The organism is Roseovarius sp. MBR-78 (assembly GCF_040547535.1).
In the GTDB taxonomy this organism is placed as follows: domain Bacteria; phylum Pseudomonadota; class Alphaproteobacteria; order Rhodobacterales; family Rhodobacteraceae; genus Roseovarius.
In genome coordinates, this window is sequence record NZ_JBEPPX010000012.1 from 55,149 (window position 1) to 111,289 (window position 56,141).

General features: G+C 65.3%; 53 protein-coding genes (2 of these 53 cut by a window edge). 27 read left to right on the plus strand and 26 right to left on the minus strand.

Features of this window, described 5'->3' with window-relative positions:
• Positions 1–897, minus strand: partial view of a LysR family transcriptional regulator gene (locus ABIE58_RS11520; RefSeq protein ID WP_502950089.1) — the 5' portion only. Its footprint begins 63 nt before the window's first position; only the first 897 of its 960 coding nucleotides appear in the window; its start codon is at positions 895–897; the stop codon falls past the left edge of the window.
• A gap of 92 nt (positions 898–989) precedes the next feature.
• On the opposite strand from ABIE58_RS11520, the gene ABIE58_RS11525 reads away from it, so the two are divergent.
• Genes ABIE58_RS11525 through ABIE58_RS11570 form a run of 10 tightly spaced genes read left to right on the plus strand, consistent with a single transcriptional unit; the run spans position 990 to position 10,215 of the window.
• A complete protein-coding gene (locus tag ABIE58_RS11525) occupies positions 990–1,871 on the plus strand; it encodes an ABC transporter permease (protein WP_354544867.1) in 882 nt (293 codons plus the stop codon).
• Positions 1,871–2,656 carry an ABC transporter permease gene (locus ABIE58_RS11530; protein ID WP_354544868.1) on the plus strand — a complete coding sequence of 262 codons (786 nt, stop codon included), beginning with the start codon at positions 1,871–1,873 and terminating at the stop codon, positions 2,654–2,656. Before ABIE58_RS11525 ends, ABIE58_RS11530 begins: the two co-directional genes overlap by 1 nt.
• A 34-nt stretch (positions 2,657–2,690) precedes the next feature.
• Positions 2,691–3,833, plus strand: coding sequence for an ABC transporter substrate-binding protein (locus ABIE58_RS11535; protein ID WP_354544869.1), 1,143 nt, complete (start codon positions 2,691–2,693; stop codon positions 3,831–3,833).
• A gap of 54 nt (positions 3,834–3,887) precedes the next feature.
• Entirely contained in the window at positions 3,888–4,958 is a 1,071-nt protein-coding gene (locus ABIE58_RS11540; RefSeq protein WP_354544870.1) for an ABC transporter ATP-binding protein, read from the plus strand.
• Positions 4,959–4,962: 4 nt separating this feature from the next.
• Entirely contained in the window at positions 4,963–6,315 is a 1,353-nt protein-coding gene (locus tag ABIE58_RS11545; protein WP_354544871.1) for an aminotransferase family protein, read from the plus strand.
• Positions 6,315–7,241, plus strand: coding sequence for a 3,5-dioxohexanoate:acetyl-CoA acetone transferase (gene kce, locus ABIE58_RS11550; protein WP_354544872.1), 927 nt, complete (start codon positions 6,315–6,317; stop codon positions 7,239–7,241). The genes ABIE58_RS11545 and kce overlap by 1 nt, the downstream gene beginning before the upstream one ends.
• A gap of 3 nt (positions 7,242–7,244) precedes the next feature.
• Positions 7,245–7,727 (plus strand): GNAT family N-acetyltransferase, encoded by a 483-nt coding sequence (locus ABIE58_RS11555; RefSeq protein WP_354544873.1) that lies wholly within the window; start codon positions 7,245–7,247, stop codon positions 7,725–7,727.
• Positions 7,724–8,752, plus strand: a complete 1,029-nt coding sequence (locus ABIE58_RS11560) for a histone deacetylase family protein (protein WP_354544874.1) — start codon at positions 7,724–7,726, stop codon at positions 8,750–8,752. Before ABIE58_RS11555 ends, ABIE58_RS11560 begins: the two co-directional genes overlap by 4 nt.
• Positions 8,749–9,843: an NAD(P)/FAD-dependent oxidoreductase gene (locus tag ABIE58_RS11565; RefSeq protein WP_354544875.1), complete on the plus strand. Its 1,095-nt coding sequence runs from the start codon at positions 8,749–8,751 to the stop codon at positions 9,841–9,843. Before ABIE58_RS11560 ends, ABIE58_RS11565 begins: the two co-directional genes overlap by 4 nt.
• A gap of 21 nt (positions 9,844–9,864) precedes the next feature.
• Complete coding sequence (locus ABIE58_RS11570; RefSeq protein WP_354544876.1) at positions 9,865–10,215, plus strand: RidA family protein; 351 nt, start codon at positions 9,865–9,867, stop codon at positions 10,213–10,215.
• Between the two features lie 68 nt (positions 10,216–10,283).
• On the opposite strand, the gene ABIE58_RS11575 is transcribed toward ABIE58_RS11570, so the two are convergent.
• Together ABIE58_RS11575 and hslU are read right to left on the minus strand one after the other, a co-directional pair.
• Complete coding sequence (locus ABIE58_RS11575; protein WP_354544877.1) at positions 10,284–11,912, minus strand: P-loop ATPase, Sll1717 family; 1,629 nt, start codon at positions 11,910–11,912, stop codon at positions 10,284–10,286.
• 174 nt (positions 11,913–12,086) lie between these two features.
• Entirely contained in the window at positions 12,087–13,388 is a 1,302-nt protein-coding gene (gene hslU, locus ABIE58_RS11580) for an ATP-dependent protease ATPase subunit HslU (protein ID WP_354544878.1), read from the minus strand.
• 105 nt (positions 13,389–13,493) lie between these two features.
• On the opposite strand from hslU, the gene ABIE58_RS11585 reads away from it, so the two are divergent.
• Together ABIE58_RS11585 and ABIE58_RS11590 are read left to right on the plus strand one after the other, a co-directional pair.
• The gene (locus ABIE58_RS11585) at positions 13,494–13,757 is read left to right on the plus strand and encodes a BrnT family toxin (RefSeq protein ID WP_354544879.1); all 264 of its coding nucleotides are present in this window, start codon (positions 13,494–13,496) and stop codon (positions 13,755–13,757) included.
• A complete protein-coding gene (locus tag ABIE58_RS11590) occupies positions 13,723–14,058 on the plus strand; it encodes a BrnA antitoxin family protein (protein WP_354544880.1) in 336 nt (111 codons plus the stop codon). The genes ABIE58_RS11585 and ABIE58_RS11590 overlap by 35 nt, the downstream gene beginning before the upstream one ends.
• Here ABIE58_RS11590 and hslV read toward each other — a convergent pair.
• The 10 genes from hslV to regB form a co-directional block, all read right to left on the minus strand.
• Positions 14,049–14,606, minus strand: coding sequence for an ATP-dependent protease subunit HslV (gene hslV / locus ABIE58_RS11595; protein WP_354544881.1), 558 nt, complete (start codon positions 14,604–14,606; stop codon positions 14,049–14,051). The two genes, ABIE58_RS11590 and hslV, sit on opposite strands and share 10 nt — an antisense overlap.
• Positions 14,607–14,664: 58 nt before the next feature.
• The gene (locus tag ABIE58_RS11600) at positions 14,665–15,813 is read right to left on the minus strand and encodes an amidohydrolase (RefSeq protein ID WP_354544882.1); all 1,149 of its coding nucleotides are present in this window, start codon (positions 15,811–15,813) and stop codon (positions 14,665–14,667) included.
• 79 nt (positions 15,814–15,892) lie between these two features.
• Positions 15,893–16,213, minus strand: a complete 321-nt coding sequence (gene trxA, locus ABIE58_RS11605) for a thioredoxin (RefSeq protein ID WP_354544883.1) — start codon at positions 16,211–16,213, stop codon at positions 15,893–15,895.
• A 57-nt stretch (positions 16,214–16,270) separates the two neighbouring features.
• Positions 16,271–19,645, minus strand: coding sequence for a double-strand break repair helicase AddA (gene addA / locus ABIE58_RS11610; RefSeq protein ID WP_354544884.1), 3,375 nt, complete (start codon positions 19,643–19,645; stop codon positions 16,271–16,273).
• On the minus strand, positions 19,642–22,590 hold the full coding sequence (gene addB, locus ABIE58_RS11615) for a double-strand break repair protein AddB (protein WP_354544885.1): 2,949 nt from the start codon (positions 22,588–22,590) through the stop codon (positions 19,642–19,644). Before addB ends, addA begins: the two co-directional genes overlap by 4 nt.
• Entirely contained in the window at positions 22,577–23,272 is a 696-nt protein-coding gene (locus ABIE58_RS11620; RefSeq protein ID WP_354544886.1) for a nucleotidyltransferase family protein, read from the minus strand. Before ABIE58_RS11620 ends, addB begins: the two co-directional genes overlap by 14 nt.
• Positions 23,269–24,282: an aminoglycoside phosphotransferase family protein gene (locus ABIE58_RS11625; protein WP_354544887.1), complete on the minus strand. Its 1,014-nt coding sequence runs from the start codon at positions 24,280–24,282 to the stop codon at positions 23,269–23,271. The genes ABIE58_RS11620 and ABIE58_RS11625 overlap by 4 nt, the downstream gene beginning before the upstream one ends.
• Entirely contained in the window at positions 24,275–24,757 is a 483-nt protein-coding gene (tsaE, locus tag ABIE58_RS11630; RefSeq protein WP_354544888.1) for a tRNA (adenosine(37)-N6)-threonylcarbamoyltransferase complex ATPase subunit type 1 TsaE, read from the minus strand. The genes ABIE58_RS11625 and tsaE overlap by 8 nt, the downstream gene beginning before the upstream one ends.
• A 45-nt stretch (positions 24,758–24,802) precedes the next feature.
• The gene (locus ABIE58_RS11635; protein ID WP_354544889.1) at positions 24,803–26,281 is read right to left on the minus strand and encodes a PAS-domain containing protein; all 1,479 of its coding nucleotides are present in this window, start codon (positions 26,279–26,281) and stop codon (positions 24,803–24,805) included.
• A gap of 75 nt (positions 26,282–26,356) precedes the next feature.
• Entirely contained in the window at positions 26,357–27,721 is a 1,365-nt protein-coding gene (gene regB, locus ABIE58_RS11640; protein WP_354544924.1) for a sensor histidine kinase RegB, read from the minus strand.
• Positions 27,722–27,803: 82 nt separating this feature from the next.
• Between regB and ABIE58_RS11645 the strand changes: the two genes are divergently transcribed.
• The 5 genes from ABIE58_RS11645 to ABIE58_RS11665 all read left to right on the plus strand — a co-directional run bounded on the left by ABIE58_RS11645 (position 27,804) and on the right by ABIE58_RS11665 (position 33,354).
• Positions 27,804–28,439 carry an SCO family protein gene (locus ABIE58_RS11645; RefSeq protein ID WP_354544890.1) on the plus strand — a complete coding sequence of 212 codons (636 nt, stop codon included), beginning with the start codon at positions 27,804–27,806 and terminating at the stop codon, positions 28,437–28,439.
• Positions 28,440–28,511: 72 nt separating this feature from the next.
• On the plus strand, positions 28,512–29,063 hold the full coding sequence (locus ABIE58_RS11650) for an ActR/PrrA/RegA family redox response regulator transcription factor (protein ID WP_354544891.1): 552 nt from the start codon (positions 28,512–28,514) through the stop codon (positions 29,061–29,063).
• 153 nt (positions 29,064–29,216) lie between these two features.
• Positions 29,217–30,203: a glycosyltransferase family 2 protein gene (locus ABIE58_RS11655; protein WP_354544892.1), complete on the plus strand. Its 987-nt coding sequence runs from the start codon at positions 29,217–29,219 to the stop codon at positions 30,201–30,203.
• 19 nt (positions 30,204–30,222) lie between these two features.
• On the plus strand, positions 30,223–31,923 hold the full coding sequence (locus ABIE58_RS11660) for a DUF5927 domain-containing protein (protein WP_354544893.1): 1,701 nt from the start codon (positions 30,223–30,225) through the stop codon (positions 31,921–31,923).
• 6 nt (positions 31,924–31,929) lie between these two features.
• Positions 31,930–33,354: a nodulation protein NodH gene (locus ABIE58_RS11665; protein ID WP_354544894.1), complete on the plus strand. Its 1,425-nt coding sequence runs from the start codon at positions 31,930–31,932 to the stop codon at positions 33,352–33,354.
• 16 nt (positions 33,355–33,370) lie between these two features.
• On the opposite strand, the gene ABIE58_RS11670 is transcribed toward ABIE58_RS11665, so the two are convergent.
• The 6 genes from ABIE58_RS11670 to ABIE58_RS11695 form a co-directional block, all read right to left on the minus strand.
• Positions 33,371–33,835 carry a PTS sugar transporter subunit IIA gene (locus ABIE58_RS11670; RefSeq protein WP_354544895.1) on the minus strand — a complete coding sequence of 155 codons (465 nt, stop codon included), beginning with the start codon at positions 33,833–33,835 and terminating at the stop codon, positions 33,371–33,373.
• A 41-nt stretch (positions 33,836–33,876) separates the two neighbouring features.
• Positions 33,877–34,440: a ribosome hibernation-promoting factor, HPF/YfiA family gene (hpf, locus tag ABIE58_RS11675; RefSeq protein ID WP_354544896.1), complete on the minus strand. Its 564-nt coding sequence runs from the start codon at positions 34,438–34,440 to the stop codon at positions 33,877–33,879.
• Positions 34,441–34,653: 213 nt separating this feature from the next.
• Positions 34,654–35,418 carry an LPS export ABC transporter ATP-binding protein gene (gene lptB / locus ABIE58_RS11680; RefSeq protein ID WP_354544897.1) on the minus strand — a complete coding sequence of 255 codons (765 nt, stop codon included), beginning with the start codon at positions 35,416–35,418 and terminating at the stop codon, positions 34,654–34,656.
• Positions 35,415–35,903, minus strand: a complete 489-nt coding sequence (gene lptA, locus ABIE58_RS11685) for a lipopolysaccharide transport periplasmic protein LptA (RefSeq protein ID WP_354544898.1) — start codon at positions 35,901–35,903, stop codon at positions 35,415–35,417. Before lptA ends, lptB begins: the two co-directional genes overlap by 4 nt.
• A 2-nt stretch (positions 35,904–35,905) precedes the next feature.
• Positions 35,906–36,529: an LPS export ABC transporter periplasmic protein LptC gene (lptC, locus tag ABIE58_RS11690; RefSeq protein WP_354544899.1), complete on the minus strand. Its 624-nt coding sequence runs from the start codon at positions 36,527–36,529 to the stop codon at positions 35,906–35,908.
• Between the two features lie 3 nt (positions 36,530–36,532).
• The gene (locus ABIE58_RS11695) at positions 36,533–37,144 is read right to left on the minus strand and encodes a ribonuclease D (RefSeq protein ID WP_354544900.1); all 612 of its coding nucleotides are present in this window, start codon (positions 37,142–37,144) and stop codon (positions 36,533–36,535) included.
• A 193-nt stretch (positions 37,145–37,337) separates the two neighbouring features.
• Between ABIE58_RS11695 and ABIE58_RS11700 the strand changes: the two genes are divergently transcribed.
• The 7 genes from ABIE58_RS11700 to mdoH all read left to right on the plus strand — a co-directional run bounded on the left by ABIE58_RS11700 (position 37,338) and on the right by mdoH (position 46,891).
• A complete protein-coding gene (locus ABIE58_RS11700; protein ID WP_354544901.1) occupies positions 37,338–38,960 on the plus strand; it encodes a thiamine pyrophosphate-binding protein in 1,623 nt (540 codons plus the stop codon).
• Between the two features lie 10 nt (positions 38,961–38,970).
• Positions 38,971–40,146, plus strand: coding sequence for a CaiB/BaiF CoA transferase family protein (locus tag ABIE58_RS11705; protein ID WP_354544902.1), 1,176 nt, complete (start codon positions 38,971–38,973; stop codon positions 40,144–40,146).
• Between the two features lie 76 nt (positions 40,147–40,222).
• Positions 40,223–40,693 carry a DUF302 domain-containing protein gene (locus tag ABIE58_RS11710; protein ID WP_354544903.1) on the plus strand — a complete coding sequence of 157 codons (471 nt, stop codon included), beginning with the start codon at positions 40,223–40,225 and terminating at the stop codon, positions 40,691–40,693.
• A gap of 189 nt (positions 40,694–40,882) precedes the next feature.
• The gene (locus ABIE58_RS11715; protein WP_354544904.1) at positions 40,883–42,259 is read left to right on the plus strand and encodes a tetratricopeptide repeat protein; all 1,377 of its coding nucleotides are present in this window, start codon (positions 40,883–40,885) and stop codon (positions 42,257–42,259) included.
• Between the two features lie 59 nt (positions 42,260–42,318).
• Entirely contained in the window at positions 42,319–43,527 is a 1,209-nt protein-coding gene (locus ABIE58_RS11720; RefSeq protein WP_354544905.1) for an OpgC family protein, read from the plus strand.
• Positions 43,524–45,029: an OpgD/OpgG family glucan biosynthesis protein gene (locus tag ABIE58_RS11725; RefSeq protein ID WP_354544906.1), complete on the plus strand. Its 1,506-nt coding sequence runs from the start codon at positions 43,524–43,526 to the stop codon at positions 45,027–45,029. Before ABIE58_RS11720 ends, ABIE58_RS11725 begins: the two co-directional genes overlap by 4 nt.
• On the plus strand, positions 45,017–46,891 hold the full coding sequence (gene mdoH / locus ABIE58_RS11730) for a glucans biosynthesis glucosyltransferase MdoH (protein ID WP_354544907.1): 1,875 nt from the start codon (positions 45,017–45,019) through the stop codon (positions 46,889–46,891). The genes ABIE58_RS11725 and mdoH overlap by 13 nt, the downstream gene beginning before the upstream one ends.
• Positions 46,892–46,897: 6 nt before the next feature.
• Here the strand turns inward: mdoH and ABIE58_RS11735 are convergent, their stop codons facing one another.
• The 7 genes from ABIE58_RS11735 to ABIE58_RS11765 all read right to left on the minus strand — a co-directional run bounded on the left by ABIE58_RS11735 (position 46,898) and on the right by ABIE58_RS11765 (position 52,926).
• Entirely contained in the window at positions 46,898–47,179 is a 282-nt protein-coding gene (locus ABIE58_RS11735) for a YrhK family protein (protein ID WP_354544908.1), read from the minus strand.
• 59 nt (positions 47,180–47,238) lie between these two features.
• Complete coding sequence (locus ABIE58_RS11740; RefSeq protein WP_354544909.1) at positions 47,239–48,201, minus strand: 2-hydroxyacid dehydrogenase; 963 nt, start codon at positions 48,199–48,201, stop codon at positions 47,239–47,241.
• 3 nt (positions 48,202–48,204) lie between these two features.
• Positions 48,205–48,363 carry a hypothetical protein gene (locus tag ABIE58_RS11745; protein ID WP_354544910.1) on the minus strand — a complete coding sequence of 53 codons (159 nt, stop codon included), beginning with the start codon at positions 48,361–48,363 and terminating at the stop codon, positions 48,205–48,207.
• Positions 48,364–48,378: 15 nt separating this feature from the next.
• Positions 48,379–49,722, minus strand: a complete 1,344-nt coding sequence (locus ABIE58_RS11750; protein ID WP_354544911.1) for an amidase — start codon at positions 49,720–49,722, stop codon at positions 48,379–48,381.
• Entirely contained in the window at positions 49,712–51,133 is a 1,422-nt protein-coding gene (locus ABIE58_RS11755; protein WP_354544912.1) for a TRAP transporter large permease, read from the minus strand. The genes ABIE58_RS11750 and ABIE58_RS11755 overlap by 11 nt, the downstream gene beginning before the upstream one ends.
• Positions 51,130–51,714, minus strand: coding sequence for a TRAP transporter small permease subunit (locus ABIE58_RS11760; RefSeq protein ID WP_354544913.1), 585 nt, complete (start codon positions 51,712–51,714; stop codon positions 51,130–51,132). The genes ABIE58_RS11755 and ABIE58_RS11760 overlap by 4 nt, the downstream gene beginning before the upstream one ends.
• A gap of 81 nt (positions 51,715–51,795) precedes the next feature.
• A complete protein-coding gene (locus ABIE58_RS11765; protein WP_502950088.1) occupies positions 51,796–52,926 on the minus strand; it encodes a TRAP transporter substrate-binding protein in 1,131 nt (376 codons plus the stop codon).
• 335 nt (positions 52,927–53,261) lie between these two features.
• Between ABIE58_RS11765 and ABIE58_RS11770 the strand changes: the two genes are divergently transcribed.
• From ABIE58_RS11770 to ABIE58_RS11780, 3 genes are all read left to right on the plus strand, one after another.
• The gene (locus ABIE58_RS11770) at positions 53,262–54,392 is read left to right on the plus strand and encodes an ABC transporter substrate-binding protein (RefSeq protein ID WP_354544915.1); all 1,131 of its coding nucleotides are present in this window, start codon (positions 53,262–53,264) and stop codon (positions 54,390–54,392) included.
• Between the two features lie 61 nt (positions 54,393–54,453).
• Entirely contained in the window at positions 54,454–55,374 is a 921-nt protein-coding gene (locus ABIE58_RS11775; protein WP_354544916.1) for a branched-chain amino acid ABC transporter permease, read from the plus strand.
• On the plus strand, positions 55,371–56,141 hold the 5' portion of the coding sequence (locus ABIE58_RS11780; RefSeq protein ID WP_354544917.1) for a branched-chain amino acid ABC transporter permease. Its footprint extends 213 nt past the window's final position; 771 of the gene's 984 nt are visible here — the first part of the coding sequence; it begins with the start codon at positions 55,371–55,373; the stop codon falls past the right edge of the window. The genes ABIE58_RS11775 and ABIE58_RS11780 overlap by 4 nt, the downstream gene beginning before the upstream one ends.

Below are 56,141 nucleotides of genomic sequence, written 5' to 3' on the forward strand. Positions count from 1 at the left end.
CGCCTGTTCCGCGCGATTGAGCACCGCTTGCGGGTTCCACACCACGTGCACATCCACCGCCGCCGTCTGGTCATAGGGCGGCAATTGCCACAAGAGCCCGTCGCGCACATCGCGCGCGGCGACATGAAGCGGCAGCGGGCCGATGCCGAGCCCGGCGACGATCATGCGGCGCACCTCCTCCAGATGGCTCGACGTGGCGATGATCTGATCGCCGAGTTCCGCCTGCGCGCGCATCAGCGTCACGGGCTTCAGCGCATCCTGCAAGCGGTCGGTCTCGAAGCTGACGGCGCTTTGCCCCGCAAGATCGGCGCGCGACAGGTCGCGCCGCCCGAAAAGCGGATGCGGCGGGCCGCAAAAGAGGCCAAAGAATTCACGGTAAAGCCGCAGATATTCCAGCCTCGGGTTGCGCTTGTGCACCAGGCAGATGGCAAACGACGCCGAGCGCGCCGAGACCGTCTCGATCGCCTGCGCCGAGGAATGCACCTCGATCGAGAGCGTCGCGCGCGGGTTTTCCTTGTGGAACGCCGCCAGCACCTGATCGAAAAGCGGGCAGATCACATGGCTTGCCAGCGACACCCGCACATGCCCCGTCACCTCGTCGGTCATGTCGCGCATGAGCGTCGAGAGCCGCAGGATCGCGCCCTGGATGTCGAGCGCCTCGCGATAGAGCACCTCGCCCGCCTCGGTCAGCTCGAACCGCCCCGGCGCGCGGTGGATGAGGCGCTTTCCAACCCTATTTTCAAGCCGTTTCAAAGCGGTAGAGACCGAAGGCTGCGTCAGGCGCAACCGGTTCGCGGCATCGGTGACAGAGCGCGATTGCGCCAGCACGACGAAGCTGCGCAAGAGGTTCCAATCCATCTCGCGCATGATGCGTTCGGGGCTGTGGCGGGTTTCCATAGATTTCATCTATTGTCACAATTCTTATTATCTATTTGATTAATGATGGCCCGCTTTGCACCCTCGTGGCAAGCCCGCACTGGACGGGTGCCATGAAAGGGAGACGCATGTCGGTCGAGGCCCGCGAGGCAAGACAGCCGTGGATACTGCTTTCACCCGCCTTGGGCGCGGTGCTGCTGTTGCTCATCATTCCGCTGACATTCATCGTGGTCTATTCGTTCTGGCTGCGCTCTTCGGTGGGGGCGGATACGGTGGGCTTCTACCTCGACAACTGGCAAAAGGCGCTCAGCGACCGGTTCTATCGCGACATCCTGCTGAACACGCTGAAAATCGCGGCGATCACCACGGTTATCTGCGCGCTGATGGGCTATCCGGCGGCCTATTTCATCGCCCGGTCGCGCGGCAACAAGATGGTGCTGCTGCTGCTTTTGATGCTGCCGTTCTGGATCAGCTACATCATCCGCACGATGAGCTGGATCAACATTCTCGGCACCTCGGGCGCGCTCAACACCCTGCTTTTGTCGCTCGGGATCATCTCCGAGCCGATGCAGATGCTCTATAACGAGGCAACCGTGATCCTTGGCCTCGTGCATTTCCTGCTGCCCTTCATGGTGCTCAATGTCTATGTGAGCCTTGAGGGCATCGACACCAACCTTGAGGATGCCGCCAATTCGCTTGGCGCGACCCGGTGGCAGGCCTTTACCCAGGTCACCCTGCCGCTGTCGCTGCCCGGTCTGGCGGCGGGCGGCTTGCTGTGCTTCGTGCTGGGCGCGGGCACCTATATCACCCCGGTGATCCTTGGCGGGCCGACGGATGCGATGTTCGCCAATCTGGTGTTCGAGGCGATCATCACGCAACTCAACTGGCCGCTCGGCTCGGCGCTGTCGCTCTTGCTGCTGATGGTGCTGGGGGTGCTTGTGGCGATCTACAACCGCTATCTCGGCATGGCGCAACTGGCGAAGGGCTTGGGCTGATGGGCTGGCAGGCGATCCGCATCTGGACCGTTCTGGTCTATGGTTTCATGTTCCTGCCGGTGGCGGTGGTGGTGCTGTTGTCGTTCAACGCCAACCAGTTCGGCAGTTTCCCGATGACCGGCATGTCGCTGCGCTGGTTCGAGGCACTGTGGAACAATGACGCGGTGATGCGCGCCTTTCGCACGTCCATCGTGCTGGGGCTGATGACGGCGGTGATCTCGACCACGCTGGGCATCCTCGCAAGCCTCGCGCTGGTGCGCTACAACGTGCCGGGCCGCAACACGATCACCACGCTGCTGATCGCGCCCATCCTGGTGCCAGAGGTGGTGCTGGCAGTGGCGCTCCTGCTGTTTCTCAACTGGCTCGGCCTTGGCAAGAGCTTTGCCTTGCTGCTCGCGGGCCATGTGATCTTTACCCTGCCATTCGTGATCCTGGTGGTTCAGGCGCGGCTGGTCTCGATCAAGCGCGACGTGGAGGAGGCGGCGCTGAGCCTCGGGGCAAGCCCGGTGCAGACATTCTTTGCCGTCACCCTGCCGCTGATGCTGCCCGCCGTGGCCGCGGGCGCGCTTTTCGCCTTCACCATCAGCTTTGACGACATCACCGGCACGCTCTTCTGGAAGCCGGGCGGGGTGGAGACAGTGCCGACGCAGATATTCTCGATGCTGCGCAATTCGATCAGCCCCGAGATCAACGCGCTTGGCACGGTGATGATCGTGATGACCGTGGGCCTGCCGCTGCTCGGTGCGGCGGTGGCCCGCAAACTCGCCATGAAAGGCGGCGCCTAAGAACCGCCCCAACCCTCGACAAGGAGATATGACAATGGACAACACCAAGAGATACGAGCGCCTTCTCGACCGATACCGCAACGGCGATCTGGACCGGCGTAATTTCCTCGGCCTGATCGGCGCGGCGGGGCTGGCTTACGGCGTGCAGACGCCGTTTGCCAAATTCGCCCACGCGCAGGCGGTGAAACAGGTGCGTTTCGACGGCTGGGGCGGCGTGGTGTCGGAGGCGTTCCGCAAACACGCCTTTGACCCCTACACGGCGGCCACCGGCATTACCGTGGTCGATGGCACCTTCGCGGGTGGCGACGAGTACCTCGCGCAGGTCCGCTCCAGCCAGGAGGGGGAATACAACATCGCGCATCTGTCGGGCGTGTTCGACTATGCCCGCTATGTCAATTTCGGCCTGACGGTGGAACTCAACCTCGACAACATCCCCAACATGTTCCTGGTGATGGATGCGCTCACCAACGCGTTCCGGGGGGTGACGCCCGATTACCTCTCGGCGGTCCCCTATGATTACGGCACCACGGGGCTTGCCTATAACCGCAAGTATATCTCGGACGAGGAGATGAAGGAGAAAGGCGCGTCGATCCTCATCGACGAGGCATTGAAGGGCAAGATCGGCGGTTGGGGCGACTGGCGCACGCGCATCTGGTATGGCGCGCTCCAGACCGGGCAAGACCCGAACAACATTCAGGATATGGAGGCGGTCTGGAACGCGATCCGCAGCCACCGCGACCTGGCGCTGAAATACTGGTCCTCGGGGGCAGAGCTGATGAGCCTTCTGGCCGAAGAGGAAATCTATGTCACCGAGGGCTGGTCAGGCCGCATCGCCGCGCTGCAACAGCAGGGCCACGATATCGGCTATTACGACGCGCCGGGCAGTTTCGCCTGGCAGGAATGCCTGCATGTGCTCAAGGGCAGCCCGGTCGAGGCCTGCGAGGAACTCTTGAACTTCATGCTCGCGCCCGAGACCTCGATCGCGGTGGCCGAGGGGCAGAACTATCCGCCCGCGCTCGATGGCACCAAGGTCGATCTGGGGGCCAAGATCCCGACCCTGCCGGCCTATGACCCCACCGGCACGCTCGCCTCGCTCACCTTTGCCAATCCGACCTACTGGAACGGCCATGAGGCGGACTGGTCCGAGACCTTCAGCCGCGTGCAGCGCGGGTATTGAGCCGCCGCCGCGCCCCCGAGCCGGGGCGCGGCCCATCCTGACAGGAGGCCGCCAATGAGCGCCGTCACCCTCAACAATATCGTCAAGCGGTTCGGTGCCCTCACCGCCGTGCATCGCACCACGCTGGAAATCCCCGAAGGGGCGTTCGTCACGCTGCTCGGCCCCTCGGGCTGTGGCAAGACCACCAACCTGCGGATGATCGCCGGGCTGCTTGACCCGACCGAGGGCGAGATCCTGATCGGCGGCCGCCGCGTCAACGACGTGCCCATCCACAAGCGTAACCTGGGCCTCGTGTTCCAGAATTACGCGCTTTTCCCGCACAAGACCGTGGCCGAGAACGTGGCCTTTGGCCTCAAATACCGCGACGTGCCGAAATCCGACATCCCCGCCAAGGTGCAGGCGGCGCTGGACCTCGTGCAATTGCCCCATGTCGCCGACCGCTACCCCAAGGAGCTGTCGGGCGGGCAGCAACAGCGCATCGCGCTGGCCCGCGCCATCGTGATCGAGCCGGATGTTCTGCTCTTGGACGAGCCGCTTTCGGCGCTCGACGCCAACCTGCGCGAGGATATGCGGGTGGAGTTGAAGCGCATTCAGGAGCGTATCGGCGTCACCACCGTCTTTGTCACGCACGATCAGTCCGAGGCTCTGGCGATGTCGGACCTGATCGTGGTGATGTCCGAGGGCCGGGTGGAGCAGGTGGGCAAGCCCGAGGAGGTCTACAACACCCCCGCCTCGGAATTCGTGGCCAATTTCCTCGGCGCGTCCAACATCCTGACGGCGAAATGCACCGACCATGCCGGGGCGGTGATGCTAGAAGAATCGACCTTTGGCCGGATCAAAGTGCCTGCGGCCAAGGCTCCCAACCTCACCGGCACAGGCCCCGCCAAGCTGGTCCTGCGCGCCGAAAAGCTGCTGCTGGCCAAGGGCCCCGCCCCCGAGGGCACCATCTCGGTCCCCGCCACGGTAGAGACGGTGGATTACCAGGGCCAGGCCGTGCGCTATTTCGTGCGCGCGGGCGACGCGCAGTTGCAGGCCATCAACATGATCGACGAACACCCCTTTGCCGCGGGCGACGCGGTTCATCTGCATTTGCGCCCGCAGGATTGCGCGGCGCTTCCGGGATAATGGAATGAACGTGAAACCCTCTCATCTTTTCTACCAGGGGCGCGGGCGCAAGCCGGTGCTCGATCAGGCGCGCGGCGTTTATATGTGGGACGTGGACGGCAAGCGCTATCTTGACGGGTCAAGCGGCGCGATGGTCTGCAATATCGGCCATTCCAACGAGAACGTGCTGGAGGCGATGCGCCGCCAGATGGAGAAATCCACCTTCGGCTACCGGTTGCATTTCGAGACCGAGGCATCGGAGAAACTCGCCGCCAAGACCGCCGCCTTGTCCCCCGAGGGCCTCAACCGGGTGTTCTTTGTCTCGGGCGGGTCCGAGGCGGTGGAATCGGCGATGAAGCTGGCGCGGCAATATGCGCTGGCCACAGGCGAGGGCAGCCGCTGGAAGATCATCAGCCGCGCGCCCTCCTATCACGGCTGCACGCTGGGGGCGCTGGCGATCACCTCTTACGCGCCGCTGACAGAGCCGTTCGCGCCGATGATGCGAATGATGCCGAAAATCCCCGCGCCCCGCGCCTATCTCGACGGGCTCGATCCCGAGGATGAGGCCACCGGCCACCACTATGCCGACATGCTGGAGGCGAAGATACTGGAGGAAGGCCCCGACAGCGTGCTGGCCTTTATCGTCGAGCCGATTGGCGGGGCCTCGACCGGGGCGCTGGTGCCGCCCAAGGGATATATGGAGCGGGTGCAGGAGATTTGCCGCAAATACGGCGTGCTGCTCATTCTCGACGAGGTGATGACCGGCGCCGGGCGCACCGGCAGGTTCCTCGCCTCCGAGCATTGGAACCTCGCCCCCGATATCATCGTCATGTCCAAGGGCTTTGCCGCCGGTTACGTGCCCTTGGGCGCGATGGTGGCGCATGAGCGGCTGGTGGAGGCGGTGCTCGATGCGGGCGGGTTCGCGCATGGCTTTACCTATGCCGGCAACCCGCTGGCCTGCGCCGCCGGTCTGGCCGTGATCGACGAGATCGAGCGGCAGGATCTGGTGGGCAACGCGGCGCGCATGGGGGGGAAGCTGAAAGAGCGGCTGGAGGGCCTGATGCAGCGCTACGCCATCATCGGCGATGTGCGCGGCAAGGGGTTGCTCACGGCGTTCGAGTTCATGGCCGACCGGGGCACCAAGGCCCCCCTGCCCAAGGGGCTGCGCGCCTTTGATCGCTTCGTGCAGATCGCCTATGACAAGGGGCTGATCGTCTATTCGCGGCGCACCCGCGATGGCACCGAGGGCGATCATATCATCGTCGCCCCGCCGATGATCGCGACCGAGACGCATCTCGATGAAATCACCGAGATGCTCGATGCCTCGCTGGCAGAGTTCACCGAGGAAATCCGCCCCGCGCTGGACCGGGCCGTATAATGCGCGAGATCATCATCACCTGCGCGCTCACCGGCTCGATCCACACGCCGAGCATGTCGCCGCACCTGCCGGTGACTGCCGACGAGATCGCGCAAGCGGGGATCGGCGCGGCAGAGGCCGGCGCGGCGATCCTGCACCTGCACGCGCGCGATCCCGCGACGGGCCAGCCCTCCGCCGACCCCGCGCATTTCCGCGCCTTCCTGCCGCGCCTGAAACAGGGCTGCGACGCGGTGCTGAACCTCTCGACCGGGGGCAGCGCGGTGATGACGCTTGATGACCGCCTCGCCGCCCCGAAAGAGGCCGCGCCGGAAATGGCCTCGCTCAACATGGGCACGATGAATTTCGCCCTCTACCCGATGGCCGGGCGCATCACCGACTGGCGGCACGATTGGGAAAAGCCGTTTCTGGAGGGCTCCGACGATCTGGTGTTCAAGAACACCCCGCGCGACATCGCCCGCATCCTGACCGAGCTGGGCCAGGAGCGCGGCGCGCGGTTCGAATTCGAATGCTACGATCTGGGGCACCTCTACATGCTGCGCCATTTCGCCGACCGGGGCCTGATCGAGGCCCCCTATTTCATCCAGTTCGTGTTCGGCGTGCTGGGCGGCATGGGGCCGGACCCCGAGAACCTTACACACATGGTGCGCATCGCCGACAAGCTCTTTGGCGATGACTACATGTTTTCCGTGCTGGCGGCGGGCCGTCACCAGATGCCGATGGCGGCGCAGGCGGCGGCGATGGGCGGGCATGTGCGCGTTGGGCTGGAGGACAGCCTGACCATCGCGCGCGGCAGGCTTGCGCGCTCCAACGCCGAGCAGGTCGCCAAGGTGCGCGGCATCGTCGAGGCGATGGGCCGCGAGGTGGTGGATGCGGACGGCGCGCGCCGCCTGCTGCGCCTCAAGGGCGCGGACCGGACGGTGATCTGAGGCATGGTGACGGAGTTTCGCGCGGTCACGACAGAGGCGGATCTGGTCCTGCTGGATCGGGCCTTGCGCGCGCTGAGCCGCGATCTGGGCGACCGCCATGTGGCGGGCCTTGACGCCTTGCGCGCCGGGTTGACGGGCGACACGCCTGCGGCTTACGGGCTTTTGGCGATGGTCGATGATCTGACCGGCGCGGCGCTTTACAGCCCGGTGTTTTCCACCGCGCAGGGGGCGGCGGGGGTGTATGTCTCGGATCTGTGGGTGGATGCCGCGACGCGCGGGCAGGGGCTTGGACGCGCGGTGCTGGCCGAGGTGGCGCGACGGGCGGGCACGCTCTGGGGCGCGGAGTGGATGACGCTGGCAGTCTATGGCCACAGCACCGCCTCGCGCCGGTTCTACGAGCGGTTGGGGTTTGCGCCGCAGACGCGCGTGACGCAGATGCGCCTGCCACGGGCAGGGTTTGACAGATTGAAGGGAGAGGGCAGATGAAGGCCATTTTCGACGACCGCCAGTGGGCGCATGACCCGCAGCATTTCATGGCCAATGGCGTGATCCAGCCCAGCCCTGAACAGCCCGAGCGCATCGCGCGGCTGACCGATGGCGCGCGGGCGGCTGGGTGCGAGATCATCGCGCCCCGCGATGCCGGGCTCGGGCCGATTGCGGCGCTCCATTCGCCGGAGTATGTTACCTTCCTTCGCACGATCCACACCCGCTGGCAGCGCATCGAGGGCGGCGGGCCGGAGGTGATCCCCAACATCCATCCCGCCACGCGCGGCGACGGCTACCCGAAATCCGCCGCGGGCCAAGCGGGCTATCATCAGGCCGATACCGCCTGTCCCATCGGTGCGGGCACATGGGAGGCCGCCTATTGGTCGGCGCAGTCGGCGGTGACCGGGGCCGATCTTCTGGCCGCTGGAGAGCGCGCCGCCTATGCCCTATGCCGCCCGCCGGGGCACCATGCCTTTGGCGATCTGGCGGGGGGGTTCTGTTTCTTGAACAACGCCGCCATCGCCGCCGAACGGTTGCGTATGGTGGGGCGGCGCGCGGCGATCCTTGACGTGGACGTGCATCACGGCAACGGCACGCAGGGCATTTTCTACACCCGCGACGACGTGCTCACCGTCTCGGTCCATGCCGATCCCGAACGGTTCTATCCGTTCTTCTGGGGCCATGCCCATGAACGCGGCGAGGGGCGCGGCATCGGCTATAACCTCAACCTGCCGCTGCCGCGCAAGACCGGCGATGATGAGTATCTCAAGACGCTCGACCGCGCGCTGGAGCGGATCGAGAATTTCGGGGCCGATGCGGTGGTGGTGGCGCTTGGCCTTGACGCCTATGAGGGCGATCCGTTCCAGGGCCTTGCCATCACCACGCCGGGCTTCGGGCGCATCGGTGCGGCGATCGCGGGGCTGGGCCTGCCCACGCTCTTCGTGCAGGAGGGGGGCTATCTGTGTGACGAGTTGGGCCAGAACCTGACCGCCACGCTGACCGGCTTCGAGGGGGCAAGGCCATGACCGACATCATCGTCATCGGCGGCGGTATCGCGGGGGTGAGTGCGGCGGCGGAATGCGCCCGCGCCGGGGCCTCTGTCACGGTGCTGGAGAGCGAGCCGCAGATCGGCTATCACGCCACGGGCCGTTCGGCGGCGATCTTTATTCGCAATTACGGCAACGCCACGCTGCGCGCCCTCAACGCCGCCGCCGAGCCGATTTTCGAGCAGCCGGGAGAGATCAGCGACACACCGATCCTGAGCCCGCGCGGCGAATTGATGATCGCCTCCGAGGACGAATTGCCGGTGCTCGACGCCTATCTTGACGGGGCGTTGGGGGTGGAGCGGCTGACGGGCCGTGAGGCCGCCGCGATCGTCCCCATCCTGCGCCCCGAGCGCATCGCAGGCGCGATGATCGAACGCGCCGCGCGCGGTATCGACGTGGACCTGCTGTTGCAGGGCTACGCGCGGATGCTGCGCGCGCGCGCTGGGCGGATCGTCACCGGCGCGGCTGTAAAGGCGCTGCGCCGCGAGGCCGGGCAATGGCATGTCGAGACCGCGCAGGGCACGTTCACCGCCCCCACCGTGGTCAACGCCGCAGGCGCCTGGGCCGATGATGTGGCGGCGCTGGCCGGTCTGCCGCGTCTTGGCCTGCAACCCTATCGCCGTTCCGCCGCGATCATCCCCGCGCCCGAGGGCCACGAGACCGAGCATTGGCCGATCTTCGGCTCCATCGCCGAGACCTGGTATGCCAAGCCCGAGGCGGGCAAGCTCATGGTCTCGCCCGCCGATGAAGACCCGGTCGATCCCCACGATGCCTGGCCCGACGACATGGTGCTTGCCGAGGGTCTGCACCGGTTCGAGCAGGCGGTGACGCATGAGGTGACGCGGGTCGAGCATAGCTGGGCGGGCTTGCGCACCTTTGCCCCCGACCGCACGCCGGTGGCGGGGGCCGATCCCCGTGCGACGGGCTTTTTCTGGCTGGCGGGGCAGGGCGGCTATGGCGTGCAGACCGCGCCCGCGCTATCGCAATTGAGCGCCGCGCTCTTGAGCGGGGCCGCGCCTGTGCTCGACGCGGCCACCCGTGCCGCGCTCGCCCCCGACCGTTTTTGCTGACCCAACCGAAAGGACACATCCATGACCGAGATCACCCGCCACCACACCGGCCCGCGCATGAGCCAGATCGTCACCCATAACGGCACCGTTTATCTGGCCGGGCAGGTCGGCAATCCCGGCGACAGCGTCGCCGACCAGACCCGCACCTGCCTGGAAAAGGTCGAGGCGCTTCTGGCCGAGGCCGGATCGGACGCCACGCGCATCCTGCAATGCGTGATCTGGCTGGCCGATATGGATGATTTCGCCGAGATGAATGCCGTCTGGGATGCCTGGGTGCCCGAGGGCCACAGCCCCGTCCGCGCCTGCGGCGAGGCACGTCTCGCCACGCCCGACTACAAGGTGGAACTGATCGTCACCGCCGCGATGGGCTGAGCGGCGCGGGGGGGGGATGAGACACAGGGGCGGGGGTGGTGTGGGTATAAATACCCACCCTACGCTTGCTACTTTCTTATGCTCAAAGCGGCAAATAGCATAGGATGTACTCTAAATTTTGTTGTACTGTCGATCTGTTGTTCCGAGACAGGGCGATTGGTTTCAAAAATCCAATCCCACGGACGATCATTCCGCAGCTTTAACCCCACCGAACCTATCAAGTGTAGTCGGTAAAGCACCATTTGAGCTAACTCAATTGGCTCTAAAATAATCGATTCGTTTACGAATGACACCAAACGCAACCATATCTCATCGCTGTACAGTGCTTTGTCTTGCCCAAAAGCATCGTACAGTTGTTCAATGAACTTGGTGTGTAAAAGTTCACTTGTTTCACGATATGCGGGTCGGTCACGTAGGAGTTCAAGTAGGATGTATATTCCTGGAAATGTGCCAGACCACTCGTGCTTCAGAGTTTCCAGTCTCAAATTGGAATAATCAGCCTCTCCTTTCAAGAATGCATTTTTACTTACCGCTGATTTTCCTTCCGACGCTCGCATTGCCAGATTTATGAAGTTGATGACATCTCGTGGTCTGCGAAGAGTTCGCTCAAAGATAAAATCCCATGGGTCCGACTTCGTCGTGGGCCGTTGTTTAAATATATCTTCAAATCGAACGTTTTCAGATGAATATTTTTTACGGAACATTTCACCAATTCTTTTCTCAGCCAGATCCTTCAACTGTCCATCTGTCCAACGCATACGTATAATTAAGTCATCGTACTTTTCAAGCTGTCGCCTAGAAGACGGGGTTTCGCGAACCATTTTGACGTAAAGATCGTTTCGAAGCGCCACCACAACTTGAAAATTTCTTAGTTTCTTCAGACCCTTCAGGCTTTCAAACAACGCCTGTATTAGCTGAAATTTTATGTCTTCATCAACCCAGTGCTCGTCGAGACCATCCACCGTGATGTAGTATTTGTCTTGTCTTCCTCGCGTGAAGTCGGACAATGCTGAAATAACTGCGGGCAATTCGGATAACGTTGCATCATTTAAAAACTTTCTAGCCCTTTGTTGCAACTGAATTTTCTGCTGTGATCCAAGGCCATGAACATAGCCAGCTCTAGTAACAAATTTTCTCAACTCGCCCCCAAAATTAGCACTGAACTCCCTCTCCAATGAATCAGTTAGCTCAATAACATTTTCATCTATTGTATTCCAGAATTGTTCTTCATGATTCGCAATGAAGTTCTCAAGCTTCTCTCTCGTCTTATTGCGCGTGAGCGAGTCGTAAATTTTTGCGATCTTGTACTGGAACTGATCTTTGTCACGCGCATGAATGGCAAGCTTTATGTATTCTATGCAAAAAACATGGCGCCAAAGGGCTTGGAAAAACAAGTTCAAATCCACATTAAGAGTTTTAAGGAAGATAATGGTGTCACTATTTGCAATATGGTTCATTGCCATATCATGAACTGCCAAATCGGCAACATTGTCTTCCTGTCGATTTATCATTCGAAGAATTGCTGTCTTGCCAGCACCGGTGCTTCCAAGTAGAAAAGTTGTAGGTGAGTTGACGTCTGTTATGACATTATATGAAGGATGATCTATAAAGCATTTGAATAGAAACTCATCATCATTCTCGGCCCCATTTTGGCCGATATTCGCATCTTCATTCAGTATGATTTTGTTTACAGCCATTGCGATAGTCTACCTACTAAGCTTGATTTTAATTATACGGATATCCGTGTATTTTGTTTATCGATAACCAAAATAGGAGTCACATGCATAGTATCCTGTTGTTTTAGTGACATGCTAGTTGGGACACTTAGTAAGTGAGTCAGTCAGTCTCCCACCCTAGCTGAGTTTTCCCCCTCACAACACATACCTCGACAAATCCGCCGAGCGCATCAACGCGCCGAGGTTCTTCTCCACGAAGCCCGCATCCACCACCACGCTCTCGCCCGAGCGGTCGGGGGCGGTGAAGCTCAACTCCTCGAATACGCGCTCCATCACGGTGTAGAGCCGCCGCGCGCCGATGTTCTCAACGGATTGATTGACCTCCGCCGCGATATGGGCGAGCGCGGCGATGCCGTCCTCGGTGAAGCTGACCGTGACCTCCTCGGTGCCCATCAGCGCAGTATATTGCAGCGTCAGCGCGTTGTCGGTCTCGGTCAGGATGCGGATGAAATCGGCCTCGGTGAGCGCGCGCAGCTCGACCCGGATCGGCAGGCGGCCTTGCAGTTCGGGCAAGAGATCGGAGGGTTTGGCGATGTGGAACGCCCCGCTTGCGATAAAGAGGATATGATCGGTCCTGACCGCGCCGTGCTTGGTGGAGACGCTCGTGCCTTCGATGAGCGGCAGCAGGTCGCGCTGCACGCCCTCGCGGCTGACATCGCCGCCGCGGGCATCGGCGCGGGCGCAGACCTTGTCGATCTCGTCGAGAAAGACGATACCGTTCTGCTCCACGGCGTCGAGCGCGGTGCGGGTCACGGCCTCGTCGTCAAGCAGCTTGTCGGCCTCCTCACCGATCAGCAGGTCGTGGCTCTCGGCGACGGTGACGCGCTTGCGGGTGGTGCGGGTGCCGAATGCCTTGCCGAAAATATCGCCCAGGTTCATCATCTGGCCGCCGGGCTGGCCGGGAATCTCCATCCCGCCAAGCGGGTTGGAGGTGTCGGCCACGTCGATCTCGATCACCGTGTCGTCAAGCAGCCCGTCGCGCAGCTTGCGGCGGAACATCTCGCGGGTGGCGTCGCGGGCATCCTCGCCGGCGATGGCGGTGATGACGCGTTCCTCGGCAGCGGCCTTGGCGCGGGTGCGCACATCCTCGCGCATCCACTCGCGGGTCTGGGCGATGGCGGTATCGACAAGATCGCGGATGATCTGCTCGACATCGCGGCCGACATAGCCGACTTCGGTGAATTTTGTGGCCTCGATCTTGATGAACGGCGCGCGGGCGAGTTTGGCGAGGCGGCGGCTGATTTCGGTCTTGCCGACGCCGGTGGGGCCGATCATCAGGATATTCTTGGGATAGACCTCGTCGCGCAACTCATCGGGCAGTTGCTTGCGTCGCCAGCGATTGCGCAGCGCTACGGCCACGGCGCGCTTGGCGTCGCCTTGACCGATGATGAAGCGGTCAAGCTCCGAGACGATCTCGCGGGGGGTGAGGTCGGTCATTGAGGATTCCTTTACCGGTTTGGCGCAGAGATACGCAGTGTGCGGGGGGATTTGAAGGGGTTGAAAATTGTATATACATATCGTATATACATCAGAAGAAGCGCGATGAGGTTTTCCTGGGACGAGGGAAAGCGCAAGGCCGTTCTGGCCAAACACGGTATCGACTTCGTCGATGTGCTGCCCATGTTCGGGGGACGATTGCTGATTATTCCATCGCATCGCGAAGAACCGCGATGGCTGGCAATCGGCATGGTCGGCGGTTTGGAATATGCCGTGGTGTTCACCCGTCGCGGTGATGAGCTGCGGCTGATATCCGCGAGGAGGGCAAAGAGAAATGAGCGACGAGACTATCACGCGCATGAGCCTTGAGGAAATCCGGCACCAACAGGGGCAGACCGATTGGGAGCGCGTCCGGCGCGAGGCGGAACTGGATGCGCAGCCTGTGGATGATCCCGATTTCGACGAACCCGAGTGGGATTTTGCCCGCGCGGTCTTTGTGCGGGCGGGGGCACTCAAGCCGCAAGATTTGCCCGAGGCGAAAAAACCTGTCTCGCTGCGGCTGGACGCCGATGTGCTGGCATTCTTCAAGCGTCAGGGCAAAGGCTATCAGACGCGGATGAACGCCGTGTTGCGCGCCTATATGGAGGCCAAGACCTCTGGTCAGGGCTGAATCGTCTCCACCGTCAGGTTGCCATTGGTGTAAACGCAGATATCGGCGGCGATCGCCATGGCCTTGCGGGCAATTTCCTCGGCTGAAAGGTCGGTCTTTTCCGCCAAGCCGCGCGCGGCGGCGAGCGCGAAATTACCGCCCGAGCCGATGGCGGCCACGTCATGCTCTGGCTCGAGCACGTCGCCCGCGCCGGTGATGACGTAAAGCTGTGCGCCATCGGTGACGATCAGCATCGCCTCGAGCTTTTGCAGGTATTTGTCGGTGCGCCAGTCCTTGGCCAGATCGACGCAGGCGCGCTGCAACTGCCCCGGCGTGGCCTCAAGCTTGCTTTCTAGCCGCTCCAGCAGCGTGAACGCATCCGCCGTCGATCCGGCGAAACCGGCCACCACGTCATGACCGCCGGGCGACAGGCGGCGCACCTTGCGCGCTGAGCCCTTGATGACGGTCTGGCCAAGGCTCACCTGCCCGTCGCCCGCAACGACGACCTCGCCGCCCTTGCGCACTGCGATGATGGTGGTGCCGTGCCAGCCTGGAAATTGGTCGCTCATATGCCCTCCGGGTATCGCCCGCCCTATATGGAAGGCGTGCGCGCGCGGTGCAAGACGTTCATCCCAGCAGGTCGCGGGCGATGCGGTGAAATATCCGCGCGCCCAGCGGGATCAGGTCGTCGGGAAAGTCGTAATCGGGGTTGTGCAGCGCCGGATGATCCACACCCGCGCCGAGAAACAGCATGGCGGCGCAGGCCGTGTGACCGAACTGCCCGAAATCCTCGGAGGGGCGCATCGGCAGGCCGCGCCCGTGATGCGGCAGGCCGAGCGCGTCGAGCGCATCCGCGATGCGGCGGGTGGCCTCGGGGTGGTTTTCGCAATGGGCAAAGATGTCGTGCCAGGCGATTTCGGCCCCGAGGCCCTGCGCGCGCGCGGCCTCCGCCACCAGCGTTTCGGCCTGCGCCACGAGGGCCGCCATGCCGTCATCGGTGAGCGTGCGCAGCGTGGCGTGAAGCACCGCCTCGCCCGGCGCGATGCCAAAGGCGGGCGCGCCCATCCGGGCATGGGTGACGGTGGCGAGGGTAAAGCCGCGCGCCGCCACCGTGCCATGCGACAGCGCGGTAAGCGCGGGCATGAGCCGGGCCAGGGCCATCATCGGCGAGGTGCCGGTTTCGGGCTGCGAGGCATGGGCGGATGTGCCGGCAAGCGTGATCTCCATCCCGCGCGAGGCGCAGGCCACCGGGCCGGGGATGAGCGAGACATGGCCCAGCGGCAGGCCGGGCAGGTTGTGCAGCGCAAAGGCATAATCCGGCGCAATGGCCGCGAATCGCGGATCGGCGATCACCGCCGCCGCGCCTGCGCCGGTTTCCTCGGCGGGCTGGAAGAGCAGCACGGTGCGGCCCCGCGCAGGCCTTGCCCGCGCGAGCAGGCGCGCGAGGCCCACAACAATCGCCATATGCCCGTCATGGCCACAGAGATGCCCGGTGCCCGGCACGGTCGAGCGATGCGGGGCCGCGCCGGTCTCGGCGATGGGCAGGGCGTCCAACTCGCAGCGAAAGAGCACGGTGGGGCCCGGTGCCGTGCCCTCGTATATGGCGGCGATGCCATGCCCGCCCAGCCCGGTGAGCAGGTGATCGGGGGCGCATGGGCCAAGGGCGTCGGTGATGCGGTGGGCGGTCTCACACTCCGCCCCCGATATCTCGGGGTGGCGGTGGAGCCTGCGGCGCAGCGCGGTGAGATCGGTGATGTCGGCATGGGTGAGGGTCATGGCGCGATCATGCTTATATCGGCGCAAAAGAAAAGGGCCGCGCGTGGCGCGGCCCTTCTAAAGCGGTCTTGGCAGGTAGTCAGATGCTGTCTTCGATCCAGCTTTGCAGCGCGGCCTTGGGGGCGGCGCCGGCGCGGTTGGAGACGACCTCGCCATTCTTGAAGATGAACAGTGCCGGAATGCCGCGCACGCCCATCGCCACGGCGGAATCGGGGTTGCTGTCCACATCGACCTTGGCGACCTTGATTCGGCCTCCCATCTCGACGGCAAGCTCTTCGAGCGCGGGGCCGATCTGCTTGCAGGGGCCGCACCATTCGGCCCAGAAATCCACCACGACGGGGATATCGGAATTCTTCACCTCGGCGTCGAAGGTGGCATCGGTTACGGCGACGGTGGCCATTGGCTCTCTCCTTGTGTCTGGAACTTGAGCTGAACCTATGTAGCCCCGCCCCCGGCGTCAAGCGATGGCGGCCCGGTCAAGCGCTGCGGTCACAAGCGCGTGTGGCAGGGCCATGAGCGTGGCGGTGCGCGTCCACAAGAGCGCGGTGGCGATCTCGCGGTCGGGATAGACCTGCGCCAGCGCGTGGGCATAGGCCCCCATCTGCCGCAGCAGGCCCTCGGGCACGTCCTCGGGGCGCTCGGGCAGGGTGGCGTTGGTCTTGAAATCCACCGCAAGCACGCGGTCGGGGGCAAGGATCAGCCGGTCGATCACCCCGTGGATGCGCCGCCCGCCCAAGCGGTCGAGCGTGGCGGTGATCGGCACCTCGGCCAGCGCATCGGCGGCAAAGAGCGGTGCGAGCGAGGGCGTGCCCAGCACCTTTTCCGCCTCGGCCAGCAAGAGCGCGATTTCCGCATCCTGCGCCGCGTCCACCCCGTGGCGCAAAAGCGTGCGCGCGGCATGGGCGCGCTCGGCGGGCGGCAGCGGCGGCAGGATTTCGAGCAGGCGATGGACCTGCCGCCCCCGGCGCTTGGCGGCGGCCTCGTCAAGGCCGGTGTCGCCGGGCAGGGCAGAAGCCCCGCCAAGATCCGAGGGGCTGAGCGGCGGCAGCGCATCCACATGGGCGGGGGCATGCGCGGCAAAGAGCGGGTCGAGTGCCGTTTCGGTCTCGGGCGCGGTCCGGGCCGGATCGGGGGCCGTTTGCGGCCATGCGCCGGTGGCGAGGCGCAGGCCGGGGCCGGTGGGATGCGCGCAGTCCTCTGCGCCCGCCTGCAAGAGGCCCGCGCGCACGCGGTCATGCCACGCCGCGCCATCCTTGCCGAGATCGCCCGCCGCCGCCACGATGAGCCATGTTTCCGCCCGCGTCATGGCGACGTAAAGAAGGCGGTCGCGCTCGGCCAGTTGCGCGGCAAGGGCCGCCTCGGCGGCGCTGGCCAGCGCGCGGGGCATGTCCTCCTTGCTGCCGCGCCAGACGGGCGTGCCCGCGTGCTCTAATATCGCGGGCATCGGCGGGGCGCGCCACTGGCCGGTCTGGGGCAGGATGACCACGGGGGCCTCCAGCCCCTTGGCCCCGTGGATGGTCATCACGCGGATACGGTCTCCGGCGCTGTCCATCTGGCGCTTGATCTCCATCTCGTCGGTTTCCATCCAGACGAGGAACCCGGTGAGGCTGCTGACCGCTTGCCCCTCATAGGCCATCGCCTGGCCCAGAAGCGCGTCGATGCCGTCCTCGGCCTCGGGGCCAAGCCGGGAAAGCAGGCGGTGGCGGCCCCCGTGGCGGGTGAGCACCCGCTCGATCAGGTCATAGGGGCGCAGGAAATCGGCCTGATGGCGGAGGTCGTCGAGGATGGCAAAGGTCTCGGGATGGATGGCGCGGGCGGCGTGGACCGCATCCCACAGGGATCGGGTGCCACGAGGGGCGGCAAGCTCGAACAGCTCTGCCTCGGAAAGGCCAAAGAGCGGCGAGCGCAGGGCGGTGGCGAGCGACAGATCGTCGTCTTCGGTGGCGAGAAACGACAGCAGCGCGGCAAGATCGCGCACCGCCAATTCGCCACCCACCTTGAGCCGGTCGGCCCCGGCCACCGGCAGATCGGCGGTTTTGCAGGCGCGGATGATCTCGTGAAAGAGCCGTCCGCGAGAGCGCACGAGGATCAGCACATCGCCCGCCCGCAGCCGCCGCGCGCCGCCCGGCGCGTCATGATCGGGCAGCGCCGTGCCCGCCTCCAGCAGCCCGCGAATATGCTCGGCGATCTCTTTCGCTAGCATGACCTCGGGCGCGGTCTCGGCGGGGATATCGACGGGGTGGTGCCAAGGCGGATCTTCGGGCGCGTCGGGCTTGGCCACGGGCGGCCAGAGGTCAACACGGCCGGGCAGGGTATCGAAATAGGCGATGTGGCTTTGATCCGGCGCGAAACCGCTTTCCTCGGCCCCCGAGAGGCAGCTATCGACCGCCCGCAAAATGGCCGGAGAGGAGCGGAAGGAATAGTCGAGACGGCGTTCTTGTAGGGGCGTGCCGGTGGCCGCGAGCCGCTGGCCGAATTCGCGGCGCATCCGGTCGAATTCGCGCGCATCGGCCCCCTGAAAGGAATAGATCGACTGTTTGCGATCCCCCACCACGAAGATCGTGCGCGCCACATCGGCGCGCGCGCCCTCGCCCGAGGTGAATTCCTGCGCCAGCCGCTCGATCACCTGCCATTGCACGGGGCTGGTATCCTGCGCCTCGTCGACAAGGATATGGTCGATCCCGCCATCGAGCCGGTAGAGCACCCATGCCGCCACCGCCGGATCGGTGAGCAGGTCGCGCGCGCGCCAGATCAGATCGTCGAAATCCAAGAGGCCGCGCCGCTGTTTCGCGCTCGCATAGTGCCCGATGAAGGCGCGCGCGAAATCATGCAGCGCGCGCGTGCGCTCGATCGTGACGAGCGCAAGGCGCGCCTCGCGGGCGGTCTCGACGCGGGCCATCCATTGCTCGATCCGGTCCATCACCGGCCCGAGCGTCTCGCGCACCGCCTTGGTCGGGAAGCTGCCGATCTTGGCCGAGAACGGCTCTTTCGCGCCCGCCCCGGTGAGAAACACCCCCTCCAGCACCGGCAGCGCGTCGAAATCGAGCGCGGTGAGCGTGGCGAGTTTTTTCGCGGCCTTCACATCGTTGGTGGAGCTTGCGCGCAGCACCGGTAGCAGCGCGTCGAGAAGCCCCGCCTCATCGCCGAGAAAGAGCCCGCGCGCGATGCTGTCGCGGCTCAGCCCCTCGGGCTGGCCAAGCAGGGCGCAGAGCGTGGCATCGCTCATCTCGCGGGCAAATCCGGCCTGATGGCCGAGGATATCCTGCGCCAGCGCATCGACGCTCTCGCCGGTATGGTGGCGCGCCAGCGCGGTGAGCCTGTGCGCCTCGGGCCCGGCGGCGATCTCTTCGATGATCTCGGCGCGCAGTAGGCGGGCGGTCTGGTCGTCGATCTCGGTGAAATCCGGGGTCACGCCGGCCTCGAGCGGAAACCGCCGCAAGAGCGCCGCGCAAAACGCGTGGATCGTCTGGATGCGCAGCCCCCCCGGCGTCTCGATCGCCTGCGCGAACAGGCGGCGCGCGCGGCGCAGCACCTCGGACCCGGTCCCGCCCTCGTGGCCGAGCGTGTCGAGCGCCCGCGACAGGGCATCATCGGGCATCATCGCCCAGCGGCCCAGCGTGTCGAAGAGGCGGATCTGCATCTCGCTGGCGGCGGCCTTGGTATAGGTCAGGCACAGGATGTGCTGCGGGTTGACCCCGTCGAGCAAGAGCCGCGCCACCCGGTTGGTGAGCACGCGGGTCTTGCCCGACCCGGCATTGGCCGAGAGCCAGGTAGAGCGGTCGGGCCGCGCGGCGATGATCTGGGCGAGAGAGGCCGGGTGCAGCGCGGTCATGACCCCACCTTGATGCGGTGCGGCGGGTCGGTGATATCCCACTCGCCGTGGCGGGCAAGCTGATCGTAATCGCCGCGCGCGGCGATGTTGCGCGGGGCCCGGCGGGCGACATAGCCGGTGGCGGGATCGCGATAGGCGGCGATGAGGTCGGCCAGTTGTGACAGGATCGTGGCGGTCGGGGCCTCGTCGAGCGGGGCCTCGACCTCGGTGGGCTTGCCCCCCATGCCGATATAGGCCGCGCGCAGCACCGGCATCGGGCCAAGCCCCTCGAAATCGCCGCGTTCGACCATCGCCGCCTCGAGCAGGAGTTGCTTGTTGAAATGCGCCTGCTCCCTGGGTTTGGGCGGCTCGCCGGTCTTGTAATCATAAAGCAGCGCGCGGCCATGCGCGTCGATGTCGATGCGGTCGGCCTTGCCGGTGAGGGTGAAGGGCGGATCGGCTAGGGTCAGCGTGGCCGGGCGTTCGAGGGCCGCAGGCTGCGCCCCGTCGCGCCGCGCGATCTCGCCCGCGATGAACCATTCCGCCACCCGCTCCATCCGCGCAAGCCAGAGCGCGCGGGCCTCGGCCCAGGGCACGGTCTGGGCCAGAACCGCCTCTGTTTCCGCCATCAGCGCGGCAGGGGTGAGCCGCTCGGGATGCGCCTGCGTCGCGGTGATGAACCGCTCCAGGATGCTGTGCAGAACGGTGCCGCGCAACAGCGCGTCGGGCACCTTCATCAGCGGATCGAGCGGGCGCAGGTGCAGGATGTGGCGGGCATAGATGGCGTATGGGTCGCGGATCAGGGTCTGGATCTCGGTGACCCGGAGCTTGTCGGGGCGCAGATCAGGCGGCGGGCAGGGTGCGGGCCGGGGCGCGCGGGGCACCTCGCCCGGCGCTTCGAGGAGCGCCGCGCGGTGCAGCCACTCACGCCCCCGCGCGCGCATCGCCGCGAGCGTCTCGGGGCCGCCTTGATCGGGCAGGCCGCCAAGCAGGTTCTGCACCCGGTTGAGCCAGCGCGACACCACCGTTTGCGCATCCGCCGACCGGATCGACCGCGTGAGCCAGACCTCGCGCGCGGCGATGGCCTGCTGGAAATCATGCGCCTGAAGCCCGATCCGCCGCTCGGGCAAGAGTAACCCCGCCTGCACCCGCAGCGCGCGGTTGAGCCACGGATCGGGCGGCGGCGGATCGGGCCAGCCGCCCTCGTTGAGCCCGCCGAGGATGAGCAGGTCGGCGCCCTGCACCCGCGCCTCGAGCGTGCCCCAGATGCGGATGCGGGGATGCGGCTCCGTCGGGTCGCGCGCCTCGCGCGCGGCGAGCGTGTCATGCACCAGGCGGGTGTAGTCTTGCGGCGTCATGGCCCCGCCCGAGGGGGCCTCGGCGGCCAACTCGTCCATCGCCTTGCGCGCCTCTTCACCGGCGGCCTTGTCCCAGAGCGTGCCGCTGCCATCGGGGGCGTCGGCCCCGCGCGCGATCCGCTCGGCCAGCGCGCGATGGGCGGTGACCAGCAGGCCGAGAGGGTCGGGACCGGGACGGTCGCGCCCGATGAGGCAGGTGCAAAGCCAGTCGATCCACGGGCCAAGCTCCGGCTCTGCCTCCTGCCTCGCGGCGGCCCAGTCGCGCAGCGCGGCGGCCTCGGGATAGGGCGGGGCGTGGCGGCGCAGATGATGCTCCAGCAGCCCGGTCAGCCGCAGATGCGTGCCGCGCGCGGCCCCCTGATGGGTGAGCGGGTGCTTGAGCAGCGCCAGCAGCGCGTCGGCCCCGGTGCGGGTGGCAAAAAGATCGGCGACATGGCGCAGAAAGCGCCCCGGCGGCGACAGGTGCAGCGGCTGCCCGGCGCTGTCATCGGGCCGGATGCGCCAGCGATCGAGCGCGGCGGTGACCTGGCGGCTGAGCGTGCGATCGGGGGTGATGAGGGCGGCGGTGATGCCCTCCTCGGCGGCGGCGCGCAGGCGCATGGCGATGGCCAGCGCCTCGCGCCGCGTGTCGGGGGCCTCGACCAGGGTGACGTGCCGCATCGCCTCGGGGATATCGCTGAGGCGCGGCCCGTCGCGCAGCCATTGATCGGTAACGGGGGCCGGTCGCAGCGCCAGCGAGACCAGTCTGTTGCGCGCCGCGCAGGGCGGCGGGGCGTCGTGCCAGGGGCGGATCGCCTCGGGCGTGATCCCGGCCCCGTGGGCCAGCCGCGCAAAGCGGAATTGCGGATGGTCCTCGGAGGTCAGCGGATCGGTCAGCGTCTCCCAGACATGGGCGGGCGCGTCGAAATCGAAGCCGGGCAGCACCACCGCCCCCTGCGGCAGCCGCGCCACCGCCTGCATCAGCAGATGCGTTGCCCCGCGCGAGCCGGTGGAGCCTGCAACGATCACCGGATGGGCAGGCGGGCGCGCGGCCCATTCGGCGATCAGCGCCGTGACCACGCGGCGCTGGCGGGCCTCGGGGTCAGGCGCGTCGGGGGGGGCGTCGAAACAGGGGCGAATGATCTCGAGAAAGGTCTTGATCCGCGCCCAGTGCCCGGATTGATCGGCGACATCGAGCGCGGTGATGGTGTCCGGTGAAACCCCCTCGCCATGCATTTCGTCGATGAGCTTGGCAAGGCTGTCGGCGAGGCCGAAAACGGCGCTGCGCGGGGCGATATCGGGCGCGCGATCCAGAAGCGCCGAGACAAGCTGCGCCAGCTCAAGCTGTCTGCGCAGGCGCGGCGCGGGGGGCGGGATGCGCCCCGCCTCCCAGCTTTCGCCGAGATCGGTCAAGAGGCTCAGGCGCGGCAGCAGGCAGGGCGGACCTTCGTCGAATATCTCGGCGAGGCGGCGCGCCATGCGACGGGTGTTGACGATGATCTGCACCCGCGCCAGCGCCTCGGGCGGGGCGTGGCCCAGCCGCGCGCGCAGCCCGTCGATGAGCGCGCGGGGGAAATCCACCCCCGGTGCGAGGCCAAAGAGGCGCGGGGCGGGATCAGTCTCGAACATGGCCCTGCCCCAGCATCTCCTCGGCGCGTGCGATACCGTCCGGGTGGCCGACATCGCACCAATGGCCGGGATAGACCGCGCCAAAAAGCCGCCCCTCGGCGGCGAGCCTGTCCCAGGCGAGGTTGAGCGAAAAGGCGGTTTCGGGGATATTCTTGAGGCAGGCCGGGTCGATGATCTGCACCCCGGAAAAGACAAGCCCCGGCCCGCGCGCAAGGCGGCCCTCGTCACCTGCCGTGAAATCGCCCGGTCCGGCATGGCCGTGGGCGCGTTCGGGCGGCAGGCACAGGAGCAGTGCGCCCATGCGCGCGGCGTCCCAGAGCGGCGCGAGGTGCAAGAGCGGGTTGGGGCCGCGCCAGATCGCGTCGGAATTCATCGTCAGCACCGCGCCCGCCCCGAGAAGCGGCAGCGCCGCGCGGAAGCCTCCCCCGGTATCGAGGATATCGGGCTGCTCGTGCGATAGCAGGACGCCGCCGCCGCGCCCCGCGAGATGCGCCGCGAGTTGGTCGGCCCGGTAATGCAGGTTCACCACGATGCGCGGCGGGGCATAGGCGCGCACGAGATCAAGCGCGTGGTCGATGAGCGCGCGCCCGGCCACTTCGATCAGCGGCTTGGGGCGGTCGCGGGTGAGCGCGCCCATGCGGGTGCCGAAGCCTGCGGCAAAGATCATCACCGGAAGGCTCATGCCGCGCGGCCCGCCCTGAGCCGCGACAAGAGGGCAGGCGTGGGCGGCGGCAGCGCCTCGGCCACCAGCGCCGCGAGGGGGGCGAGCGCGGGGTGGCGCAGATCGGTTTGCAGATGCGCCCAGACGCGGGGGATGAGACCCAGGTAATGCGGCTTGCCGTCGCGCAGGCAGAGCCGCGCAAAGACGCCGAGAATGCGCAGGTTGCGTTGCGCGCCAAGCCAGTGAAACGCGGTGGTGAATGTGTCGGCATCCACGCCGGTGGCCGCGATGTAATGCGCCAGCATCGCGCCGGCGGTGGCGGGCGCGACATCGCGGCGCGCGTCCTGCAACAGCGAGACCAGATCATAGGCAGGGTGGCCGCGCATCGCGTCCTGGAAATCGAGCAGGCCGACGCGGGCCACGCCCCTGCGCTCGGGCAGCCAGAGGAGGTTCTCGGCGTGGTAATCGCGCTGGATCAGCACGGTGTCGGTGCCGGGCAGGGCGGCAAGATGCGTCTCTATTGTCGTCTTTAATGGCTGGCGCAGCGGGGTGCCGTCATCCCCGGTCGCGCCCCGGCGATACCAGTCGAGCGCGAGGCACGCGAGATCGGCCATGAGCGGCGGGCTGTAGGGCGCAAGGCCCGTGGGCGGCGCGTGGCGGTGCAACTCCACCAGCAGGTCGGTGGCGGCGCGGTAAAGCTCGGGTTCCTTTGCCGGTGCCGCCTCGAGGATGCGGGCATAGAGCGCATCGCCAAGGTCTTCGAGCAGCAGGAGGCCCGCCTGCGTATCTTCGGCGAGGATCGCGGGGGCCGAGAAGCCAAGCCCGCGCAGGTGGTGTGCGATCGCCGTGAATGGGCGCACGTCCTCGCCGCGCTCGGGCGGGGCGTCCATCAGCACCGCGCGCGCGCCATCGGCCTGCGTGAGGCGCAGGTAGCGCCGGTTGGAAGCGTCGCCCGCCAGCGGCGCGCGTGTGGCCGCGCCCCAGCCGCTGGCGTCAAGAAAGCGGTCGATCAGGGGGGCTCTGTCAGGCATTGGCCGCCTCCGTTTGCCGCAGCCGGGGTGTCCAGCGCGGATCGGACCAGCGCAGCGTGAGGTGGCGCGTCTCGGGCGCGGTGGCGTGGGCGAAATCGAGGTGGAGCGCGGCCTCGGGCGCAAGATCGCCAAGCCGGTCAGGCCATTCGACAAGGGCGATGGCGGCATCAAACGCCTCGGTCAGGCCAAGCTCGATGATCTCGGCGGGATCGCAGAGCCGGTAGAGATCGGCGTGCCATATCTCGGTGGCGGGGCCGGGATAGGTTTGCACCAGCGTGTAGGTGGGCGAGGGCACCTCTTCACCGGGCGAGGTGAGCGCGCGAATCAGGCAGCGGGCAAAATGGGTCTTGCCCGCGCCGACCGGGCCCGACAGCAGCAGCACATCGCCCGCCCCGAGGGTGGGGGCAATGGTTTGCGCCAGCGCGCAGGTGGCGTCGGGGCTGGTGAGGCGGAGGCGGCGGGTGGTCTCGGGCATGGGCCAAGACTACACGGCCCGCCCGCGCCTGCAAGCGCGATGCGCTCAGGCCGGGAGCGTAGCACCTGATATCTCGGCGGGCGTTTCGGCAGGCACGGGGCGCAGCGACAGCATCATCTGCCCTTGCCCGAGCGGCACGAGGCTGAGCGCCAGCGCGCGGTCTGCGTCGCGCGCAATCTGCCCGGTCAACGCCTGCGTCGGGCCGCGATCCTCCAGACGGGCGGCAACCTCGTGCCAGAGCGCGGCATCGGGAAAGCGTGTGCGGCAGCATTCGATGAGGTCGGGCAGCGGCAGGCCCGCCTCGCGCGCGGCGGGGTCGAGCCGCGCGAGGGTGGCGAAGCGGCGGTTGCAAAACACCAGCCCGGCGTCGAACGACAGCACGGCGATGGCCTCACCCACCCGGTCGAGCGCCGCGATAAGAATGTCACGCTCGGCGCGCTGGTGGCGGGTGGCCGATATTTCCTCGGAAATATCCTCGATCAGAAAGGCCACCGCGCCGTCGGGATGCGGCCGCCCGGTGATGCGGTAGGTGCGCCCGGTCACAAGGCTCCAGACCTCGCGATACTGGCCGCCGCGGGCCTCGTGGATCATGGTGTGGATCTGGCCGCGCCAGCTTGCATAGTTCTTGGGCTCCGGCATCACATGCCGGTCGCGCAGCATGTCAAAGAAGCAAAAGATATCAGGCCGCCCGCTGAGCATCACCGGATCAAGCCCGGTAAGATCGGCCAGCGCCGGGTTGAACATGGCCAGCGTGTGAGCGCGATCGAACACTGCAAGCCCGGTGGGCAAATCGGCAAAGCTGCGCCCCAGCGTCTGGATGAAGTCGCGGCGCGTTTCCTCGGCGCGCACGAGCGGGGTGACATCGGTGGCAAAGATCAGCGTGCCGTCGGTGTCCTCATGGGTGGCAAGATCGAACCAACGCGCGGGATCCTCAAGCGCAACCCGCCCTGCGCCCGTCAGAAGCCGCGCCCGGTGCGCTGGCGGCAAGGCGCTGGCGGCGGCGTTTTCCCAAGCGATCCGCCCGGTCGGATCGCGCAGCCAGACCGGCACCGGCACATGCAGCAGCGCGGTGCTCTGCGCATTGGCCTCGGCAAGGCGAGCAAGCAGCGCGTGGCGCGCGGCGGGATCGGTGGTGAGCGGGTCGCGCAGGGTGACGTGCGTGCGTGCGCCGGAGGTGTCGATGTCGAGCGTGGCGGGGTCGGTTTCGGGGGAGGCACTGGCGATCGTTTGCCTGCCCTCTGCCGGACGGTCCGGCAGGGCAAAGCGCGGCGCGAACCAGCGGGCGAGGTGCGACCAATCATCCCCGGCCCCGTCCGGCGGGGCGGGCGGGTCGAAATCGCCGGCATCATGGTCGATGAGCGCGCCGTCGCGCAGCAGAAAGCTGGTCGTGACCGGGGGCGCGGGGGATGCAGGAGAGGTAGGGTGCGAATGCGGCCGCGCCCCCACAATCCAGAGCACCGCGACCGAGAGCGCCAGCGCCAGTGCCGCCAGAACCGCCATATCCGCCAAACCCATCGCCGCCATCCGCCTGCTCCGCTGTCATGCGCCATCATCGTGACGCAAACAGGTTAAGGCGCGCTTAACAGCGATCCGGTCTTGTCAGCCGGAAATCAGACGGTTCTCGCCCAGCCCTTCGGCCTCGGCCCCCTTGGGGATGGCGATGGCGGCAAGCGGCCAGCTTACCTCGACAAGGGCACCGGCGGGATCGGTGCCGTTGGTGAAGGTCAGATCGGCACCCGCGCGCTCCAGCAGCGTCTTGGCGATGAAAAGGCCCAGCCCCATCCCCTCGTAGCCGGGGCGCTGCGGGTCGGGGGCGGCCCCGCGGCGGCGCATGAACGGCTCGCCCAGCCGTCCGATCATGTCGGGCGGAAAGCCGCGCCCGTCATCCATGATCCGCAGGGTGATGCGCGCGTCATTCCAGCGGGTCTCGACGATGACGGTCTCTTGCGCGAAATCGACCGCGTTCTGGATCAGGTTGCGCAGCCCGTGGATGATCTCGGGGCGGCGCAGCACGGTGGGCTGGCTTGCCGGGTCGGCCCACCCGCCGCCGTGGTCAAAGCGGATGCGCTTGCCGCGATCGACATGCGGTTCGGCGGCCTCTTCGACAAGGGCGGTGAGCGGCGCGCGGCGCAGGTGCAAATCGTCCTTGCCCGCGCGGCCCATCGACCGCAGGATATCGCGGCAGCGATCCGCCTGGTCGCGGATGAGCAGCGCATCCTCGCGCAACTCGGGGCGGTCCCGGAGGTCATCGGCCAGCTCGGCGCTGGCGAGCTTGATCGTGGCGAGGGGCGTGCCAAGCTCATGCGCCGCCGCCGCCACCACGCCGCCCAGATCGGTGAGCTTTTGCTCGCGTGCGAGCGCCATTTGCGTCGCCTGGAGCGCGTCGGACATGGTGCGCATCTCCTGCACCACCCGGCGCGCATAGACGCCAAGAAACACCACCGCGATGACAATCGCCACCCAGTTGCCAAAGCGGAAGATATCCGACACCTCCAGCACCGCGCCATCCGCGCCACGCAGGGGCAGGTGGAATTGCATCAGAAGCGTCACGATGATGATGGCCATGACGCCGAGAAACAGGGTGGATCGCCCGCTGAGCGCCGAGGCCGAAACGGTGACCGGGCCGACGATGAGGATCGAGAACGGGTTGTTCATGCCGCCGGTGAGATAGAGCAGCAGCCCCAGTTGCAGCATGTCGAACAGCACCACGCGGAGCGCGTCCTCTTCCGCCAGCCGTTTGGTTTCGGCAAAGACGAAGGAAGCCACGAGATTGGAGACCACCGATACGCCGATCACCAGCAAACACAGCCCCATTTCCAGATCGAGCCGAAAGATCTGTTCGGCGACCACCAGCGCGCTGGCCTGACCGGCAATCGCCCACCACCGCAAGAGCGTGAGCGTGCGGAGCCGGAGCCAGTTGCGCCCGTGGCCGGGCGGAAAGCTGTCGGTCGAAATATCGGTCATCTGCGCGGCCACGTCCCATTGTGTGAGCGGAGGATCGAGAGTAGAGGGTTGCATTGCAAACAGACGGAGGCAAGAGAGACCGATGATCCGCACCATTGCCATCGCCGCCGCCGCCATCGCCGTAGCCGCGCTTGGGGCCATGTATGTTGCCGGGGTCGGCGGGACCGAGCCCGAGGATCGTTTTGCCCAGTGCCGGGCCTCGAACGTGGCGGGCGGCGCGGGGCAGATTGGCGGCCCGTTCGAGCTTGTGAGCGAGACTGGCGAAACGGTCACTGACGAAGATGTGATCGACATGCCAACGCTGATCTATTTCGGCTACACGTTCTGCCCCGATGTCTGCCCGATGGATGCCGCGCGCAATGCCGAGGCCGTGGATGTGCTCGAAGAGCGCGGCGTGATGGTCAAGCCGGTCTTCATCTCCATCGACCCAAAGCGCGATACGCCAGAATTGCTCGGGGAATTCACCGATTACATGCATCCCCGGATGCTGGGCCTCACGGGCAGCGAGGCGCAGGTGCGCGCCGCCTCCAAGGCCTATCGCACCTTTTATCAGGCGCAAGAGCCCGAGGCGGGGGCAGAGGATTTCTACCTCGTGGACCATTCGACCATGAGCTATCTTACCCTGCCCGAGCACGGCTTTGTCGAGTTTTTCCGCCGCGACGTGACGCCCGAACAGATGGCCGACCGGGTCGCCTGCTTTGTGGATGCGGCGTCGTGACGCGTTTGTTTTGACGGGGAATAATCCTCGGGCTACAACCCCTTGCACGGATGCGCGCAAGGGAGATCGGCAATGAGCGAAGCACAACTCGATATCGGCGAGGACAAGACGCTTTTGCTTGTCGATGACGACGAGCCGTTCCTGAGGCGTCTTGCCAAGGCGATGGAGAAACGCGGTTTCGACGTGGAGATTGCCGAGTCGGTCGCCGCCGGACGTGCCAGCGTGATGGCTCGCCCGCCTGCCTATGCGGTTTGCGATCTGCGGCTTGGCGATGGCAACGGGCTTGACGTGGTCGAGGCGATCCGCGAGCGCAGGCCAGATGCGCGCGTCGTGGTGCTGACGGGATACGGGGCCATTGCCACCGCCGTGGCCGCCGTCAAGATCGGTGCGACGGATTACCTGTCCAAGCCGACCGATGCCACCGATATCACCAATGCGCTTCTGGCCGGTGACGCCGATCTGCCGCCGCCGCCCGAGAACCCGATGAGCGCCGACCGCGTGCGCTGGGAGCATATCCAGCGGGTTTATGAGCTGTGCGACCGCAACGTCTCCGAGACGGCGCGGCGGCTCAACATGCACCGGCGCACCTTGCAGCGGATATTGGCGAAACGCTCGCCCAAGTGACACCCGCGTCCGACTGTTGCGCAATCGACGACAATTCTATGAATATTAATGGTTTGTTCGGTCTAAGGGTTGTATTAACCTGACCGGAATAGTGTGGTGCGCGAAAAACTGCGCGGAGGACGGGGCAGGTTGGGGATTTGGCAATCATACCGGATGCGGCTCCGGCGCAAGCGGGCCAAGATGCGCGCCTTTCGCAAGCATTTCTCGCTGCGCCCCGTGGCCGACCGCACCGGGCAAATCCGCCCCGGCGATGTGCTGCTATTCTCGACGCTGCGCGACGAATATGTGCGGCTCCCCTATTTCCTGCAATATTACCGCGATCTCGGCATCGCGCATTTCCTGATCGTGGATAATGACAGCGATGATGGCGGCACCGAATATCTCGCACGCCAGCCCGATGTCTCGCTCTGGACCACCAAGGCGAGCTACAAGCGCGCGCGCTTTGGCATCGACTGGCTCAACTGGTTGCAGGGGCGTTATGGCCATGACCACTGGACGCTGGTGGTCGATCCCGATGAATTCTTCATCTATCCGTTCAGCGACACGCGGCCCATTCGCGCGCTGACCGACTGGCTCGATGGCAGCGCGGTCAAATCCTTTGGTGCGATGCTTCTGGACATGTATCCCAAGGGGCGCATCGACGCCGTGCCCTATCGCGCGGGCCAGGACCCGATGGAAATCGCCGCCTGGTTCGATCCCGGCAATTACATGATCGCGAAGAACCGCCTTTACGGCAACCTGTGGATTCAGGGCGGGCCGCGCGCGCGCGTGTTTTTCGCCGACAACCCGAAAAAGGCCCCCGCCCTGAACAAGACGCCGCTGGTGCGCTGGGACCGGCGCTATGCCTATGACAGCTCCACCCATATGCTGCTGCCTCGGGGTCTTAACCTTACCTATGACGAGTGGGGCGGCGAGAAGGCGAGCGGCATCCTGCTTCATGCCAAGTTTCTAGACACCTTCACCGCCAAGGCCGAAGAGGAACTCAGCCGCCGCCAGCATTACTCGGGCAGCGTCGAATACAAGGCCTATGCCGCCCATGTGCGCCACAATCCCGAACTTTGGTGCAAATGGTCGGAAAAATATATAAACTGGCGGCAATTAGAGATCCTTGGCCTGATGTCCAAGGGCAATTGGGCATGAGGCGCGGAGTGGTCGGGACATGAGCCTCGGGATTATCATGCTGGTCCATACCGCCTTTGGCCGGGCCGAGCAGGTGGCGCGGCATTGGGCGGCGTCGGGCTGTCCGCTGGTGATCCATGTGGACAAATCCGTGCCGCGCGCCACCTACACGGCCTTTGCCGAGTCGCTGTCGGACCTGCGCGATCTGCGCTTTGCCCCGCGTCACCGCTGTGAATGGGGGATGTGGGGGCTGGTTGCGGCAACGCAGGGGGCCGCGGAAATCATGCTGCGCGATTTCGGCGATGCGCGCCATGTCTACCTCACCTCCGGCTCTTGCCTGCCGCTGCGCCCGGTGCAGGAACTGATCGACTATCTCGCCGCCCGTCCCCACACCGATTTCATCGAGAGCGCCACCACCGCCGATGTGCCCTGGACGATCGGCGGGCTGGACGAGGAACGGTTCACGCTGCGCTTTCCGTTCTCCTGGCGCCGGAATCGCTATCTGTTTGATAAATACGTGGCGCTGCAACGCGTCGTGGGTTTTCGCCGTCGCATCCCCAACGGCCTTGTGCCGCATATGGGCAGCCAGTGGTGGTGCCTCACGCGGCAGACGCTCTCGGCGGTACTGCAAGACCCCGAGCGCCCGGTTTATGACCGCTATTTCAAGCGGGTCTGGATCCCCGACGAGAGCTATTTCCAGACGCTGGCGCGGCAATATTCCCGCCAGATCGAAAGCCGGTCGCTGACGCTGTCGAAATTCGACTACCAGGGCAAGCCGCATATCTTCTACGACGATCACCTACAGCTTTTGCGGCGCTCCGATTGCTTTGTCGCGCGCAAGATATGGCCCTATGCCAACCGCATCTATGAGGCGTTCCTGACCGATCAGGCCAGCGCGATGAAGCGCACAGAGCCTAACCCCGGCAAGATCGACCGCATCTTTGCCAAGGCGGTGGAGCGGCGCGTGCGCGGGCGGCCGGGGCTGTTGATGCAGAGCCGGTTTCCCGTCGAGGGGCGCGAGAACCGCACCACTTGTGCGCCCTATTCGGTGTTCGAGGGGTTTTCCGAGCTGTTCGAGAATTTCGAGCCGTGGCTGGCGCGGATGACCGGGATGCGGGTGCATGGGCACCTCTTTGCGCCCGAGCGCGCCGAATTCGCCGATGGCCAGACGGTGATGGCGGGCGCGCTGTCCGATAGCGCGGCGTTGCGCGATTACAACAAGCGTGCCTTTCTCACCAGCCTGATCTGGAACACGCGCGGCGAGCGGCAATGCTTTCAGATCGGCCCGAACGACGCGGTCGAGGATATCGAATGGGATCTATCCAAGGATCCGAACGCGCAGATTTCGGTGATCTCGGGGGCCTGGGCGGTGCCGCTGTTCCAGTCCAACGCCAATTTCGCCGATCTGCGCAGCGCGGCGGCGCGGCTTCAGCATGTCGAGGCAGAGCATCTCAAGGTGCTGCGCGCGCAATGGGCGCGGGCGCGGGTGCGGATCTGGACGATGGCGGAATTCGTCGAATCGCCGATGGAGCCGCTGCAGAGCATCCTCGACGAGATCGGCCACAGCAATCCGCGCGGATTGGCCGAGGTGCCGCGCATGGCCGATCTGAGCGGCTTTGGCCAGTTTCTGCAAAACCTCAAGAACCAGGGGATGCATCCCTATCTCATGGGCGATTTCCGGGCCGAATCGGGGGTCCACGAGCCGCCGGGAAGCCGGGGCAGGCCCTACCTTGTGCGGTAACCGGCGATGACCACAGGCTTTGACTACTTCGTGATTTTCGCGGAGATGCGCACCGGATCGAATTTCCTCGAAAGCAACCTCAACGCGTTCGACGGGATCGAGTGCCACGGAGAGGCGTTCAACCCGCATTTCATCGGCTATCCGAACCGCACCGACCTGCTCGGGATCACGCAGGCGCAGCGCGACGAGGAGCCCGGCCGCCTGATCGGGGCGATCAAGGGGCAATCGCGGGGCATCGGCGGGTTTCGCTTCTTTCACGATCACGACCCGCGCGTGCTCGACCTGATGCTGGACGATCCGGCCTGCGCCAAGATCGTGCTGACGCGCAACCCGGTTGACAGCTACGTGTCGTGGAAGATCGCGCAGGCGACCGGGCAATGGAAGCTCACCAACGTGAAGCGGCGGCGCGACAGCACGGTGCGGTTCGATGCCGAGGAGTTCGAGCGCCACCTGGCGCGGCTTCAGGCGTTTCAACTCGTGCTGCTCAACCGGCTTCAGACCACCGGGCAGGTGGCGTTTCATCTGGGCTATGACGATCTGCAATCGGTCGAGGTGATGAACGGGCTGGCGCGCTATCTTGGCTGCGCGGCGCGGCTCGAGGCGCTCGATGCCTCGCTCAAGCCGCAGAACCCCGAGCCGCTGGAGGCCAAGGTCGAGAATTACGACGAGATGGTGCGCGCGCTGGCGCGGCTTGATCGGTTCGACCTGTCCCGCACCCCGAATTTCGAGCCGCGCCGGGGCGCTGCGGTGCCGGGATATGTGAGCGCCGCGCGCGCGCCGCTGCTCTTCATGCCGGTGCGCTCGGGGCCCGAGGCAGAGGTGCGCGCCTGGCTTGCCGCGATCGATGGCGTGCCGGTAGAGACCCTTCCCACGCAGCTCAACCAGGGCGCGTTGCGGCGCTGGATGCGGGGCAAGCCGGGGCACCGGCGCTTTACCGTGCTGCGCCACCCGGTGGCGCGGGCCCATGCGGCGTTCTGCGAGCGCATCCTTGTGCCGGGGCCGGGCTGCTACAGCAGCATCCGGCGCACCCTGCGCAAGGCCTACAAGCTGCCGATTCCCGCCGACTGGCCGGATGCCGGCTATGACCGCGCGGCGCATCGCGCGGCCTTTGCCGGGTTCCTGGGGTTTCTCAAGGCCAACCTCGCCGGACAAACCGCGATCCGGGTGGATGCGGCCTGGGCGACGCAGGCGGCGGTGATCGAGGGGATGGCGCAATTCGGCGCGCCCGACGCGATCCTGCGCGAAGACGAGATGGCGGCGGGCCTCGCGGCGCTGGCGGGGCAGGTGGGCCGTGACGCGCCGCTCGCGCCGACGGTGACACCGGTTGGCCCCTTTGCGCTCGGCGATATTTACGATGACGGGATCGAGCGGGCGGCGCGCGCGGTCTATCAGCGCGATTACGTGCTCTTTGGCTTTGGCAACTGGCGCTGACCGGGGGCTGACCGGCTCAGGCGGCCTGCGCCGCCTGTGCCTCTGTCACGATGGTGAACAGCGTGGCGCTGTCATGATTGGCGCGCAGCTTGGCGCAGAAGGACGGCTCGCGCAGCGTGCGCGAGACAAGCGCCAGCGCCTTGAGATGCTCCACCCCCGAATCGAGCGGCGCGAACAGCGCAAAGACCACGTCGACGGGCTGCCGGTCCACCGCGTCGAACGGGATCGGTTTGTCGAGCACGACAAGCGCGCCCACCACCGCGTCAAGCCCGTCAAGCCGCGCATGGGGCAGTGCCACGCCGTTGCCGACGCCCGTCGGCCCAAGGCTCTCGCGCTCCAGGAGCGCATCGACAACCTCGGCCTGCCGCAGGCCATAGGCGGCCTCCGCCCGTGCCCCCAATTCGTTCATCAGCCGCTTCTTGCTGCTGATGCCGGATAATGCACGGACGGCCTCGGGTTTGAGGAGCATGGTCAAATCCATATGCTGTGATATCTCGACCGGCGCGCGCCGGTCACCTCCGATCAGGGGTCAATCCAGCCGATATTGCCGTCTTCGCGGCGATACACGACATTGACCGTCTCCTTGCCTTCCTTGCGGAACACCAGCACCGGTGCGCCCGCAAGCTCCATCTGCATCACCGCTTCCCCGACCGAGAGAGAGGGGATTTTCGTCTCCATCTCGGCCACGATGATCGGTTGCAGGCTGTCGGGTTCTTCGCTGGCCCCGTCCGCATCCGATGAGAGGATATACGAGGACACCCCGAAGAGTTCAACCGGTTCCACGCGGTCCTTGTGATGATCCTTGAGGCGGCGCTTGTAGCGGCGAAGCTGCTTTTCCATCTTCTCGGCGCAGGCATCGAAAGCGGCATAGATTTCATGCGCCTTGGCCTTGGCCTGTGCGGTCAGCCCGGTGGAAAGATGCACCACCGCCTCGCAGGCAAACTCGCTCGCGTTGCGCGAAAAGGTGATCTGCGCGTCGGTCGGGCGTTCGGCGTATTTCGCGACCACCGCGCCAAGCTCGTCCTTGACATGGGTTTGCAGGGCCTCGCCAATGTCGATCTGCTTTCCACTGATTTGATAGCGCATCTTGCCTCCTTATATTCCTCGGACCGGCGCGGCACAGGCTGTGCGCACAAGGTCAGGCCCGGTTTCCGATGCTGAACCATGACAATACATGATCCTGGCCGAGGCCCGCCGCCTGGCGTGGGAATGATCGGGTATTCGGGCTACGATCACCGTATGTCATCCCTCAATTGACGCCCCTTGCCGGGGGTTTGTCAATCCGATTTGCGCTGGCACTCACGAGATGCGAAAGCTGTCGCCCAGATAGACCCGGCGCACGTTCTCGTTCTCGACGACATCGCGGGGGCTGCCCGACATGAGCACGCGGCCATCATGCAGGATATAGGCGCGGTCCACGATTTCGAGCGTCTCGCGCACGTTGTGATCGGTGATGAGCACGCCGATGCCGCGCTTCTTGAGATCGGCGACAAGATGCCGGATATCGCCCACCGAGATCGGATCGACCCCGGCGAACGGCTCGTCGAGCAGTAGGTAGCGCGGGTTGGCGGCAAGGCAGCGCGCGATTTCCACGCGCCGGCGCTCGCCCCCCGAAAGCGCGAGCGCCGGGGCGCGGCGCAGGTGCTCGATGGAAAATTCCGACAGGAGCTGTTCAAGCCGCTCGCGCCGTCGCGCGCGCGACGGCTCTGATATCTCGAGGATGGCCATGATGTTATCCTCGGCCGACAAGCCGCGAAAGATCGACATTTCCTGCGGCAGGTAGCCGATCCCGAGCTTGGCGCGGCGATACATCGGCAGCGAGGTCACATCGCGCTCGTCGATATAGATATGTCCGCCCTCGGTGTGGATCAGCCCCGCGATGGCATAGAATGTCGTGGTCTTGCCAGAGCCGTTGGGGCCAAGCAGCGCCACCACCTCGCCCTGGTCGAGCGAGAGAGAGACATCGCGGATCACCAGCTTCTTGCTGTAGCTCTTGCGCAGCTTCTCGACCCGCAGGCCCTTGGCATCGTTGCTATGCGCAAGGCGGGGGGGCGACGCGCTCATTCGCGCGCGCCCGGTTGCAGCACGGTCTTGACCCGCCCGCTGACCCGTGCGGTGCCTGCGCCGGTATCGACAAGCACGGTATCGCCGGTGATCGCGTTGTCGCCCTGCACCAGAAGCACGTTGCCGCGCAATTCGATCATGCCGGTGGTGATGTTGTATTCGGCGCGCGCGGCCTCGGCAGCGTCCTTGCCGCTTACCAGCGTGACGCCGCCGGTGGCTTCGAGCGCCTCGATACCGCTTCGGTCGGCGAGATAGACAACCCGCACGCGCGGTGCCGAGAGCCGCATCTCGCCTTGCGCGATGACGACGCCGCCGCTGAAAATCGCCGTGTTGTCGGCCTGGTTGACGCTGAGATCGTCGGATGTCACCTCGACCGGCAGGCTGCGGTCGCTCTGCACCTGGCCAAAGGCCATCGGCGCACCCTGTGCCCCTGCCCACGCCGCAAGGCCCGACAGCGCCGCGGCAGCGATGATCCGTGCAAGCATCGTCACTGGTCCTGTTCTCCCTCGATATCTGGGCGGTATATCAGCTTGACGCCGCCGCTGAAAATCAATTCCGCATCACCGCTGGCGCTGGCCTCGTGCAGGATCATCCGCCCCGCCGCAAGATCACCGACAGGCCCCGAGGCGGTGACCGCGCCGGGGCTTTCGACGTAGAGCGTATCGAGCCGCAGTTCGAGGCGTTCGGTGTCGATCTTGTAGCCGGTGGTGAGGGTGATATGCACGCGGCCCTCGATCATGGCGGTCATCGTCGCCTGATCAAACGTGGCCGTTTCGGCGCGCAGGCGCAGCCTGGCCCCGTCGGTCAGGCCGATCTCGCCGGTGATGCGGTCCGCGACGATGCGCTCTTGCGTATCGCGTCCGGGCCGCGCGGTGTCGGCGCGCAAGGTGATCTCGTCGCCGCGCTCCGACACCCCGGCAAAGCTGGGCGCGGTCACGCCAAGATCGCGCGCGCGCGCCTCAAGGTCGACCGGCGCGTTTGGCACCGCGCGCGAGGGATCGACCGTGTCGGAGATAAGAAAAAGCGTGGACAAAAGCCCGAGCGCAGCCAGCGGCAGAAGGATTTTCATCCATGCCACGATGCGCGAATAGGTGTTGTCTGCCCGCGCCATCGCTCAATGGGCGAAAATGTCGATCTCGGGCCAGCCCGCAAGATCGAGCTGCGCGCGCATTGGCAGGAAATCGAAACAGGCCTGCGCCAGCCCCGTGCGCCCCTCGCGCGCCAGCATTGCGTCGAGAACCTCGCGCAGCCGGTGCAGGTAAAGCACGTCAGAGGCGGCGTAATCCAGTTGCGCGGCGCTGAGCGCGGGCGCGCCCCAGTCCGAGCTTTGCTGCTGCTTGGAGATGTCCACGCCGAGCAGTTCCTGCAACAGGTATTTCAGCCCGTGCCGGTCGGTATAGGTGCGGATGAGCTTGCTTGCGATCTTGGTGCAATAGACCGGGGCCGCGAGCGCGCCAAAGGCGTTGTGCATCGCGGCAATGTCGAAGCGCCCGAAGTGAAACAGCTTGAGCGTGTCGGGATCGGTCAACAGCCGCGCCAGATTGGGCGCGCTTGTCTGCCCCTGCGCCACCTGCACCAGATGCGCGTTGCCATCGCCGCCTGAGAGCTGCACGAGGCAGAGCCGGTCGCGATGCGGGTGAAGGCCCATGGTCTCGCAGTCGATGGCGACGACGCGGCCAAGGTCGAGCCCGTCGGGCAGGTCGTTCTGATAGAGATGGTTTGCCATAAGGATACCTTGCCTGCCCGCGCGGGGCCCGTCGGGGGGGAATTTTCCCGTTTGCTTAGGCGGTTTTGGTGCGTGTCTCAAGCCGGATATGGCGCGCAGGCAGGGGGAATTCCACCCCGGCGGGTGGCAATCCGGCTTGCGGTCGCGCCGCCCCTCGGCCACAACATGGCCCGGACCAATGCAGGAGCCCGCCATGAGCCGCCCCGAAGACAGCACGCCCCGCGCCGCCGATCATCTTGCGCGGCGGCTATATGAGGCGGGGTGCCGTCATGCGTTCGGGATGCCGGGCGGCGAGGTGCTGACGGTGATGGATGCGCTGGCGCGCGCGGGGATCGAGGTGGTGCTGGCGCGGCACGAAAATGCGGCGGCGTTCATGGCCGAGGGGGTCTGGCAGCGCACCGGTGCGCCGGGGATTCTGGTGGCGACGCTGGGGCCAGGGGTCTTGAACGGTGTCAACGCGATTGCCAATGCGCATCAGGACCGGGTGCCGCTCATCGTGATTTCCGGCTGTGTCGATGCCGATGAGGGGCTGACCTATACCCATCAGATCCTCGATCATCAGGCGGTGCTGGCCCCGATCACCAAGGCGACGTTCCGCCTCACGGCCAAGGGTGCCGACATCATCGCCGACCGCGCCGTGGGGATCGCCACCGAAGGGAGGCCCGGCCCGGTGCATATCGACGTGCCGATCTCGGTGGCCGATACCCGCGTGGCCCTGCCGCGCCTGCGCCGCCGCCCGGATGCCGAACCGATGGTGCCTGCCGCAGCGGGGCAGGCGCGCGACTGGCTGGCGGGGGCGGAACGGCCGGTGATGATCGTGGGCCTCGATGCGGTGAACGAGGGGGCAGGGGCGGTGATTGCGGAGGTCGCCGAGCGCCTGAACATTCCCGTCATCACCAGCTACAAGGCTAAGGGGATCATCCCCGAAACGCATGCCCTGTGCGTCGGCGGGGCGGGCCTGTCGCCGCTGGCCGACGGGGTGCTGGTGCCGCTGGTGCAGCGCGCCGATCTGATCCTCTGCGTCGGCTATGACCCGATCGAGATGCGCCCCGGCTGGCGCGAGATCTGGGACCCGGCTGAGGTCAACGTGATCGACATCGCCGCCGTGCCGAACGATCATTACATGCATCAGGCGACCATAAATATCGTGGGGGCGTGCGGGCCGTCGCTAGCGGCGATTGCCGAGGGGATCGCGCCGCGCGCCACCTGGCCGGGGGACGAGGTGCTAGAGGCGCGCGCGGCGCTGGCGCAGGCATTCCCCACTGGCGATGACTGGGGTGCCGCCGCCGTGATCGCCGAGGCGCGCGACGTGCTGCCCGAGGAGACCATCATCACCGTCGATAGCGGCGCGCATCGTATCCTCTTGTCGCAGATGTGGACCACGCACCACCCACGCAGCGTTTTGCAATCCACCGCGCTTTGCACGATGGGCTGCGCCGTGCCACTGGCCATCGGCGCGAAACTGGCCACGCCCGAGGCGACGGTGGTCAGCTTTTCGGGCGATGCCGGGTTCCTGATGGTGGCGGGCGAACTCTCGACCGTGGCGGAGTTGAACCTGCCGGTGATCTTCGTGGTCTTTGTCGATGCCAGCCTTGCGCTCATCGAGAAAAAACAGCGCGAGCGGCAGATGGTCAATCTGGCCGTCGATTTCGGCCATCACGATTTTGCCGTCATCGGGCGGGCCTTTGGCGGTAACGGTGTGCGGGTGGCGACCCGCGCCGAGTTGCGCGCAGCCTTGCAGGCAGCGCAAGAGGCCGACCGCTTCACCGTGATCGCCGCCGAGATCGATCGCGGCTCTTATGACAACCGTATCTGAGGAGATGCCCATGCCCGGCCCGTTGGACGGATTAGTTGTTCTCGACCTCAGCCGCATTCTGGCGGGGCCGACCTGCACGCAGCTTCTGGGCGATCTGGGGGCGGAGGTGATCAAGATCGAGAGCCCCGAGGGCGACGATACGCGGCAATGGGGACCGCCCTTCGCGATGGATGCGGCGGGCAATCCCACCGACCTCTCGGCCTATTTCATGTCGTCAAACCGCAACAAGAAATCCGTGGCGGTGGACCTGACCGACCGCGGGGTGCAAAAGATGCTGCACGATCTGGCCGGGCGCGCCGATGTGGTGATCGAGAATTTTAAACCCGGCGGTTTGCGCAAGTATGGTCTCGATCACGAGACGCTCTGCGCGGCATATCCCGGTCTTGTCTATTGCTCGATTTCCGGTTTCGGCCAGACCGGGCCGAACCGCGACAAGCCCGGCTATGACCTGATGGCGCAAGGGTTTGGCGGGATCATGTCGATCACCGGCGCGGCGGGCGAAGAGCCGATGAAGGTGGGCGTGGGCGTGGCCGATGTGGTCTGCGGGCTTTATGCCGCGACGGGGATTCTGGCGGCGCTGCGCCACCGCGATGCCACCGGCGAGGGGCAGCATATTGATCTGGCGCTCGTGGATGCGACCATGTCTTGGCTGGTCAATCAGGGGCTGAATTACCTGACCTCGGGCATATCGCCGCTACGCGCGGGCAACGCCCACCCCAATATCGTGCCCTATCAGGTCTTTGCCACTTCGGACGGTTACGTGATCGTCGCGGTGGGCAATGACAGCCAATATGCGCGGTTTTGCGATTATCTGGGACAGCCCGGATGGGCCACCGATTCCCGTTTTGCCACCAATACCGCGCGGCTGGCACATCGTGACACGCTGGTGCCGATGATCGCCAGGGTGCTGGCGGGGCGGACAACCGCGCATGTCATCGACGGGCTGGAGGCGCGCCGCGTTCCGGTGGGGCCGGTCAACACGATCGAACAGGCGCTGGAAAGCGATCAGGCGCAGGCGCGCGGGATGACCGTAACCCTGCCCGCGCCGCAAACGGCCAAGGGCGAGGTGCGCCTTATCGGAAATCCGCTCAGGTTTTCGCGCACGCCGGTAAGCTATCGCAGCGCGCCGCCGTCTACAGGGGCGGATACAGAGGCGGTTCTGGGGCGGTTGAAAGACGGGTTGTAACCTTGGCTCGCGGCCACGTGATTTGCCGCGACTCGGGACAAAGAGTAGCGATCCGGTAACTACTGGAGGGCTATTCATGCAACGAATTCTGAAACTTCTTGCCGTTTTCATGCTCTTTGCCGGCAGCGCACAGGCGCTGGAGCCGCGCGAGGGATGGGTCGTGCTGCACAGCGAAAAATCATTCGCGGAACTGATAAAGGCGGTGCCCGCCGCCGTGGACAACAACGAGATCCGCATCGTGTCGCAGGCCAGCGCCTCGGCGGGGGCCAAGATGCAGGGCTTCACCATTCCCGGCAACCGGGTCTTTGGCCTTTATCGCAACGATTACGCGCGCCGGATGCTCGATGCGAGCCTTGCCGCCGGGATCGAGGCGCCGATCATGCTTTACGCAACGGAAAACGCTGATGGCAGCTCAACGCTGGCCTACAAGACGCCAAGCCATGTCTTTGCCCCCTATTTCGACGAGGGCGGCGAGGCGCTGCGCGCGCTGGCGGCAGAGCTTGACGCGGTGTTCGACGGCGTGGCACGGGCGGCGGTGGCCAAGTGACGCCGCGTACTCGCCATAAGCGGGTTTTCGCTTAATAATTTTCGCCCGACACTTGAGCAATGCGGCCCGAGAGGTCACATTCTGTGCCGCATATATAACGTATTGGTGAGGCGTCCCGCGCGCGTGTTGCCGGTGTCACATGTAGCAGGCTAGCTGAAGCTGATAATCTCGTCGAAAGGAATCCCGGCCATGCGTAACGATCAATTCGGGTATGATACCTCGCTCTCATCCCCCGAAGCCGTGGAGGCGTGGGATGCCTTGGTGCTTGCGTTTCTTGCCCATGCCGCCGTGGCCCCGGATCACCTTGGAAAGGTGCTGGCGCATGCGCCGGATTTCGCGATGGCGCATGCGGTCAAGGGGCTTTTCTGCATGATGCTGGGCCGCAGCGAGATGGTCGAGACCGCGCGCGCGGCGCATGAGGCCGCCACGCTCTGTGCCGGGCAGGGGGAACCCACGGCGCGCGAGCATGGCTATGTGCGCGCGCTTGGTGCCTGGCTTGGCGGCCGACCGACCGAGGCCGTGCGCGAGATGGAGGCGATCCTGACGCGCTGGCCGGAGGATGCACTGGCCATGAAGATGAGCCACGCGATCCGCTTTATCCTGGGCGATAACAAGGGCATGCGCGCCTCGGTCGAGGCGCTTTTGCCAGCCTATGACGCGGCCAACCCGGCGCGTGGCTATCTTTTCGGCTGTCACGCCTTCGCGCTTGAGGAAACCGGCGAGTATGGCCGCGCCGAAACGGCGGGGCGGCTGGGGCTGAGCCTTTCGCCCGACGATGCCTGGGGGCTTCATGCAGTGGCGCATGTCTTTGACATGACGTGCAATTCGCGCGCGGGTTTGACGTGGCTGGAGGGGCGCGAGGCGGCCTGGACGCATTGCAACAATTTCCGCTACCACGTCTGGTGGCATAAGGCGCTGATGCATCTCGATCAGGGCGAGATCGACGCGGTGTTCGCGCTTTACGATACCGAGGTGCGCCGCGATCACACCGACGATTTCCGCGACATCTCCAACGGGGCCTCGATGCTCATGCGGCTGGAGCTGGAAGGTGTCGACGTGGGCGACCGCTGGGAGGAAATGGCCGAGATCAGCGAACGCCGGACCGAGGACGCCTGCCTCATCTTCGCCGATCTGCATTATCTGCTGGCGCTCATCGGGGGCAAGCGCGAGAGCGCAGTCAAGCACATGATGACGCGGCTTCATGCCGATGCCAAGCGCGCCAACACGTCCGACATGATGGCGCGGATGGCCAATCCGGGCCTGTCGGCGGCAACAGGGCTTGAGGCCTTTGGCGAAGGCGATTACAAGACGGCGTTTCTCAACCTGGGACGGGCGCGCCATTCCATGCAACTTGCCGGCGGAAGCCATGCGCAGCGCGATGTTTTCGAGCGGCTGACCATTGATGCGGGCATTCGCGCCGGGTTTCTCGACGAGGCCGAGACGATCCTGGGTGAGCGCCGTGCCCGCCGCGCGGGCAAGCTTGACGGCTATGCCAGCGCGCGGCTCGATCTCATCGCCGGGGCGCGCACCGCCTGGGGCGAGGCCGGGCGTCTGCCGGCCGAGTGAGCGCGCGACACAATTTGCAAGGAGCCGACACCGCGATGACGAGTGTTGCCGATCCGCCCATGTCCCATAGCCAAACGCACAAGGCGGTTGCCGCCCCCGTGGCGGGCACCCGCGATATCCGGCTGGATTTCTTTCGCGGGCTGGCGATGTTCATCATCCTCGCCGCGCACACGCCGAGCAATTTCTTTACAAGCTGGATCCCGGCGCGCTGGGGCTTCTCGGACGCGACCGAGATTTTCGTGTTCTGCTCGGGCATGGCGTCGGCCATCGCCTTTGGCCGCACGTTTGACCGGGCAGGCTGGGCGCTTGGCACGGGGCGCGTGGGCTATCGCGTCTGGCAGGTCTATTGGGCGCATATCGGCATGTTTTTCGCTATTGCCACGCTGATGGCGGGCTTTGACCTGCTCGGCGATTTCGACAAGACTTATATCGGCACGCTCAACCTGTGGAAGTTCTTTGCCGATCCGGGGCCGCAACTGGTGGGGCTGTTCACGCTCACCTATGTGCCCAATTATTTCGACATCCTGCCGATGTATATGGTCATCCTCGTGATGATGCCGCTGATGATGGCGCTGAGCAGAATCAGCGTCTGGGCGGTGTTCGCGGCCGTGGCGCTGATCTGGCTGTTCGCGCAACGCGCGGTGCTCGATACGCTGGGGCTGATGGAGTTTCACCTGGGCTTTCCGGCAGAGCCGTGGTCGGATCGCAAATGGTTTTTCAACCCGTTCGGCTGGCAATTGGTGTTCTTCACCGGCTTTGCCTTCATGCGCGGCTGGTTGCCGAGGCCGCCGGTCAACCGCGTGTTGATCGGGCTGGCGGCGGTGATCGTTATCGCCAATGTTCCGCTATCCAATATCGGCGTGCGCGAATTCGGGTTTGATTGGGCGCGCGACTGGCGCATCGCCAATCGTGAGCTGTTCAACAAGTCCGATTTCGGCATCCTTCGCTACGTGCATTTCCTGTCGCTGGCCTATTTGTGTTGGGCGGCGGCGGGCGATGGCGGGGCGCGGCTCAGGGCAGTGGGCCAGGGGATATTGGCAAGGGTCTGGCCGCCGCTGCTGGCGATGATCCTGAAAGTCGGGCAACAATCGTTGGCGGTTTTCGTCTTCTCGATGGTCTTCGCACGGCTGTCGGGTTTCGTGATGGATCAGGTCGGGCGCAATACCTGGAACATGACGCTGGCCAATCTCATAGGCTTTGGCGCGCTCATCGCGGTGGCCTACACGGTGGCGTGGTTCAAATCCCATCCCTGGAGGGCGGCGAAATGATCCGGCGCGAGGTTCTGCAAGGGCTGGGCGCGCTGGCGCTTTGGCCGGGCATGGCGCGCGCCGACGGCGACACGCCCTTTTCCGAGGCGATGCTTGATGCGCTGGCCCGCGAAGTGGCGGCACAGCCCTATGCCAAGCGCCCCACCGTGCCGCAGGCGTGGCGCGATCTGAGCTATGACGAATACCGCTCGATCTGGTTTCGCAGCAAGGATGCGATCTGGTCCGACACGGATGCGTCGCTCGAACTCGATCTTTTCCTGCCGGGGCTCTATTTCCCGCACCCGGTCGAGGTGAACCTTGTCGAAGACGGCATGGCCCGCCCCCTGCCGTTCGATTTCTCGCTCTTTGACAAGACCGACAAGGCCCCCGATCTGCCGCTTGAGGGCGATCTTGGCTATTCCGGCCTGCGCCTGCGGGCAGAGCTGAACAAGCCGGGAATTTTTCAGGAATACGCGGTGTTCCAGGGCGCGAGCTATTTCCGCGTGATCGCGCGCGATCTGGTCTATGGCCTGTCTGCGCGGGGGCTGGCGGTGAACACCGCCGCGCCCGAGGGCGAGGAATTTCCCGATTTCACCCGGTTTTGGGTGGAAAAGCCCAAGCCTGGCGCGCGGCTGCACCGCATTCACGCGCTGATGGAAAGCCCGTCGGTGACGGGCATGTATCATTTCACCCTCGACCCTTACGGCGAGTCTGCTGATGTCGATCTGCGTTGCACGCTCTGGCCGCGCGCCGATCTGGCCAATGTCGGCATCGCGCCCTTGACCTCGATGTTCTATTTCGACGCCAAGATGCGCGACCGCTTCAACGATTTCCGCCCCGCCGTGCATGACAGCGACGGGCTGACGATCCTCAACGGCAATGGCGAGATGCTGTGGCGGCCGCTGGGCAATCCGCGCAGCTTGCAGGTGTCGAGCTTTGTGGACGATGGCCTGCAGGGCTTTGGCCTGGCACAGCGGTCGCGGCGCTATTCCGATTTCCACGATCTCGAGGCGCAGTATCACCACCGTCCGAGCCTGTGGATCACCCCCGGCGAGGATTGGGGGCGCGGGGCCGTTACGCTGGTGGAAATCCCTACCGACAAGGAAATTTTCGACAATATCGTGGCCTATTGGCGCCCCCGAGAGCCGTTGGCGGCGGGCAGCGAACACGCCTTCAGCTACCGCATGTCCTGGACCGGCGATATCCCCGAGCAAAAGCCGGTGGCGCGGGTTCTGGAGACGCGGATCGGGCGCGGCTTTCCGCTCAATGCGCGGCAGGTTGTCACGATTGATTTCGCCCCCCATGCCGCGCTGCCCGAGGATTACGACGATCTGGTGATCTTCGTGCGCGCCGCCGGGCTGGAGACATCGGAGGGGCTTGTGCAGCGCAACCCCGAGACCGGCGGCCCGAGGCTGGCATTTTCCTTTGATCCCGGCGATGTGGACGGCTCGGAAATGCGCGCGCAGCTTTTCCACGAGGGGCGCGGCGTGAGCGAGGTCTGGCTTTACCGATGGACGGCGTAACCCCCTTTCCCGGCGGCGACGTGATGCCACCGCCCAGCGCGCTGCCCCACCCGGTGCAGGATCTGCGGCGCGCGCATCGCGATCCAAACGCCCCGGCGCTGCGGCCCGTGCGTGGCGTCTGGTGGCGGCGCGCGGCGGCCTTTGTCCCGGCGCTTGCCACCACCGGCGGGCTGTCGCTCGCCTTTGCCGACTGGCTGTCGGATGGCGGCATATGGTGGCTGGAATGGGTGTTGCTGGCGCTGGTGGCGGCGACCTTCTTCTGGGTTGCGCTGTCGGTGGCCACGGCGACGCTGGGGCTTGGCTGTCACCTGATGCGGCGCTGCGGCGGGGTGCGCGATACAAGGGGCGGCAAGCCGCTCGACGTGGCGCTGGTGGTTCCCATCTATAACGAGGATGCCGCCGACGTGTTCGGCAATGCCTGCGCCATGATGCTGGCGCTGCGCGAGGCAGAAACGGCGCATCGTTTCGCGCTCTATATCCTAAGCGATACGCAGGACGCCGCGATTGCGCTCGCGGAGCGGCGCGCCTTTGACCGGCTGCGCCGAGGTCTGCCGCCCGATCTGCGGGTCTGGTATCGCCGCCGCAGCGACAATGCCGCGCGCAAGGTGGGCAATATCCGGCAATGGATCGAGACATGGGGCGGCGCGCATGAGGCGATGCTCGTGCTCGACGCCGACAGCCTGATGAGCGCGGGCGCGATCACGGCGCTGAGCGATGAGATGGCTGCCGATCCCGGCGCGGGGCTGATTCAATCCGCGCCGCTGGTGATCGGGTCCGGGTCACTCTTTGGCCGGATGCAGCAATTCGCGGCCTCGGTCTATGGCACGCTGCTCAGCGCCGGGCTTTCGGGCTGGTCCGGCGGCGAGAGCAATTACTGGGGCCACAACGCGATCATCCGCATCCGCGCCTTTGCCGATTGCGCCGGACTGCCGCGGATGCCCGCGCGGGCGGGGCGGCGCGGTGCGCTGATCCTGAGCCATGATTTCGTCGAGGCGGCGCTTCTGCGCCGCGCCGGATGGACGGTGCGTTTCGTGCCGGGGATCGCAGGCAGCTATGAAGAGCCGCCCGCCACCCTGATTGACTATGCGCTGCGCGACCGGCGCTGGTGCCACGGCAACCTTCAACATCTGCGCCTCTTGGGCACGCGGGGCCTGCATGTGGTGTCGCGGTTTCACCTGCTGCACGGGGCGATCAGCTATCTGCTCTCGCCTGCGTGGTTCATCTTGTTGGTGATCTGGGCGCTTCTGGGCAATGGGCCGGACAGCGTCATCACCTATTTCTCTGCCGATAACCCGCTCTACCCGGTCTGGCCCGAGATGAGCGGCGTGCAATCGGGCATGATCCTGCTGTTCATGTATGCGATGCTGCTTGCGCCCAAGGTGATGGGTGCGCTGGGCGTTCTCATGGGCGAGGTGCCGGTGGTGCGCTTTGGCGGTGTGGCGCGGTTCCTGGTGTCGCTTCTGGCCGAGATCGTGCTGTCGATCCTCTTCGCGCCGGTCATGATGGTGCAACAGGTGGTGGCGGTGTTGCGCACGGTGATCGGCATCCGGCCCATATGGTCGCCGCAGGCGCGCAAGGGCGGCGATTACGCGGCTGTCACGGTGCTCAAGTTTCACGCGCTGGAAACGATGAGCGGGCTGGCCCTGGCGCTGGGGATCGCGGGGGGGCTGGTGTCGCTCTGGCTGGTGCCCATCGCGCTGAGCCTCGGGCTGGCCGCGCCGCTGTCGATGCTCTCGGGGCGGCGGGTCGGGTGGCTGATGGCGACCCCCGAAATGGTCGATCCGCCCGCGATCCTGCGCCGCGCCCGCGCGAGCCGCGCCCTGTTTCGCGCGGCGGATGCCACGGCCATTGCGGCGGAATGAGAGGCCTTACTCCTTGGCGCGCTCCGCAAGTCGTTCGAGGTATCCCATCCGCCAGAGTTGCAACTCGCGGCACATCCGAAGGGTCGGCTTGACGCAGAAGAAGACCGAGCCGAGAATGAAGAGCCAGATCGCCTCGGTCTCTTTCTCGGGCCATAGAAACAGCACCGAGCCCAGCAGAAAGCTGATAGCCGCGATGAAATCCGCCAGCGTGTGTGCGATCTCGTAAATGGCATAGACGCGCCGCGTGTCGGTGTTGCGCTCGCGGTTGCGGTGGTCGAAGAGGCCCATGATCGCGATCCCTGTTTCCGCCGCTTTCCAGGATAGGTGTCGGGCACCACAGGCGCAATTCAAACCAGCCGATCGCCCGGCTCTTGCCCGGCAAAGAACGCATCGAGATTGTCGAGCGCTCGAAAGCCCATCGCGTCGCGCGTCGCGCGGGTGGCGCTGCCGATATGGGGCAGCATGAAGATGTTTTCATTGGCCGCAAAGGCGGGGTTGCCGCCCGGCTCCACCTTGAAGCAATCAAGCCCCGCTGCGGCGATGTGACCGCTCTCGATAGCGGCCAGAAGCGCCGCCTCGTCGATCAGCGCGCCGCGCGCGGTATTGACCACCACCGCCCCCGCAGGCAGGCGCGCGAGACGCTCTGCGTTGAGGAAATCCACGGTATCGGGCGTGGCGGGGCAATGCAGCGACAGGAAATCGGCGACGGCCAGCAGGCTGTCGACATCCTCGTGAAATACAGCGCCCTGTTCCGCCTCGGGCGAGAGGCGGGAACGGTTGTGGTAATGGATCTCCATCCCGAAGCCGCGCGCCTTTTCGGCGAAGGCGCGCCCCACGCGGCCCATCCCCACGATCCCGAGCCGCGCGCCGGTGACCTGCTTGCCGACCATGAAGGAGGGCGACCAGCTATCCCATTGCCCCTGCCGCACCAACCGGTCACCCATGACCGCGTGCCGCGCCGCGCCCAGCATCAAAAGCATGGCAATCTCGGCGGTGGCATCCGAGAGCACATCGGGCGTGTTCGTGACCACGATGCCGCGCGATTTCAGCGCCGCAAGGTCGCAGTGATCGACGCCCACCGAATGATTGGCCACGATCTTCAGCCGGGGATCGAGCCGCGCCACGACATCCGCCGTGAAATGCTCGGAATGACAGGGGATCATGCCGTCCACCCGCGCGCTCATGGCGATGATATCTTCGGCGGTGCCGGGGGTATCGGCGTCGTTCACGATCACCTCGTAATCGCGGCGGGCGCGGTCGAGCGTGGCATCCGACAGGCGGCGCGGGATCCAGATCAGGGGCTTGGGCATGGCTTAGCCCTTGTTCTTGCTAGAGGTCACGAAATCATAGGCCGCGAGTGCTGCGGCAAAGACCGTGACGATCCACAGATCGGTCTCGCCGATCTTGCTGGCGAGGATATAGAGAAACGCGGCCAGAACCGCGAAGGCGAAAAGCGCCAGAACCCTGTTCATGCCATCATCCTTTCATCATGCACCGGCTTGGCCGAGCCAGCCGTGAAACCAGTTTGCCGTGCGCAAGAGCCGCGCATCATTGCCGCGCGCGGCCACCATCTGCACGCCCATCGGCAGGCCGTTTTCCGCCGTGAAGGCGGGCACCGTCACCGCGGGCACGCCGGTCAGCGTCCACAGCCCGTTGAAGATCGCGTCGCCGGTAAATTCCAGCCCCTCGGGCGCGGGGCCGGTGGCGGCGGGGCACAGGATCGCATCGCATCGCTCGAATATCTCGTCGAGACCGGCATAGAGCACATCCGGCCAATCAAGCGCGGCGAGGTAATCGCGCGCAAGAATGGCCTCTCCCTCCTCGATGGCGGCGCGGGTGCGGGGGCCGAGCGCCTCGCGCCCCTTGGCGTAGCGGTGATAATAGCGCGCCATTTCCGCGAAATTGATCCGCGCGCGCTGGTCTGCGGCCTCGTCAAAGGCATTGGGCAGCGGCACCTCGAACACCTGATCGCCCAGCGCCTCGCACAGCTCTGCAAACGCGGCGTGAAGCTGCGGATCGGCGGCATCCCATCCCGGCGGCTTGACGAAGGCAAGCACCGGCTTGACCGGCGGTTTCGAGGTGGCCACGCCGAGCAGATCGGGCACCGGCGCAGGCGTGGTGGCCCGGTCGCCCGCGTCATACCCCATCAGCACCTGCGCGATCATCGCCGCATCGGCGGGCGTGCGCGCGAACACCCCCAATGTGTCGAGCGTCGGCGACTGCATCAGCACGCCGCTGCGCGGGATCGCGCCAAAGCTCGGCTTGAACCCGGTCACGCCGCAGAAAGAGGCAGGCCGGATCACCGATCCGCCGGTTTGCGTGCCCACGGCCAGCGGCACCATCCCATCCGCCACCGCCGCCGCCGACCCCGAGGACGAGCCGCCGGGCGTATGCGCGGGATTGTGCGGGTTGCGTGTGGCACCCGCCTGCATATAGGCCAGTTCGGTCGTCACTGTCTTGCCCATGATGATGGCCCCCGCCGCCCGGAGCCGCGCGACGATGGCCGCATCCTTGACCGGCACGCGCCCCGCATCGAGCGCGCAGCCGTTTTCCGTCGGGATTTTCGCCGTGTCGATGATGTCCTTGAGCGCCACGGGCAGCCCGTGCAGCGGCCCGATGGCATGCCCCGATTGCCGGTGCGCATCGAGTGCGCGGGCTTGATGGCGGACAAATTCGGGATCGAACCACGCCCAGGCCCGCACATCTGCCTCGCGCGCCTCGATCCGGGCGATGCAGGCCTCGGCCAGCTCCAGCGCGCCCAGCGCCCCGCTTGCAAGACGTTCGCGCAGGGCGCAGGCATCAAGGCTCAGCAGAGTGACCTTATTTGCCATACATCAGCTCCGGCAGGTAGAACACGATCTGCGGGTAGATATACATCAGCGCCATCGAGACGAAGACGCAGAACAGGAACGGCATGACCCCCTTGAAAATCTGCGTCAGCTTGATTTCCGGCGGGGCGATCCCCTTGAGGTAATAGGCCGACATGGCCATTGGCGGTGTCAGAAAGCTGGTTTGCAGGTTCAGCGCCACGAGGATGCCGAAAAACAGCGGATCGACCTCGAAGAACTGCAACAGCGGCAGGAAGATCGGGACAAAAATGATGATGATCTCGGACCATTCCAGCGGCCAGCCCAGCAGGAAGATGATAAGCTGCGCCAAGAGCAGGAATTCCAGCGGGCTGAGATCCAGCCCCTGCACGAAGTCCGAGATCAGATGCTCGCCCCCGAGATAGGAGAACACCGCCGAGAAGGTGTAGGAGCCGACAAAGAGCCAGCACACCATCGCCGTTGTGCGCACTGTCAGATAAACGCTCTCGCGCATCCGCTGCCACGTCATCGCGCGATAGACGAAGGCGAGGAAGATGCCGCCCAGCGCGCCGATAGAGGCCGCCTCGGTGGGCGTTGCAAGGCCAAAGAGGATCGAGCCCAGGACCGCGAGGATGAGGAACGCCAGCGGCACGAAGGAGGTGACGATCATCGCGAAGAGCTTGATGCCCGGAATGTCGGGGATTTCCTCCTTGCTCGGCTTTGGTGCGACCGAGGGTTGCAGGATCGAGCGCCCGATCACGTAGGTGAGGTAAAGCCCCACCAGCGTCAGCCCCGGCAAGAGCGCCGCCGCATAAAGCCGCACGATGGACACGTTTGACGCCGCCGCATAGACGATCAGCATGATCGACGGCGGGATGAGAATGCCCAGCGTGCCACCCGCGCAGATGATGCCGGAGGCAAATGACGGATCATAGCGCGCCTTGAGCATGGCAGGCAGCGCCAGCAAGCCCATCAGCGTCACCACCGCGCCGACGATGCCGGTGGCCGTGGCAAACAGCGCACAGGTGATGAGCGCCGCCACCCCCATCGAGCCGGGCATGTTCTTGGCCGCGACATTGAGCGTGGAAAACAGCCGGTCCACGATATTGGCGCGCTCGACGATATAGCCCATGAACAAAAACAGCGGCACGGCGGTCAGAACCTCGTTCGACATCACCGTGAAGGTCTGGTTCACGAATAGATCGAATATTCGGTTGTTGAAAAACCCCTCGAGCCAGAGCGACCACTGGTCCCATGTGCTGGCTATCGTGTCGTCCAGTCGGTTGAACTCGCGCCACATGCGGCGTTCTTCGTAATAGGCGTAATAGCCAAAGCCGATCCCCATCGCCATGAGCGTGAAGGCAATCGGAAAGCCAAGGAACACGAAGACGATAAAAAGCCCCAGCATCATCAGGGCGATTTGCGGATCGGTCATGGATGGGCGTCCTTCTCGGCCTTGGCGGCCTGTTGCATGAGCAGGTCTTCGGTCTCGAACACGTCTTCGTCGGCCGCGAGCCATTCATTGGTGCGCATCGCCAGGATACAGCGGCAGACCTGCGCCAACCCCTGGATGAACAGCAAGATACCGGCGGCCACGATCACCGTCTTGAACTGGTAGATCGGCACGCCTGCCGGGCTGTTGACCGAAACCTCGCCATAGGACCACGATTGCGATGCGTATTTCCAGCCGGAGAAAATAAGCGCGGTCACACCGGGGAAGAAGAAGATGATATAAAGCACGAAGTCGATCTTGGCCTGGTTGCGCGGCTGCCAGAGCCGGTAGAGGAAATCGCCCCGCACATGCCCGCCCCGCGACAGCGTATAGGCCCCGCCCATCATGAAGAGCGTGCCATACATGATGAACGACACGTCAAGCGCCCAGGATGTCGGGTTGTTGAAAAGGTAGCGCACCACGACCTCGTATCCGGTTCCCACGGACATGAGAATGATGAGCCACGCGAATGCCTTGCCGAACCAAGCCGACAGGTTGTCGGCGAAACGTATGAAGCCGATCACGACACGCTCCCGTTATGCTGGAAAAGCGGCCCCGGTGCGGTCAAGCACCGGGGCCTGTTTCGGTCCTGTTTCCCTGACGGCTCAGAGCTTGAGCTTGCCGGGGAAATAGTGATCGTAGGCCAGCTCCAGATCGGGCGCGTTCATCAGCTCGTAATAGGTGACCTGCTCGACCCAGGCGCGCTGGCTGTCGAGAACCCGCTTCATGAACGGATCGGCCTCAAGCTCGGGGATCAGCTTGTCCCAGGCCTCAAGCTGCGCGTTGAGGATGTTTTCCGAGGTGCGGTGAACGGTGACACCGGCCTCTTCCTGCAACCACTTGAGGTCTGCCGAGTAACGACGCATCGCCTTGGCGGTGTTCGCGGTCGACGCGGCCTCGACGCCGTATTTCAGGATCGCGCGCAGATCGGGATCAAGCTCTTCCATGGTGAATTTGGAGAACAGGAACTCGAAGCTTTCCGATGCCTGGTGATAGGACGACAGGTAGTAGTTCTTCGCCACGTCATGCGCGCCGAAATCCTTGTCCGAGGACGGGTTGTTGAATTCGAACGCGTCGATCACGCCCCGCTCCATCGCCGGCACGATCTCGCCACCCGGAAGCTGCGCCACCGACATGCCCATGCTCTGAAGCAGGTCCGCCGCAAGGCCCACGGTGCGATACTTGAAGCCGTTGAGGTCTTCGGCGGTGTTCACCTCGCCCTTGAACCAGCCAAAGGGCTGCGCGAACATCGGAAAGCCCATATAGCCATCGACATCCATGCCGAGAATATCCTGGGTCAGTTCGTCATAGAACGCCTTGCCGCCGCCCTCGTAGAACCAGCTCAGCATCGTGGTGGCCGAGCCGCCAAAGACCGGGCCGGTGCCAAAGAGCGAGGCAGCCTTGCTCTTGCCATACCAGTAGACCGGCACCGAATGCGCGGCATCGAGAACACCATCGTTCACGGCATCGAGCACCTGAAACGCGGCGACAACGGCACCCGCAGGCAGCACGTCGATCTTGAGACGGCCCCCGGACATTTCCTCGACGCGGTTGGCATAGTCCTGTGCGAATTCCTGCCAGATATTCCCGGCACCCCAGGATGTCTGCATTTTCAGCACGATCGGCGCTTGCGCCAATACTGCCGGTGCGGCGAGCGTGCTCGCAGCCGCCACCGGTGCTCCTACCGCCGCGCGGCGCAGGAACGAACGGCGGTCAAGTTTCGCCTTGTCTGTCATGGTTTCCTCCCAGATGGTCATAACATCATGCCTTGGATCAGCACCCCGACTGCGCGGTATCACAGCGCGATTCGGAACCGATCCCCTCCTCTAGCGTTGTCATCGTATCGTGAGGAATTTCAAAAACAAGGGTTTCGGTAAATATATCTGACCAAATGGCGGGCTTGGGGTGCGCGCTGCCGCCTCAATACGGGTGACATGCCCTGCGCGCCGCTGCTAAAGGACGAGGTCAAGGGCGGTGCCCGCCGTGGCCCGATGGGGCGATTTTGCTTGCCTTTCGGCGGGGGACGGGCGACGCAAATGGCCGGGGACAACGAAACAGGGAGACCATAACAATGAAGAAACTGTTGGCGACAGCCGCCGCTCTGGCGCTTGCGGGGGGCATGGCCTCTGCCGAGGTCAAGGTGGGCATGATCACCACGCTTTCGGGCGGTGGCGCGGGGCTTGGCATCGACGTGCGCGACGGCTTCATGCTCGCCATAGAGCAATCGGGCCGCGACGATATCGACGTGGTGATCGAGGACGATCAGCGCAAGCCTGATATCGCGGTGCAGCTTTCCGACAAGATGATCCAGTCGGAAAAGGTGGACGTGCTCACCGGGATCATCTGGTCCAACCTCGCGATGGCGGTCATTCCCGGCGCGGTCGCGCAGGGCAAGTTCTATCTCTCGCCCAATGCCGGGCCCTCGGCGCTTGCGGGCAAGGGCTGTCACCAGAATTATTTCAACGTGGCCTGGCAGAACGACAACCTGCACGAGGCGGCAGGCGCCTATGCCAACAGCGCGGGCTACAAAAACAGCTTCATCCTCGCGCCCAACTATCCGGCGGGGCAGGATGCGCTCACCGGCTACAAGCGGTTCTACGAGGGAGCGGTCGCGGGTGAGGTCTATACCCAGCTTGGCCAGACCGATTACGCCGCCGAGATCGCGCAGATCCGCGCCAGCGGGGCGGATTCGGTGTTCTTCTTCCTGCCCGGCGGGATGGGGATTTCGTTTCTCAAGCAATATGCCGATAGCGGTGTCGGCCTGCCGGTCGTGGGGCCTGCCTTCAGCTTTGATCAGGGGATATTGCAGGCCGTTGGCCCGGCGGCGCTTGGCGTGGTGAACACCTCGCAATGGTCCAAGGATCTCGACAACGCGGCCAACGTGGCCTTTGTCGAGACCTTCCAGGCCAAATATGGCCGCCTGCCGTCGCTCTACGCCAGCCAGGGGTTTGATACCGCGAACCTGCTGATCTCGGCGCTGGAAAAGGCCGATGTATCGGATGCGGATGCCTTCCGCAAGGCGCTGCGCGCCGCCGATTTCGCCAGCACGCGCGGTGATTTCGCCTTTGGTCCGAACCATCACCCGGTGCAGGACATCTATGCCCGCGAGGTGATCCAGGAGGGGGACGTGTTCACCAACAAGGTGATTGGCGTGGCTCTTGAGGATCATGCCGACGCCTACGCGGCCGAGTGCAAGATGTAAGCCCACCCTGCGGCGCGGCGCGCATCATCGCGGGCCGCGCCGAGGCAAGAACAGGCAGGATATGTCCACCATCCTCGTCATCGAGCAGATCCTCAACGGGGTGCAGCTTGGCGTGATGCTGTTTCTCATGGCCGCCGGGCTTACGCTCATCTTCGGCGTCATGGGGCTCATCAATCTGGCGCATGGCTCGCTCTATATGGTCGGTGCCTTTGCGGCAGCCGCGGTGGCAGGGGCGACGGGGTCTTTCCTGCTGGCGTTGCTCGCCGCGCTTGCCGCTGCCGCGCTCGCGGGGGCGCTGATCGAGGTGACGGTCATCCGCAGGCTTTACGCCGCCGACCATCTCGATCAGGTGCTGGCCACCTTCGCGCTTATCCTTGTCTTCTCCGAGGGGGTGCGCTGGGTCTTTGGCTCTTTTCCGCTCTATCTCGATATTCCGCCCATGCTGTCGGGGCCGGTGACCCTGCCGGGGGGGATCGAATATCCGCTCTACCGGCTGGTGCTGATCGGGATCGGGCTGGCGGTGGGCGTGGGCCTGTGGTGGCTGATCGAGCGCACGCGCCTTGGCATCCGCATCCGCGCCGGCGAGAACGACCGCGAGATGATCGCGGCGCTGGGCGTGGACATCTCCAAGCTCTACACGCTGGTCTTTGCCCTCGGCGCGGCGCTGGCGGGGCTGGCGGGCGCGCTGGTGGGCGCGATCCAGTCGGTGCAGGTGGGCATGGGAGAGCCGGTGCTGATCCTTGCCTTCGTGGTGATCGTGATCGGTGGCATCGGCTCGATCCGGGGTGCCTTTGTCGGCGCGCTGCTGGTCGGGCTGACCGAGACGCTGGGCGGCGTGTTCCTGCCCGCCTTTTTCGGCCTCTTCACCGATCCGGCCTCGGCCACCTCGATCGGCTCGTCGCTGGCGTCGATGGCGATCTACGTGCTGATGGGCGCGGTTCTTGTGTGGCGGCCCACCGGGCTTTTCGGGGTGCGGGCATGATCTCCGAACGGGGGCTGAGTTTGGCCGTGCTGGCGGCGCTCGCGGGGGTTGCGGCCCTCGCCGTGGTCACGGACGAGCCGTTCACCATCACGCTCGCCACCAAGGTGGCGATCCTCGCGCTGGCGGCGGCGGGGCTCAATATCGCGCTGGGCCTTGGCGGGCTGGTCAGCTTTGGCCACGCGCTGTTCTTTGGCCTTGGCGGCTATGTCATGGGTATTCTGGCGTGGCACGCCCAGACCTATACGCCGCTCGATCTCGGGCTGTTCGAGGTCGCGGGCACAAAATCCATGCCGGTGATCTGGCTGGTGGCGGTCGCACTCTCGGCGCTGGTGGCGGTGCCCGTGGGGCTTTTGGCGCTGCGCACGAGCGGCGTCTACTTCATCATGATCACCCTCGCCTTTGCGCAGATGTTCTATTATTTCACCATATCCTGGGGCACCTATGGCGGCGAGGACGGCCTGTCGATCTATGTGCGCAACGGCTTTCCGGGGCTGAACACGCTCGATCCGATCCAGTTCTTTGGCCTTTGTTTTGCCATCCTGTGCGGCGTGCTCTGGCTCAGCGCGCGGCTGGCACGGTCGCCCTTTGGCCTGGCACTCAATGCGGCGCGGCAATCGCCCGCCCGCGCCGAGGCGGTGGGGATCGAGCCGATGCGCCTGCGGCTGGTGGCCTTTGTCATTTCGGGGGCCATTGCGGGGCTGGCGGGCGCGCTCTACGCCGATCTCAACCGCTTTGTCAGTCCGGCGATGTTCGGCTGGCACCTGTCG

Bases quoted from the DNA above. Each gene is read 5' to 3' on its own strand.
- ABIE58_RS11525 (WP_354544867.1), top strand. From the start codon at position 990: ATGAAAGGGAGACGCATGTCGGTCGAGGCCCGCGAGGCAAGACAGCCG.
- ABIE58_RS11530 (WP_354544868.1), top strand. From the start codon at position 1,871: ATGGGCTGGCAGGCGATCCGCATCTGGACCGTTCTGGTCTATGGTTTC.
- ABIE58_RS11535 (WP_354544869.1), top strand. From the start codon at position 2,691: ATGGACAACACCAAGAGATACGAGCGCCTTCTCGACCGATACCGCAAC.
- ABIE58_RS11540 (WP_354544870.1), top strand. From the start codon at position 3,888: ATGAGCGCCGTCACCCTCAACAATATCGTCAAGCGGTTCGGTGCCCTC.
- ABIE58_RS11545 (WP_354544871.1), top strand. From the start codon at position 4,963: ATGAACGTGAAACCCTCTCATCTTTTCTACCAGGGGCGCGGGCGCAAG.
- kce (WP_354544872.1), top strand. From the start codon at position 6,315: ATGCGCGAGATCATCATCACCTGCGCGCTCACCGGCTCGATCCACACG.
- ABIE58_RS11555 (WP_354544873.1), top strand. From the start codon at position 7,245: ATGGTGACGGAGTTTCGCGCGGTCACGACAGAGGCGGATCTGGTCCTG.
- ABIE58_RS11560 (WP_354544874.1), top strand. From the start codon at position 7,724: ATGAAGGCCATTTTCGACGACCGCCAGTGGGCGCATGACCCGCAGCAT.
- ABIE58_RS11565 (WP_354544875.1), top strand. From the start codon at position 8,749: ATGACCGACATCATCGTCATCGGCGGCGGTATCGCGGGGGTGAGTGCG.
- ABIE58_RS11570 (WP_354544876.1), top strand. From the start codon at position 9,865: ATGACCGAGATCACCCGCCACCACACCGGCCCGCGCATGAGCCAGATC.
- ABIE58_RS11575 (WP_354544877.1), bottom strand. From the start codon at position 11,912: ATGGCTGTAAACAAAATCATACTGAATGAAGATGCGAATATCGGCCAA.
- hslU (WP_354544878.1), bottom strand. From the start codon at position 13,388: ATGACCGACCTCACCCCCCGCGAGATCGTCTCGGAGCTTGACCGCTTC.
- ABIE58_RS11585 (WP_354544879.1), top strand. From the start codon at position 13,494: ATGAGGTTTTCCTGGGACGAGGGAAAGCGCAAGGCCGTTCTGGCCAAA.
- ABIE58_RS11590 (WP_354544880.1), top strand. From the start codon at position 13,723: ATGAGCGACGAGACTATCACGCGCATGAGCCTTGAGGAAATCCGGCAC.
- hslV (WP_354544881.1), bottom strand. From the start codon at position 14,606: ATGAGCGACCAATTTCCAGGCTGGCACGGCACCACCATCATCGCAGTG.
- ABIE58_RS11600 (WP_354544882.1), bottom strand. From the start codon at position 15,813: ATGACCCTCACCCATGCCGACATCACCGATCTCACCGCGCTGCGCCGC.
- trxA (WP_354544883.1), bottom strand. From the start codon at position 16,213: ATGGCCACCGTCGCCGTAACCGATGCCACCTTCGACGCCGAGGTGAAG.
- addA (WP_354544884.1), bottom strand. From the start codon at position 19,645: ATGACCGCGCTGCACCCGGCCTCTCTCGCCCAGATCATCGCCGCGCGG.
- addB (WP_354544885.1), bottom strand. From the start codon at position 22,590: ATGTTCGAGACTGATCCCGCCCCGCGCCTCTTTGGCCTCGCACCGGGG.
- ABIE58_RS11620 (WP_354544886.1), bottom strand. From the start codon at position 23,272: ATGAGCCTTCCGGTGATGATCTTTGCCGCAGGCTTCGGCACCCGCATG.
- ABIE58_RS11625 (WP_354544887.1), bottom strand. From the start codon at position 24,282: ATGCCTGACAGAGCCCCCCTGATCGACCGCTTTCTTGACGCCAGCGGC.
- tsaE (WP_354544888.1), bottom strand. From the start codon at position 24,757: ATGCCCGAGACCACCCGCCGCCTCCGCCTCACCAGCCCCGACGCCACC.
- ABIE58_RS11635 (WP_354544889.1), bottom strand. From the start codon at position 26,281: ATGGCGGCGATGGGTTTGGCGGATATGGCGGTTCTGGCGGCACTGGCG.
- regB (WP_354544924.1), bottom strand. From the start codon at position 27,721: ATGACCGATATTTCGACCGACAGCTTTCCGCCCGGCCACGGGCGCAAC.
- ABIE58_RS11645 (WP_354544890.1), top strand. From the start codon at position 27,804: ATGATCCGCACCATTGCCATCGCCGCCGCCGCCATCGCCGTAGCCGCG.
- ABIE58_RS11650 (WP_354544891.1), top strand. From the start codon at position 28,512: ATGAGCGAAGCACAACTCGATATCGGCGAGGACAAGACGCTTTTGCTT.
- ABIE58_RS11655 (WP_354544892.1), top strand. From the start codon at position 29,217: ATGCGGCTCCGGCGCAAGCGGGCCAAGATGCGCGCCTTTCGCAAGCAT.
- ABIE58_RS11660 (WP_354544893.1), top strand. From the start codon at position 30,223: ATGAGCCTCGGGATTATCATGCTGGTCCATACCGCCTTTGGCCGGGCC.
- ABIE58_RS11665 (WP_354544894.1), top strand. From the start codon at position 31,930: ATGACCACAGGCTTTGACTACTTCGTGATTTTCGCGGAGATGCGCACC.
- ABIE58_RS11670 (WP_354544895.1), bottom strand. From the start codon at position 33,835: ATGGATTTGACCATGCTCCTCAAACCCGAGGCCGTCCGTGCATTATCC.
- hpf (WP_354544896.1), bottom strand. From the start codon at position 34,440: ATGCGCTATCAAATCAGTGGAAAGCAGATCGACATTGGCGAGGCCCTG.
- lptB (WP_354544897.1), bottom strand. From the start codon at position 35,418: ATGAGCGCGTCGCCCCCCCGCCTTGCGCATAGCAACGATGCCAAGGGC.
- lptA (WP_354544898.1), bottom strand. From the start codon at position 35,903: ATGCTTGCACGGATCATCGCTGCCGCGGCGCTGTCGGGCCTTGCGGCG.
- lptC (WP_354544899.1), bottom strand. From the start codon at position 36,529: ATGGCGCGGGCAGACAACACCTATTCGCGCATCGTGGCATGGATGAAA.
- ABIE58_RS11695 (WP_354544900.1), bottom strand. From the start codon at position 37,144: ATGGCAAACCATCTCTATCAGAACGACCTGCCCGACGGGCTCGACCTT.
- ABIE58_RS11700 (WP_354544901.1), top strand. From the start codon at position 37,338: ATGAGCCGCCCCGAAGACAGCACGCCCCGCGCCGCCGATCATCTTGCG.
- ABIE58_RS11705 (WP_354544902.1), top strand. From the start codon at position 38,971: ATGCCCGGCCCGTTGGACGGATTAGTTGTTCTCGACCTCAGCCGCATT.
- ABIE58_RS11710 (WP_354544903.1), top strand. From the start codon at position 40,223: ATGCAACGAATTCTGAAACTTCTTGCCGTTTTCATGCTCTTTGCCGGC.
- ABIE58_RS11715 (WP_354544904.1), top strand. From the start codon at position 40,883: ATGCGTAACGATCAATTCGGGTATGATACCTCGCTCTCATCCCCCGAA.
- ABIE58_RS11720 (WP_354544905.1), top strand. From the start codon at position 42,319: ATGTCCCATAGCCAAACGCACAAGGCGGTTGCCGCCCCCGTGGCGGGC.
- ABIE58_RS11725 (WP_354544906.1), top strand. From the start codon at position 43,524: ATGATCCGGCGCGAGGTTCTGCAAGGGCTGGGCGCGCTGGCGCTTTGG.
- mdoH (WP_354544907.1), top strand. From the start codon at position 45,017: ATGGACGGCGTAACCCCCTTTCCCGGCGGCGACGTGATGCCACCGCCC.
- ABIE58_RS11735 (WP_354544908.1), bottom strand. From the start codon at position 47,179: ATGGGCCTCTTCGACCACCGCAACCGCGAGCGCAACACCGACACGCGG.
- ABIE58_RS11740 (WP_354544909.1), bottom strand. From the start codon at position 48,201: ATGCCCAAGCCCCTGATCTGGATCCCGCGCCGCCTGTCGGATGCCACG.
- ABIE58_RS11745 (WP_354544910.1), bottom strand. From the start codon at position 48,363: ATGAACAGGGTTCTGGCGCTTTTCGCCTTCGCGGTTCTGGCCGCGTTT.
- ABIE58_RS11750 (WP_354544911.1), bottom strand. From the start codon at position 49,722: ATGGCAAATAAGGTCACTCTGCTGAGCCTTGATGCCTGCGCCCTGCGC.
- ABIE58_RS11755 (WP_354544912.1), bottom strand. From the start codon at position 51,133: ATGACCGATCCGCAAATCGCCCTGATGATGCTGGGGCTTTTTATCGTC.
- ABIE58_RS11765 (WP_502950088.1), bottom strand. From the start codon at position 52,926: ATGACAGACAAGGCGAAACTTGACCGCCGTTCGTTCCTGCGCCGCGCG.
- ABIE58_RS11770 (WP_354544915.1), top strand. From the start codon at position 53,262: ATGAAGAAACTGTTGGCGACAGCCGCCGCTCTGGCGCTTGCGGGGGGC.
- ABIE58_RS11775 (WP_354544916.1), top strand. From the start codon at position 54,454: ATGTCCACCATCCTCGTCATCGAGCAGATCCTCAACGGGGTGCAGCTT.